The 53427-nt window shown below is 71.0% G+C and carries 64 protein-coding genes (2 of these 64 running past the window's edge); 40 read left to right on the top strand and 24 right to left on the bottom strand.

The window, feature by feature from the left end; genetic code table 11:
* The 12 genes from ACZ6TI_RS41210 to ACZ6TI_RS41155 all read left to right on the top strand — a co-directional run.
* Positions 1 to 144 carry the 3' portion of a TetR/AcrR family transcriptional regulator gene (locus tag ACZ6TI_RS41210; RefSeq protein ID WP_465350715.1) on the top strand. Its footprint begins 492 nt before the window's first position, so only the last 144 of its 636 coding nucleotides appear in the window; its start codon lies off the left edge, out of view; the stop codon is at positions 142 to 144.
* 98 nt (positions 145 to 242) lie between these two features.
* Positions 243 to 2213, top strand: a complete 1971-nt coding sequence (locus ACZ6TI_RS41205; protein ID WP_465350714.1) for a peptidoglycan-binding domain-containing protein — start codon at positions 243 to 245, stop codon at positions 2211 to 2213.
* Complete coding sequence (locus ACZ6TI_RS41200) at positions 2210 to 2887, top strand: hypothetical protein (protein ID WP_465350713.1); 678 nt, start codon at positions 2210 to 2212, stop codon at positions 2885 to 2887. The genes ACZ6TI_RS41205 and ACZ6TI_RS41200 overlap by 4 nt, the downstream gene beginning before the upstream one ends.
* Positions 2888 to 3018: 131 nt before the next feature.
* Positions 3019 to 4998: a potassium transporter Kup gene (locus ACZ6TI_RS41195; protein WP_465350712.1), complete on the top strand. Its 1980-nt coding sequence runs from the start codon at positions 3019 to 3021 to the stop codon at positions 4996 to 4998.
* A gap of 74 nt (positions 4999 to 5072) precedes the next feature.
* Positions 5073 to 5402, top strand: coding sequence for a PadR family transcriptional regulator (locus ACZ6TI_RS41190; protein ID WP_465350711.1), 330 nt, complete (start codon positions 5073 to 5075; stop codon positions 5400 to 5402).
* A 2-nt stretch (positions 5403 to 5404) separates the two neighbouring features.
* Positions 5405 to 5770 (top strand): DUF1048 domain-containing protein, encoded by a 366-nt coding sequence (locus ACZ6TI_RS41185; protein ID WP_465350710.1) that lies wholly within the window; start codon positions 5405 to 5407, stop codon positions 5768 to 5770.
* A complete protein-coding gene (locus ACZ6TI_RS41180) occupies positions 5767 to 6507 on the top strand; it encodes an ABC transporter ATP-binding protein (RefSeq protein WP_465350709.1) in 741 nt (246 codons plus the stop codon). Before ACZ6TI_RS41185 ends, ACZ6TI_RS41180 begins: the two co-directional genes overlap by 4 nt.
* The gene (locus tag ACZ6TI_RS41175) at positions 6504 to 7265 is read left to right on the top strand and encodes an ABC transporter permease (RefSeq protein WP_465350708.1); all 762 of its coding nucleotides are present in this window, start codon (positions 6504 to 6506) and stop codon (positions 7263 to 7265) included. The genes ACZ6TI_RS41180 and ACZ6TI_RS41175 overlap by 4 nt, the downstream gene beginning before the upstream one ends.
* Positions 7266 to 7409: 144 nt before the next feature.
* Entirely contained in the window at positions 7410 to 7913 is a 504-nt protein-coding gene (msrA, locus tag ACZ6TI_RS41170) for a peptide-methionine (S)-S-oxide reductase MsrA (RefSeq protein WP_465350707.1), read from the top strand.
* Between the two features lie 67 nt (positions 7914 to 7980).
* Positions 7981 to 8949: a cation diffusion facilitator family transporter gene (locus tag ACZ6TI_RS41165; RefSeq protein WP_465350706.1), complete on the top strand. Its 969-nt coding sequence runs from the start codon at positions 7981 to 7983 to the stop codon at positions 8947 to 8949.
* A gap of 119 nt (positions 8950 to 9068) precedes the next feature.
* On the top strand, positions 9069 to 9794 hold the full coding sequence (locus tag ACZ6TI_RS41160; protein ID WP_465350705.1) for an alpha/beta fold hydrolase: 726 nt from the start codon (positions 9069 to 9071) through the stop codon (positions 9792 to 9794).
* Positions 9795 to 9801: 7 nt separating this feature from the next.
* Positions 9802 to 10089, top strand: coding sequence for a hypothetical protein (locus tag ACZ6TI_RS41155; protein WP_465350704.1), 288 nt, complete (start codon positions 9802 to 9804; stop codon positions 10087 to 10089).
* Between the two features lie 3 nt (positions 10090 to 10092).
* On the opposite strand, the gene ACZ6TI_RS41150 is transcribed toward ACZ6TI_RS41155, so the two are convergent.
* From ACZ6TI_RS41150 to ACZ6TI_RS41140, 3 genes are read right to left on the bottom strand one after another with little or no spacing between them, the layout of a single operon-like run.
* Positions 10093 to 10518: a PPOX class F420-dependent oxidoreductase gene (locus ACZ6TI_RS41150; RefSeq protein ID WP_465350703.1), complete on the bottom strand. Its 426-nt coding sequence runs from the start codon at positions 10516 to 10518 to the stop codon at positions 10093 to 10095.
* Between the two features lie 45 nt (positions 10519 to 10563).
* Complete coding sequence (locus ACZ6TI_RS41145) at positions 10564 to 11079, bottom strand: SDR family NAD(P)-dependent oxidoreductase (RefSeq protein WP_465350702.1); 516 nt, start codon at positions 11077 to 11079, stop codon at positions 10564 to 10566.
* Positions 11079 to 11813, bottom strand: coding sequence for an SDR family oxidoreductase (locus tag ACZ6TI_RS41140; protein WP_465350701.1), 735 nt, complete (start codon positions 11811 to 11813; stop codon positions 11079 to 11081). The genes ACZ6TI_RS41145 and ACZ6TI_RS41140 overlap by 1 nt, the downstream gene beginning before the upstream one ends.
* A 101-nt stretch (positions 11814 to 11914) precedes the next feature.
* Between ACZ6TI_RS41140 and ACZ6TI_RS41135 the strand changes: the two genes are divergently transcribed.
* From ACZ6TI_RS41135 to ACZ6TI_RS41120, 4 genes are read left to right on the top strand one after another with little or no spacing between them, the layout of a single operon-like run.
* Positions 11915 to 12646 carry a TetR/AcrR family transcriptional regulator gene (locus ACZ6TI_RS41135; RefSeq protein ID WP_465350700.1) on the top strand — a complete coding sequence of 244 codons (732 nt, stop codon included), beginning with the start codon at positions 11915 to 11917 and terminating at the stop codon, positions 12644 to 12646.
* A gap of 32 nt (positions 12647 to 12678) precedes the next feature.
* Complete coding sequence (locus ACZ6TI_RS41130) at positions 12679 to 13527, top strand: glucose 1-dehydrogenase (protein WP_465350699.1); 849 nt, start codon at positions 12679 to 12681, stop codon at positions 13525 to 13527.
* A 5-nt stretch (positions 13528 to 13532) separates the two neighbouring features.
* Positions 13533 to 14147, top strand: coding sequence for a YdcF family protein (locus ACZ6TI_RS41125; protein WP_465350698.1), 615 nt, complete (start codon positions 13533 to 13535; stop codon positions 14145 to 14147).
* Entirely contained in the window at positions 14135 to 14851 is a 717-nt protein-coding gene (locus ACZ6TI_RS41120; RefSeq protein ID WP_465350697.1) for a glycosyltransferase family 2 protein, read from the top strand. Before ACZ6TI_RS41125 ends, ACZ6TI_RS41120 begins: the two co-directional genes overlap by 13 nt.
* Positions 14852 to 14869: 18 nt before the next feature.
* Here the strand turns inward: ACZ6TI_RS41120 and ACZ6TI_RS41115 are convergent, their stop codons facing one another.
* The 3 genes from ACZ6TI_RS41115 to ACZ6TI_RS41105 form a co-directional block, all read right to left on the bottom strand.
* Positions 14870 to 15067, bottom strand: coding sequence for a hypothetical protein (locus ACZ6TI_RS41115; protein WP_465350696.1), 198 nt, complete (start codon positions 15065 to 15067; stop codon positions 14870 to 14872).
* A gap of 31 nt (positions 15068 to 15098) precedes the next feature.
* Positions 15099 to 15422: a plasmid stabilization protein gene (locus tag ACZ6TI_RS41110; RefSeq protein WP_465350695.1), complete on the bottom strand. Its 324-nt coding sequence runs from the start codon at positions 15420 to 15422 to the stop codon at positions 15099 to 15101.
* A gap of 76 nt (positions 15423 to 15498) precedes the next feature.
* The gene (locus tag ACZ6TI_RS41105; RefSeq protein WP_465350694.1) at positions 15499 to 16554 is read right to left on the bottom strand and encodes a threonine aldolase family protein; all 1056 of its coding nucleotides are present in this window, start codon (positions 16552 to 16554) and stop codon (positions 15499 to 15501) included.
* A 64-nt stretch (positions 16555 to 16618) separates the two neighbouring features.
* On the opposite strand from ACZ6TI_RS41105, the gene ACZ6TI_RS41100 reads away from it, so the two are divergent.
* Entirely contained in the window at positions 16619 to 16969 is a 351-nt protein-coding gene (locus ACZ6TI_RS41100; protein WP_465350693.1) for a hypothetical protein, read from the top strand.
* A gap of 3 nt (positions 16970 to 16972) precedes the next feature.
* On the opposite strand, the gene ACZ6TI_RS41095 is transcribed toward ACZ6TI_RS41100, so the two are convergent.
* The 8 genes from ACZ6TI_RS41095 to ACZ6TI_RS41060 form a co-directional block, all read right to left on the bottom strand.
* Positions 16973 to 17344, bottom strand: coding sequence for a VOC family protein (locus tag ACZ6TI_RS41095; protein WP_465350692.1), 372 nt, complete (start codon positions 17342 to 17344; stop codon positions 16973 to 16975).
* Positions 17345 to 17354: 10 nt separating this feature from the next.
* Entirely contained in the window at positions 17355 to 17825 is a 471-nt protein-coding gene (locus ACZ6TI_RS41090; RefSeq protein ID WP_465350691.1) for an SRPBCC domain-containing protein, read from the bottom strand.
* On the bottom strand, positions 17822 to 18160 hold the full coding sequence (locus tag ACZ6TI_RS41085; RefSeq protein ID WP_465350690.1) for an ArsR/SmtB family transcription factor: 339 nt from the start codon (positions 18158 to 18160) through the stop codon (positions 17822 to 17824). Before ACZ6TI_RS41085 ends, ACZ6TI_RS41090 begins: the two co-directional genes overlap by 4 nt.
* A gap of 46 nt (positions 18161 to 18206) precedes the next feature.
* Positions 18207 to 18389 carry a hypothetical protein gene (locus tag ACZ6TI_RS41080; RefSeq protein ID WP_465350689.1) on the bottom strand — a complete coding sequence of 61 codons (183 nt, stop codon included), beginning with the start codon at positions 18387 to 18389 and terminating at the stop codon, positions 18207 to 18209.
* A gap of 101 nt (positions 18390 to 18490) precedes the next feature.
* Positions 18491 to 18736, bottom strand: coding sequence for a hypothetical protein (locus tag ACZ6TI_RS41075; RefSeq protein ID WP_465350688.1), 246 nt, complete (start codon positions 18734 to 18736; stop codon positions 18491 to 18493).
* A 140-nt stretch (positions 18737 to 18876) separates the two neighbouring features.
* Positions 18877 to 20907 carry an ABC transporter permease gene (locus ACZ6TI_RS41070; protein WP_465350687.1) on the bottom strand — a complete coding sequence of 677 codons (2031 nt, stop codon included), beginning with the start codon at positions 20905 to 20907 and terminating at the stop codon, positions 18877 to 18879.
* Complete coding sequence (locus ACZ6TI_RS41065; RefSeq protein WP_465350686.1) at positions 20904 to 22334, bottom strand: extracellular solute-binding protein; 1431 nt, start codon at positions 22332 to 22334, stop codon at positions 20904 to 20906. Before ACZ6TI_RS41065 ends, ACZ6TI_RS41070 begins: the two co-directional genes overlap by 4 nt.
* A 237-nt stretch (positions 22335 to 22571) precedes the next feature.
* Positions 22572 to 23342, bottom strand: a complete 771-nt coding sequence (locus ACZ6TI_RS41060) for an IclR family transcriptional regulator (protein WP_465350685.1) — start codon at positions 23340 to 23342, stop codon at positions 22572 to 22574.
* Positions 23343 to 23467: 125 nt separating this feature from the next.
* Between ACZ6TI_RS41060 and ACZ6TI_RS41055 the strand changes: the two genes are divergently transcribed.
* Both ACZ6TI_RS41055 and ACZ6TI_RS41050 read left to right on the top strand, forming a co-directional pair.
* Positions 23468 to 24334: a fumarylacetoacetate hydrolase family protein gene (locus tag ACZ6TI_RS41055; RefSeq protein ID WP_465350684.1), complete on the top strand. Its 867-nt coding sequence runs from the start codon at positions 23468 to 23470 to the stop codon at positions 24332 to 24334.
* Positions 24335 to 24615: 281 nt separating this feature from the next.
* Entirely contained in the window at positions 24616 to 26469 is a 1854-nt protein-coding gene (locus ACZ6TI_RS41050; protein ID WP_465350683.1) for a serine/threonine-protein kinase, read from the top strand.
* Between the two features lie 10 nt (positions 26470 to 26479).
* Here the strand turns inward: ACZ6TI_RS41050 and ACZ6TI_RS41045 are convergent, their stop codons facing one another.
* Positions 26480 to 26911, bottom strand: coding sequence for an iron chaperone (locus tag ACZ6TI_RS41045; RefSeq protein WP_465350682.1), 432 nt, complete (start codon positions 26909 to 26911; stop codon positions 26480 to 26482).
* Positions 26912 to 27016: 105 nt separating this feature from the next.
* Between ACZ6TI_RS41045 and ACZ6TI_RS41040 the strand changes: the two genes are divergently transcribed.
* Both ACZ6TI_RS41040 and ACZ6TI_RS41035 read left to right on the top strand, forming a co-directional pair.
* Positions 27017 to 27352, top strand: coding sequence for a PadR family transcriptional regulator (locus ACZ6TI_RS41040; protein ID WP_465350681.1), 336 nt, complete (start codon positions 27017 to 27019; stop codon positions 27350 to 27352).
* A gap of 23 nt (positions 27353 to 27375) precedes the next feature.
* On the top strand, positions 27376 to 27846 hold the full coding sequence (locus tag ACZ6TI_RS41035) for a S26 family signal peptidase (RefSeq protein WP_465350680.1): 471 nt from the start codon (positions 27376 to 27378) through the stop codon (positions 27844 to 27846).
* Positions 27847 to 27867: 21 nt separating this feature from the next.
* On the opposite strand, the gene ACZ6TI_RS41030 is transcribed toward ACZ6TI_RS41035, so the two are convergent.
* Together ACZ6TI_RS41030 and ACZ6TI_RS41025 are read right to left on the bottom strand one after the other, a co-directional pair.
* The gene (locus ACZ6TI_RS41030) at positions 27868 to 29442 is read right to left on the bottom strand and encodes an amidase (RefSeq protein WP_465350679.1); all 1575 of its coding nucleotides are present in this window, start codon (positions 29440 to 29442) and stop codon (positions 27868 to 27870) included.
* Positions 29439 to 29696 (bottom strand): hypothetical protein, encoded by a 258-nt coding sequence (locus tag ACZ6TI_RS41025; protein WP_465350678.1) that lies wholly within the window; start codon positions 29694 to 29696, stop codon positions 29439 to 29441. Before ACZ6TI_RS41025 ends, ACZ6TI_RS41030 begins: the two co-directional genes overlap by 4 nt.
* A gap of 105 nt (positions 29697 to 29801) precedes the next feature.
* Here ACZ6TI_RS41025 and ACZ6TI_RS41020 point away from each other — a divergent pair, with 105 nt between their 5' ends.
* The 6 genes from ACZ6TI_RS41020 to ACZ6TI_RS40995 all read left to right on the top strand — a co-directional run bounded on the left by ACZ6TI_RS41020 (position 29802) and on the right by ACZ6TI_RS40995 (position 35073).
* The gene (locus ACZ6TI_RS41020; RefSeq protein WP_465350677.1) at positions 29802 to 30308 is read left to right on the top strand and encodes a nuclear transport factor 2 family protein; all 507 of its coding nucleotides are present in this window, start codon (positions 29802 to 29804) and stop codon (positions 30306 to 30308) included.
* The gene (locus ACZ6TI_RS41015; protein WP_465350676.1) at positions 30305 to 31150 is read left to right on the top strand and encodes an alpha/beta fold hydrolase; all 846 of its coding nucleotides are present in this window, start codon (positions 30305 to 30307) and stop codon (positions 31148 to 31150) included. Before ACZ6TI_RS41020 ends, ACZ6TI_RS41015 begins: the two co-directional genes overlap by 4 nt.
* A 96-nt stretch (positions 31151 to 31246) precedes the next feature.
* Entirely contained in the window at positions 31247 to 32389 is a 1143-nt protein-coding gene (locus ACZ6TI_RS41010) for an ABC transporter substrate-binding protein (RefSeq protein WP_465350675.1), read from the top strand.
* Complete coding sequence (locus ACZ6TI_RS41005; RefSeq protein ID WP_465350674.1) at positions 32382 to 33236, top strand: ABC transporter permease; 855 nt, start codon at positions 32382 to 32384, stop codon at positions 33234 to 33236. Before ACZ6TI_RS41010 ends, ACZ6TI_RS41005 begins: the two co-directional genes overlap by 8 nt.
* Positions 33224 to 34039, top strand: coding sequence for an ABC transporter permease (locus ACZ6TI_RS41000; protein ID WP_465350673.1), 816 nt, complete (start codon positions 33224 to 33226; stop codon positions 34037 to 34039). Before ACZ6TI_RS41005 ends, ACZ6TI_RS41000 begins: the two co-directional genes overlap by 13 nt.
* On the top strand, positions 34036 to 35073 hold the full coding sequence (locus ACZ6TI_RS40995) for an ABC transporter ATP-binding protein (protein WP_465350672.1): 1038 nt from the start codon (positions 34036 to 34038) through the stop codon (positions 35071 to 35073). Before ACZ6TI_RS41000 ends, ACZ6TI_RS40995 begins: the two co-directional genes overlap by 4 nt.
* A gap of 53 nt (positions 35074 to 35126) precedes the next feature.
* Here the strand turns inward: ACZ6TI_RS40995 and ACZ6TI_RS40990 are convergent, their stop codons facing one another.
* Complete coding sequence (locus tag ACZ6TI_RS40990; RefSeq protein WP_465350671.1) at positions 35127 to 35321, bottom strand: hypothetical protein; 195 nt, start codon at positions 35319 to 35321, stop codon at positions 35127 to 35129.
* 80 nt (positions 35322 to 35401) lie between these two features.
* Between ACZ6TI_RS40990 and ACZ6TI_RS40985 the strand changes: the two genes are divergently transcribed.
* From ACZ6TI_RS40985 to ACZ6TI_RS40960, 6 genes are all read left to right on the top strand, one after another.
* Positions 35402 to 35650 carry a hypothetical protein gene (locus ACZ6TI_RS40985; protein WP_465350670.1) on the top strand — a complete coding sequence of 83 codons (249 nt, stop codon included), beginning with the start codon at positions 35402 to 35404 and terminating at the stop codon, positions 35648 to 35650.
* A 47-nt stretch (positions 35651 to 35697) separates the two neighbouring features.
* A complete protein-coding gene (locus tag ACZ6TI_RS40980) occupies positions 35698 to 35877 on the top strand; it encodes a hypothetical protein (RefSeq protein WP_465350669.1) in 180 nt (59 codons plus the stop codon).
* 141 nt (positions 35878 to 36018) lie between these two features.
* On the top strand, positions 36019 to 37401 hold the full coding sequence (locus ACZ6TI_RS40975; RefSeq protein WP_465350668.1) for a glycoside hydrolase family 43 protein: 1383 nt from the start codon (positions 36019 to 36021) through the stop codon (positions 37399 to 37401).
* Between the two features lie 79 nt (positions 37402 to 37480).
* Positions 37481 to 39157 (top strand): DEAD/DEAH box helicase, encoded by a 1677-nt coding sequence (locus ACZ6TI_RS40970; protein WP_465350667.1) that lies wholly within the window; start codon positions 37481 to 37483, stop codon positions 39155 to 39157.
* Positions 39158 to 39243: 86 nt separating this feature from the next.
* On the top strand, positions 39244 to 40263 hold the full coding sequence (locus tag ACZ6TI_RS40965; protein WP_465350666.1) for a fatty acid desaturase family protein: 1020 nt from the start codon (positions 39244 to 39246) through the stop codon (positions 40261 to 40263).
* A gap of 12 nt (positions 40264 to 40275) precedes the next feature.
* Positions 40276 to 43167, top strand: coding sequence for a BTAD domain-containing putative transcriptional regulator (locus tag ACZ6TI_RS40960; RefSeq protein WP_465350665.1), 2892 nt, complete (start codon positions 40276 to 40278; stop codon positions 43165 to 43167).
* A 1-nt stretch (position 43168) separates the two neighbouring features.
* On the opposite strand, the gene ACZ6TI_RS40955 is transcribed toward ACZ6TI_RS40960, so the two are convergent.
* Positions 43169 to 43588, bottom strand: a complete 420-nt coding sequence (locus tag ACZ6TI_RS40955) for a hypothetical protein (RefSeq protein WP_465350664.1) — start codon at positions 43586 to 43588, stop codon at positions 43169 to 43171.
* Positions 43589 to 43705: 117 nt separating this feature from the next.
* On the opposite strand from ACZ6TI_RS40955, the gene ACZ6TI_RS40950 reads away from it, so the two are divergent.
* From ACZ6TI_RS40950 to ACZ6TI_RS40925, 6 genes are all read left to right on the top strand, one after another.
* Positions 43706 to 44230: a DUF6653 family protein gene (locus ACZ6TI_RS40950; RefSeq protein ID WP_465350663.1), complete on the top strand. Its 525-nt coding sequence runs from the start codon at positions 43706 to 43708 to the stop codon at positions 44228 to 44230.
* Positions 44231 to 44368: 138 nt separating this feature from the next.
* Positions 44369 to 45373 (top strand): LacI family DNA-binding transcriptional regulator, encoded by a 1005-nt coding sequence (locus tag ACZ6TI_RS40945; RefSeq protein ID WP_465350662.1) that lies wholly within the window; start codon positions 44369 to 44371, stop codon positions 45371 to 45373.
* The gene (locus ACZ6TI_RS40940; RefSeq protein WP_465350661.1) at positions 45363 to 46562 is read left to right on the top strand and encodes an ABC transporter substrate-binding protein; all 1200 of its coding nucleotides are present in this window, start codon (positions 45363 to 45365) and stop codon (positions 46560 to 46562) included. The genes ACZ6TI_RS40945 and ACZ6TI_RS40940 overlap by 11 nt, the downstream gene beginning before the upstream one ends.
* Positions 46559 to 47611 (top strand): ABC transporter ATP-binding protein, encoded by a 1053-nt coding sequence (locus tag ACZ6TI_RS40935; RefSeq protein ID WP_465350660.1) that lies wholly within the window; start codon positions 46559 to 46561, stop codon positions 47609 to 47611. The genes ACZ6TI_RS40940 and ACZ6TI_RS40935 overlap by 4 nt, the downstream gene beginning before the upstream one ends.
* Entirely contained in the window at positions 47608 to 48492 is an 885-nt protein-coding gene (locus ACZ6TI_RS40930) for an ABC transporter permease (protein ID WP_465350659.1), read from the top strand. Before ACZ6TI_RS40935 ends, ACZ6TI_RS40930 begins: the two co-directional genes overlap by 4 nt.
* A gap of 2 nt (positions 48493 to 48494) precedes the next feature.
* Entirely contained in the window at positions 48495 to 49313 is an 819-nt protein-coding gene (locus ACZ6TI_RS40925; protein WP_465350658.1) for an ABC transporter permease, read from the top strand.
* Between the two features lie 4 nt (positions 49314 to 49317).
* Here ACZ6TI_RS40925 and ACZ6TI_RS40920 read toward each other — a convergent pair whose 3' ends face one another.
* From ACZ6TI_RS40920 to ACZ6TI_RS40905, 4 genes are read right to left on the bottom strand one after another with little or no spacing between them, the layout of a single operon-like run.
* Positions 49318 to 50169, bottom strand: a complete 852-nt coding sequence (locus tag ACZ6TI_RS40920; protein WP_465350657.1) for an ABC transporter permease subunit — start codon at positions 50167 to 50169, stop codon at positions 49318 to 49320.
* A complete protein-coding gene (locus ACZ6TI_RS40915; RefSeq protein WP_465350656.1) occupies positions 50166 to 51131 on the bottom strand; it encodes an ABC transporter ATP-binding protein in 966 nt (321 codons plus the stop codon). Before ACZ6TI_RS40915 ends, ACZ6TI_RS40920 begins: the two co-directional genes overlap by 4 nt.
* Entirely contained in the window at positions 51128 to 52207 is a 1080-nt protein-coding gene (locus tag ACZ6TI_RS40910) for a hypothetical protein (protein ID WP_465350655.1), read from the bottom strand. Before ACZ6TI_RS40910 ends, ACZ6TI_RS40915 begins: the two co-directional genes overlap by 4 nt.
* Positions 52191 to 52688 carry a sigma-70 family RNA polymerase sigma factor gene (locus tag ACZ6TI_RS40905; protein ID WP_465350654.1) on the bottom strand — a complete coding sequence of 166 codons (498 nt, stop codon included), beginning with the start codon at positions 52686 to 52688 and terminating at the stop codon, positions 52191 to 52193. The genes ACZ6TI_RS40910 and ACZ6TI_RS40905 overlap by 17 nt, the downstream gene beginning before the upstream one ends.
* Positions 52689 to 52832: 144 nt before the next feature.
* On the opposite strand from ACZ6TI_RS40905, the gene ACZ6TI_RS40900 reads away from it, so the two are divergent.
* The gene (locus ACZ6TI_RS40900) at positions 52833 to 53009 is read left to right on the top strand and encodes a hypothetical protein (RefSeq protein ID WP_465350653.1); all 177 of its coding nucleotides are present in this window, start codon (positions 52833 to 52835) and stop codon (positions 53007 to 53009) included.
* Here ACZ6TI_RS40900 and ACZ6TI_RS40895 read toward each other — a convergent pair.
* Positions 53006 to 53427, bottom strand: the 3' portion of a protein-coding gene (locus ACZ6TI_RS40895) for a hypothetical protein (protein WP_465350652.1). The gene runs 64 nt beyond the window's last position; only the last 422 of its 486 coding nucleotides appear in the window; its start codon lies beyond the right edge, outside the window — the gene reads right to left on this strand; its stop codon occupies positions 53006 to 53008. The genes ACZ6TI_RS40900 and ACZ6TI_RS40895 overlap by 4 nt on opposite strands.

Here is a 53427-nt window from a genome sequence, read left to right as displayed (position 1 = left end):
ACCGCGACCCTGTGCCGCGCCCTGGCCTTCTGGACCCGGCTGCACGGTGCCCTGTCCCTGGAACTGGCCGGCCACTTCGCCGGCATGGGATTCGACCCCGCCGTGCTGTTCGCCGACGAGATCGACCGGCTGCTGCGGGACTGAGAGTGCTCGAAAGACCGTCCGAAGGGACCTTGGCGGGGTTGCGCCGGTGGACGATCCTCGCAGTATCGCCGAACGGCAGTGACGATCGGAGCCGTGCCGTGCCAGACGCGCCGATCCCGGACGATCAGCGGACCCTTGCCGAGCTGACCCGCCCGGCCACGCCGAGTGCCCCCACCACGGAAGCCGACACCGCCGGGCCGGCCATGCTCCCGGGGGCGGGCAACGCCGCTCTCGCCCGGATGTTCCAGGGCTCGGGCGCGCCGGCGCCGGCCCTGAGCGGGCTGACCCGGTTCGGCGGCAACGCCCAGATCGCCCGCTTCGCCGAGGACGGTGGCTCGCCGCCGGCTCCCTTCGGCGGCGGTGGCGCGCCGCCGGCGCCGGGCGTCGCCTCGGGGGCGCACGGCGAGGAGGTGCGCGACGCGCAGGTCAAGCTCAGCCGCGTGCAGGCCTCGGCGGCCCCGCTGACCGAGGACGGCAAATTCGGCCCACTGACCGAGGCGGCGGTGCGGAACTTCCAGATCAGCGCCGGCATCGTGCCCGCGACCGGAGTCCTCGACCCGGCCACCAAGGCCGCGCTCGACGCGGCGTTCGCCGCCCTGCCGCCGCCGGCCCGCTCGGTGCTCACGCTCGGCTCCACCGGCGCCGACGTCGGGTTCGCCCAGCAGAAGCTCAACGCCCTGGGCGCGAGCCCGCGGCTGATCATCAACGCGGTGTTCGACGCCGCCATGCTGGCCGCGGTGGTCACGTTCGAGGTGACGGCGCTGGGGCGGTTTCCGATCGCGACGGTCGACGCCGCGATGTGGACGGCCCTGGACAGCGGGGTCGGCGGCGGGTTCGTCGCGCCCGAGGGCGCCGGCGCCACCCCGGTCGAACAGCACACCCCCAGCGGCACGGCCGACTCCCTGGGCACCCAGGTGCCGGGCACCTCGCTGCACCCGGTCGTGGGCGTCGGCGGGCTGACCCAGGGTCCCGCGGTCCGCGAGCTGCAGCAGAAGCTGAACACGGCCGGCGCCTCGCCCGCGCTGGTCGACGACGGGTCGTTCGGGCCGCTGACCACGGCCGCGCTGCAGGCCTTCCAGACCGGGCGGGTGCCGCCGCTGCCCGGCACCGGCACCGCCGACCAGGCGACCTGGGCCGCGCTGGACGCGGTGGCGCCGGGGTCGACGGTCGGCTCCGTCGAGCGGCAGTGGACCGAGGTGGTCGGCGGGGTGACATACAGCATGACCGGCGCCGACGCGTCGCGTTATTCGTGGGAGATCCTGCCGAACAAGATGCAGGTCACCGTCAAGGTCAACTTCGTCGGGCTGCCTCCGCCGGGCTCGTGGTTCGGGCACGTGGGCGCGGTCTGGAACCAGTACCAGGGCGTGGAGACGGCGTCGCAGAAGACGATGCCGCTGGACTTCCGGATGGTCCGGGGCGGCGGTGGCGACGCCATGACGGTGGAGGTGAAGGCCGGCACCGGGCGGGCCAACGCGGGCGAGTGGTTCGCCGGCGACACGGACGCGGCGAACACCATCCCGCACGAGTACGGCCACCTGATCGGCCTGCAGGACGAATATCAGCTGCACCCCGGCGACTACGTGCGGGTGACCGGGCACGAGCCGCCGGTCGGTGACGCCGCCGGGCCGCCGGGCGTGCCGGCCGCCACGATCGCCGCGAACCTCCAGGCCGCGATGCTGGCCCGCAGCGACGTCAACGCGCTCGCCGCGAGCAACGGCGCCGGGGTGCGGCCCGGGGCATTCGCCCAGCAGGTGGTGCAGGCCTATGCGCTGCTGCCGGTGGCGACCGTGCCCGCGGTGGCCGGCGCCGCCGGACCGCCGCCGGTGCCCGCGCAGCCCGCGGTGCCGCTCACCGGCGATCTGATCGCCGATCTGGACGCCTCGCTGCCACCCACCAACGACACGTACGAGACCATCCAGACCTTCAGCTACTCCAGCGGCTCGATCATGGGTGACTCCTCCCGGGTGAGCGACCCGCACGACCACGGCGCTCAGCCGCGCCACCTGGCGGAGTTCATGGCTATCCTCGGCCGATCACTGGGCGGCACCTGGGAGGCGAAGCGCCGATGATCCTGCGGCTCGTGATCGCGGACAGCAGTCAATCACCCGCCGTGGCGGAGAGCGTCGAGGTCGCCGACGACGGTGCCCTCACCGGCTGGCGAAGTGTGAGCGACGGCGGGGTGGGCTGGTTCGCCGGGCGGCTGCCGGACGCGGAGTTGGCCGAGGTGCGGGCGCTCGTCGGGGCGGTCGCCGGCGCGCCGGACGCGCGCCGCCGGCCGGACAGCGCGCAGGAGGTGCTGGAGCTGGACGCGACCGGCCCGGTCTCGATCGCCGGCATCCGCGACGGCGACAGCGACTGGGAGCGCCTGGCCGGCGCCGCCCGGCGGCTGCTCGACCGGCTGACCGACTTCCCGCGCGCCGCGGTGGCGGTGACGCACCCCGCCCCGAAACTCGCCCGGCTGGCGCATCGGGGCACCGATCCGGTCCGCGTCGACCTGGGCGCGGTCGCCGCCCGGGCCACCGCGTGGCGGGGCTATTACGAACCGGCCGGCGACTGGTCCGGCACGGTCGAGGGGCCGGGGGAGCAGGAGGCGGGCCCGGGGTGGACCTATGACCTGCCGCTCGGGCTGGACGCGGACGGCGACGACGTGGTCATCCACCTGACCGCCGACTTCGCCATCCTGAGCGGGCCGACCCGGGTGCCGGTGCGGGCAAAGGACACACCGGCCGTGCCGCTGCCCTGACCTCAGGCGCTTCAGCCGGCCGGCCGGTGAATCTTGACGCCTTCTTAACGCCCATTCGGGCGTGCCGGGCGCGGAGCGGCGGAATACTCGCGAACGGGCCACCCGGGCCTGCGACGCGAGGGAGCTGGGCCTTGACCGATCGGCAGGACAGGCCGGAGCTGACCGAACCGGGGCTGGACACGCCTGAGCCCGAGCCGCCGGGCCACGGGCACCCGGCGGCCGGCAAGGTGCGGCTCGGGGTGGTGATCGCCGCGCTCGGCGTGGTGTTCGGGGACATCGGGACCAGCCCGATCTATACCATCCAGATCATCTTCAGCCCGGAGGACCCGCACCCCGTGCCGGTGAGCACGGACAACGTCTTCGGCGTGGTGTCGCTGATCTTCTGGTCCGTGATGACCATCGTGACGGTCACCTACATCCTGCTGGCGTTGCGCGTCGACAACGACGGCGAGGGCGGCATCATGGCGCTGATCGCGCTGCTGCGGCGGTGGGGTGCCAAGCGCGGCCGGCGAGCCACCGTCGTGCTGGCCGGGCTGGGCATCTTCGGCGCCTCGCTGTTCTTCGGCGACAGCATGATCACCCCGGCGATCTCGGTACTGTCGGCGGTCGAGGGGCTCGAGGTGGTCGAGCCGTCGATGGGCGAGTTCGTCGTCCCGATCACCGCGGTGATCATCGTGGCGCTGTTCCTGGTGCAGCGCCGGGGGACCGCGGCAGTCGGCCGGGTCTTCGGGCCGGTGATGATCCTCTGGTTCACCGTGATCGGGGTCTGCGGCGTGGCCGGCGTCGCGCGGCACCCGGAGATCCTCAAGGCGCTGTCGCCGACCTATGCGATCGGCTTCCTGGCCGGGCACTTCGGCATCGCGTTCTTCGCCCTGGCCGCGATCGTCCTGTCGGTCACCGGCGCCGAGGCGATCTACGCCGACATGGGCCATTTCGGCCGCAAGGCGATCGTCCGCGGCTGGCTGTTCCTCGTCCTGCCCGCAAGCACGCTCAGCTATCTCGGCCAGGGCGCGCTGATCATCGGCGATCCGGCACACATCAGCAGCCCGTTCTTCCTGCTCGCGCCCGGGTGGGCCCGGCTGCCGATCGTGCTGCTGGCCACCGCCGCCACGGTGATCGCCTCGCAGGCGGTCATCACCGGCGCCTACTCGGTGGCGTCCCAGGCCGCGCAGCTGGGTTATCTGCCTCGGCTGCGGATCGCGCACACCTCGGAGTCCAGCATCGGGCAGATCTACGTACCGTGGATCAATTGGCTTTTGATGGTCTCGGTTCTGACCCTGGTCTTCGCCTTCCGCAGTTCGGCCGCGCTGGCCTACGCCTTCGGCATGGCGGTCACCGGCACCATCACGATCACCACACTGCTGCTCTTCTATGTCGCGCACACCCGGTGGAAGGCGCCGCTGTGGTTGCTGGTCGCCGGCGCGTCCGTGCTGTTGCTGGTGGATCTGCTGTTCGTCGCGGCGAACCTGACCAAGCTGCTGCACGGCGCCTGGTTGCCGCTGCTGATCGCGCTCACCGCGTTCACCATCATGATGACCTGGCAGCGCGGGCGGACGATCGTCACCGCCGAGCGGCAGCGGCGCGAGGGGCCGCTGGACGAGTTCATCGGGGACCTGATCGCCCGGAAGGCGTCGATCGCCCACGTGCCCGGCACCGCCGTCTTCCTCAACCGGGGCAACCAGACCGCCCCGCTGGCACTGCGGTCGAACGTCGAGCACAACCACGTGCGGCACGAGCACGTGGTGATCCTGTCGATCAGCACCGAGCCGGTGCCCCGGGTCGCGGCCGGCGAGCGGGTCTCGGTCGACGATCTCGGCTATGCCGACGACGGCATCATCTATGTCAGCGCCCGCTTCGGCTACATGGAGACCCCCGACGTGCCGGCCGCGCTGCGCCTGCTGGGCCCGGCGACCACGGAGGGCCCGCTGCAGATCGACCAGGCGTCCTACTTCCTCTCCAAGATCGAGCTGCTCAGCGGGGACTCGCCCACCATGGCCGCCTGGCGCAAGCACATCTTCATCGCGACCTCCTACATCACCGCGGACGCCGCCGAGTACTTCGGCCTGCCCCGCGACCGCACCGTGATCATGGGCTCGCACATCGAGGTCTGAGGAAACTTGCGCCCCCCGCTATTCAGTGTCACTATCTACCAGTAGCTAGCACTGCTGAGTAGTGGGGTGTTCCGATGGGCAAGCAAGTGACAGAAATGCTCAAGGGGACGCTGGAGGGCATCGTCCTCGCGATCCTGCTGGGCCGGCCGGCTTATGGCTACGAGATCACCGCGTGGCTGCGGGACCAGGGCTTCACCGACATCGCCGAAGGCACCATCTATGCGCTGCTCGTGCGGATCGAGCAGCGCGGCCTCGTCGACGTCGAAAAAGTGCCGTCCGAAAAGGGCCCGCCGCGCAAGGTGTACTCGCTCAACGCCCAGGGTCGTGAATATCTCGACGAGTTCTGGAGGAACTGGAGCTTCCTCTCCGAACGTCTGGAACAGCTCCGCGAAGGAGACAAGTAGACATGGCGGCGAAGTGGATCGAGCTGGTCACCGGCTCGATGGATCAGAAGAAGCGCTGGAAGCAGTACAAGGCGCGCAAGGAGCAGCTCCCCGCGGACTATCGCACCGCGATCGACGCGCTGGATCGATATCTGAACTATCGCGGATCGATCACCGACGGGGAGATCCTGATCAAGATGCTCGAGGATCTCGCCGATCTCATCGAGCAGAGCGCGGCGAGCGGCACCCCGATCCGCGCGATCGTCGGGGAGGACCCGGTGGAGTTCGCCGAGACCTTCCTGCGGAACTACTCCGAGGGTGAATGGATCAACAAGGAGCGGGCGCGGCTGACCAAGGCCATCGATCGCGCCGCGGGGGAGCGGAAATGATCCGGGTACGCGGACTGGAGAAGTCCTACAAGGACCTGCACGTGTTGCGCGGCGTCGACTTCGACGTGCCGCCGGGCAGCATCTTCGCCCTGCTCGGTTCCAACGGGGCGGGCAAGACCACGGTGGTGCGGATCCTGGCCACCCTGCTCCGGGCGGACGCCGGCACCGCCGAGGTCAACGACTTCGACGTCGCCACACGGGCGGCGCAGGTGCGCGAGTCGATCAGCCTCACCGGGCAGTTCGCGGCCGTCGACGAGATTCTCAGTGGACGGGAGAACCTGGTGCTGGTCGCGAAGTTGCGGCACCTGAAGGATCCCGGCCGGCACGCGGACGACCTGCTCGAGCGGTTCGCTTTGACCGAGGCGGGCGGCCGGCGGGTGGCGACCTATTCCGGTGGCATGCGGCGCCGCCTGGACATCGCGATGAGCCTGATCGGAGATCCGAAGGTGATCTTCCTCGACGAGCCGACGACCGGGCTCGACCCGCAGGCGCGCGTCGAGGTGTGGCAGGCGGTCAAGGAACTCGCCGCGGGCGGCACGACCGTGCTGCTCACCACGCAATATCTGGACGAGGCCGAGCAGCTCGCGGACCGGATCGCGATCCTGCACGAGGGCCGGATCATCGTGAACGGCACCCTCGCCGAGCTCAAGCAACTGCTGCCGCCGGCCAAGGTGGAGTACGTCGAGAAACAGCCGTCCCTGGAGGACGTCTTCTTCGCGATCGTGGGGGCGAAATGAACAAGCATTTCCTGGGCGACACCGCGACGCTGCTCGGGCGGTCGCTGCGCCACGTCACCCGCAGCCTGGACACCATCATCACGACCGCAATCACGCCGATCGCCATGCTGCTGCTGTTCGTCTACGTGTTCGGCGGCGCGATCGAGACCGGCACGGATTCCTATGTGAACTATCTGCTGCCCGGCATTCTGCTGATCACGATCGCGTCGGGCATCTCGTACACCGGGTTCCGGCTCTTTCTCGACATGCAGAGCGGGGTCTTCGAGCGTTTCCACTCCATGCCGATCGCCCGATCGTCGGTGCTCTGGGCGCACGTGCTGACCTCGATGGTGGCCAACGTGGTCTCGGTCGTGGTCGTGGTGCTGGTCGCGCTGCTGATGGGCTTCCGCTCGGGGGCCGGGGTGGGGTCGTGGCTGGTGGTGGCCGGCAGCCTGCTGCTGTTCACGCTGGCGCTGACCTGGATCGCGGTGATCCCCGGCCTGTCCGCGAAGACGGCGGACGGCGCGAGCGCGTTCGCCTATCCGCTGATCTTCCTGCCGTTCATCAGCTCCGCGTTCGTGCCCACCGCGTCCATGCCCGGCCCGGTGCGTGTCTTCGCCGAGAATCAGCCGGTGACGTCGATCGTCAACGCGATCCGCGACCTGTTCGCGGAACAGCCGGTCGGCACCGACCTGTGGGTCGCGCTGGCCTGGTGCGTCGGCATCCTGATCGTGGCCTACGTGTTCGCGATGATCACCTATCGCCGCAAGATTTCCTGACGACAAGAGCGGGTGATCCGGGAGGCGCACGGCGCCGGTGTGGAACCGGCATTCTGCGCCGTCCGGCTGTTCCGGACACCGTGGCACGGGGTGCGGCCGGTGTGCATATCCTGGGATGTCCACGACGCGAGCGAGGTGTTCGATATGGCCACGGAGAAGGCGATTCTGGCCGGCGGCTGTTTCTGGGGGATGCAGGATCTGATCCGGCGGCGGCCCGGGGTCGTGTCGACGCGGGTCGGCTACACCGGTGGCACGGTGGCCGACGCCACCTATCGCAACCACGAGGGGCACGCCGAGGCCATCGAGATCGGCTTCGACCCGGCGGTCACGTCATATCGGGACCTGCTCGAGTTCTTCTTCCAGATCCACGACCCGACCACGATGAACCGGCAGGGCAACGACGTCGGCACCAGTTACCGGTCGGCGATCTTCTATGAGACCGACGAGCAGAAGCGGGTCGCCGAGGACACCATCGCCGACGTCGAGGCGTCCGGGTTGTGGCCGGGCAAGGTGGTCACCGAGGTGACCGCGGCCGGGCCGTTCTGGGAGGCCGAGCCGGAGCACCAGGATTATCTGGAACGCATCCCGGACGGCTACACCTGCCACTTCCCGCGGCCGGACTGGCAGCTGCCGCGTCGCGCCCAATAGGGGCTACTGCAGCTCACTGGCAGTTGCCCGGTTGTCGCATGACTAGTGCGGCAGGTAGCGTCGCGGAATGAAAGATGGGTGGCGGCCGCATTCGCACGATGCGGCGGACCGGGTCGACGCCGAGCTCGAGTCGTCGCGGGCCGGACTGCGGGCACTGTGGATCTCGCTGGCCGTGCTGGGCGTGACGGCCCTGGCGCAGGCCGCGATCGTGGCGTTCTCCGGTTCGGTGGCGTTGCTGGGGGACACCCTGCACAACGTCGCGGACGCGTTGACCGCGGTGCCGCTGGGCATCGCGTTCGTGCTCGGGCGGCGGGCGGCGACCCGGGCGTACACCTATGGTTTCGGCCGGGCCGAAGACCTGGCCGGCGTCGTCATCGTGCTGGTGATCCTCGGCTCCGCCGTGCTGGCCGGGTGGACCGCGGTCGACCGCCTGCTGAGCCCCGAGCCGATGACCCACATCCCGTGGGTGTTCGCCGCCGGGGTGATCGGCTTCGCCGGGAACGAGCTGGTGGCGCGCTACCGGATCACGGTGGGCCGGCGGATCGGATCGGCCGCGCTGGTGGCCGACGGGCTGCACGCCCGCACCGACGGCTTCACCTCGCTGGCGGTCGTCCTCGCCGCGGGCGGGGCCTGGCTCGGCTGGTCGTGGGCCGACCCCGTGGTGGGCCTGGCGATCACGGTGCTGATCCTGTTCGTGCTGAAGGACGCGGCCCGGCAGATCTATCACCGGCTGATGGACCGGGTCGATCCGCACCTGGTGGACCACGCCGAACGTGAGCTGCGGGCGGTCGACCGGGTGCGGGACGTGTCCGCGCTGCGGCTGCGGTGGATCGGGCACCACCTGCACGCGGAGGCGTCGATCGTGGTCGACGCCGACCTGACCGTGGTCGCGGCGCACGAGATCGCGGCCGACGCCGAGCACCTGCTGACCCACCGGGTGCCGCGGCTGTCCGGGGTGACCGTGCACGTCGCCCCCGAAGGGCACGCCGGAGCGGCGCATCACGCCGGGCTGTCCCACGCGCTCCGCAACCGCTAGCCGACCCTCTGTGACGCGCGTCTCCAATTACCTTCGGGTGGATTTGTGACCGTGATCCACGGAACATCTGGTAAACACCGTGCATGACGTTTGAAGGGTCAACGGTCGGTAGCGTCGAGGTGAACGGTGTTCGGCTCGGCTACCGGGAATCCGGAGACCCGGCGGGCGCACCGGTCGTGCTGCTGCACGGCAGCGGCGCGAGCGCGCGCACCTGGGACCGTTTCACACCGCGGCTGATCGACGCCGGTTACCGGTCGATCGCCATCGACCTGCGCGGCCACGCCACCAGCGCGCGCCCCGGCAACTATCCGCTGATCGCCTTCCGCGACGACCTGCTCGCCATGCTGGACGCGCTCGGGCTGCGTGGCGCCGTCCTGATCGGACACTCGATCGGGGCCTATGCCGCGCTGGCGGCCGCGTTGCACGCGCCGGAGCGGGTCGGCCGGCTGGTCCTGGAGGACCTGGTGGCGCCCACGCCGCTGCGCGCCGGGCTGCTGAGCGGTGTCGGCCCGCTGCAACTGCTCGCCGCGATCGCGGGCATCGTGCTGACCCGCCGCGACTACGACGTGCGCGCGCCGGGCGCCATCTTCCGGCAGCTGTCCCGCCCGGATCCGGGCTGGTGGGCGCGGCTCAGCGAGGTGCGGCAGCCGACCCTGATCCTGTCCGGCGGCCCGAGCAGCTGCATCCCGCCGCAGCGCCTGGCCGACGTGGCGGCCGCGATCTCCGGGGCCCGGCTCACCACGATCCCGGTCGGGCACCGCGTGCACAGCCTGGCCCCGAAGCGGTTCGCCGCCGACGTCCTGGCCTTCCTCGGCGAACCGGCGCTCGCCGAGGAACCCGCATAATGACGCCATGGATGACGACTCTTCGCTGATGTCCTACCGGTCCCAGGGCTCGATCCTCAGCCTCTGGTCCCAGGGCTCGATCCTCTCCATCGGCTCGACCGGGTCGGTGCTGTCGATCGGGTCGGCCGGCTCCTTCGGGTCCATCGGCTCCATCGGATCGTTCCTGAGCATCGGCTCGATGCTGTCGGCCGTCTCGATCGGCTCCGTGCTGGCCTACCGAGCCCGAGGCCGCATCCTCAATGCCAGAAGCACTTTCGGGTACGCCCACCTCCGCTCCGCCAAACGCGCCGCATAGACCTCAGCGAACGGCCGCGCCGTAGACGTGGTCGACGGAGAGCACCAGCAGGACGCGGCGGTCGGAGACCATCACCGAGCGGTACTCGTCCCAGTCCGGGTGCTCGCCGGCCGCCCTGCGGTAGTAGTCGACCAGCGCCTCGACCTCCGGGCCGTGCGGGTCGTCGCCCGGCCCGATCAGCTCCACCGCGCCCTCCGCCGTGGCCCACGCCCAGCCGTCGGCCCGGGTGACCTCCAGCGCGGCCCGCGGGTCGCGGCGCACGTTCGCCGTCTTGGCGCGGCCCTCGGTGACCGACACATAGATGCGGCCGGCCTCGCGGTCGTAGAACGGGGTCACGGGCGAGAGCTGGGGCAGGCCGTTCGCTCTGATGGTGGCCAGCACGCCGAGGCGGCTCTCGGCGAGCAGTGCCCGCGCGTCGAAATCACTCATGCCCGCATTCTTACCCCGGTCAGCTCCGGCCGAGCATCTCGGCGGTCAGCACGCGGCCGCCCATGGCTGTCTCCTGGGAATCGGAAGGTCAGAGGGATGCGTGGGTGGGCAGCAGGTCGGCGATGCCGGCCCGGTGGAAGAACTCGGCGCGGATGCGGTCGGCCACGGCCGAGAACAGCTCGCTGCCGTCGCGGCTCGGGTCGGGTGGGTGCGGAACGGGCGCTGCCCGGCCGGCAGGCCCACGACGCGGACGATCTCGTCGGCCACCGTCCGCTCGCCGTACCGCTCGTCGTAGGCGGCCTCGCGGGCGCTGTCCACCGGATGCCCGGCGTGCGCGAAGTGGTTGGTGCGGGAGGTGAACGCGCGCGGTACGACGATGGACGTGTCGATGCCGAACCGGATGAGCTCGCCGGCGTAGCTCTCGGCCAGCGTGTGCCGAGCACGTTCACGTCGCCGCATGCCGCCCACCACGTGATGCCCGGCGCGGGCCAGGGCCAGCGCGGTGAGCCGGCCGAAGCCGCTGGACGCGCCGGTGACCAGGACGATCTGCTCGGCGGGCATCAGATGATCCCGCCGTTCGCACGGACCGTCTGGGCGTTCACCCAGTGGCCGGTCGGGCCGGTCAGGAACGTGACCAGGCCGGCGATGTCCTCCGGGACACCGAGGCGCTCCAGCGGCGGCTGCTTGGCCATCCGCTCGATCGTGGCGTCGTCCTTGCCGTCGAGGAACAGCGCGGTGGCGGTCGGGCCGGGGGCCACCGTGTTGACCGTGATGTCGCGGCCGCGCATCTCGCGGGCCAGGATCGGGGTGAGGGTCTCGACCGCGCCCTTGCTCGCCGCATAGGACCCGTAGCCCGGCAGGTGCAGGCCGAGCACCGAGGTGGAGAACAGCACGATCGACCCGCCGTCGCGCAGCCGGCGCGCGGCCTCCCGGGCCACCACGAACGTGCCGCGCAGGTTGGTGCGCTGGACGTCGTCGAAGTCGGCCAGGTCGAGCTCGGCGATCGGGCTCAGCTTCATCTTGCCGGCCGCGTGCGCCACCACGTCCACGCCGCCGAAGCGCTCGGTGGCGAGGTCGAACATCGCGGCGACCGCGGTCTCGTCGGCCACGTCGGCCCGCGCCGCGACGGCCGAGCCGCCGGTGGCGGCGATGCGCTCGACCACCTCGGCGGCGGCTGCTTCGCCGCCCGCGTACCCGACGACGACGTTGATCTTCTCGGCGGCCAGGGCGAGGGCGATCGCGCGGCCGATGCCCCGCGATCCGCCGGTGACGACGGCGACTCTCTGCTCACTCATTGCCATACCTCCTAGCAGTGATACGCCTTGTGCGTATCGGCGATAGGAAGACCGTAGCACGTCTCGCTATCACGGCTATGGGTTAGGCGTATCATTGATTCATGGCCACCTTCACACCCGGCTCCGAGGACGCCCTGCGCGCCGCGATGATCGACGCGGCAGAGCGCCTGCTCGCCGCGTCCCCCGATCACGACGTCGCCACCCGCGCCGTCTGCGAGGCGGTCGGCGTCACCCAGCCGGTGCTCTATCGCCTGTTCGGGGACAAGCGCGGGCTGCTCGACGCGCTGGCCGACGAGGGGTTGCGGCGCTATGCGAGACAGAAGGCCGACCTGGCGGTCACCGACGACCCGGTCGCCGACCTGCGCGCGGGCTGGGACGACCACACCGCGTTCGCGCTGGCCAACCCGGCGCTCTACCGGCTGATGTTCGCGCCCCGCGAGAAGTCCCACTCGGTCGCCCGGGAGACCATCTTCGGCCTGCTGGTGGACGTGCTGACCCGGGTTTCCGCGGCCGGCGCGCTGGTGGTGGCGCCGCGGCAGGCCGCCCAGATGATCCTGGCGTCGAACATCGGGTTCGCGCTCGGCGTGATGGCCGAGCCGAAGCTCTTCGACGACCCCGGCCTGTCGCACCGGATGCGCGAGGCGGTGTTCGCCTCGATCCTCACCGAGCCGGCTGAGCCGGCCGGTGCGGCCGGGGCGGCGGCACCGGTGGTGGCCGCGGCGCTGCGGCTGCGGTCGCAGCTGGCGGTCTCCGGCACCGGGGCGCTGGAGCCGGCCGAGGCCGCGCTGCTCGATCGCTGGCTGGAGCGGATGGCGGTTTCAGACGGGCGATAACGGGCATCCGATTCTTCCGGAGGGGAGACGTGATGACCGACGACCAGGCACTCGAACCACAGCAGGAACCACCCGGCACGACCGCGGCGATGCGCCGCAAGCCCGACCACGGCGAGGACTCCTACCGGGGTTCCGGACGGCTGACCGGCAAACGCGCGGTGATCACCGGCGGCGACAGCGGCATCGGCCGCGCGGTGGCGATCGCGTTCGCCCGCGAGGGCGCCGACGTGCTGATCTCCTACCTCGACGAGGACGAGGACGCCCGGGACACCGCCGCCCTGGTCGAGAAGGAGGGCCGCAAGGCGGTGCTCGCGCCGGGCGATCTCGCCGACCGGGCCCGCTGCGAGGCGCTGATCGACACCGCGGTGGAGACCCTCGGCGGCATCGACGTGCTGGTCAACAACGCCGCCTTCCAGATGTCGCACGACACCCTCGAGGAGATCAGCGACGAGGAGTGGCAGCACACCTTCGACCTCAACATCACCGCGATGTTCCGGCTGGTCAAGGCCGCGCTGCCGCATCTGGCCGAGGGCGCGTCGATCATCAACACCAGCTCGGTCAACTACGACATGCCACGACCGACACTTCTTCCGTACGCGACCACGAAGGGCGCCATCGCCAACTTCACCGCGGGGCTGGCGCAGATGCTCGGCCCCCGTGGCATCCGGGTGAACGCGGTCGCGCCCGGCCCGATCTGGACGCCGCTGATCCCGTCGACGATGCCGCCCGAGCAGGTCGAGGAGTTCGGCAAGAACACGCCGCTCGGCCGGGCCGGCGAGCCGAAGGAGGTCGCCCCGGCCTACGTGCTGCTCGCCTCCGACGAGGCCAGCTTCATCTCCGGCGCGCTCATCCCGGTGACCGGCGGCAAGCCGATCCTCTGAGCCCGGTGCCAGGCGTCGCGGTCGACCTGATCGTGTTCGGCCGCGGCGTGCTGGCCGTCCCGGACGGCTTCGCGCTGACCCCGGCGAGCGTCGCCCGGGTCGAGGCGGCGGTGGACTATGTGGCGCGGCACGAGCCGGAGTTCCGGACGGCTCGGCCGCGGCCACGGATCGTCTTCACCGGCGGCTGGGCGGGCACGTCGGACGCGGACCCGCCGGTCGGGCAGCGCGAGGGCGACCTGATGCTGCGGATGGCCGCCGACGCGGGACTGGCCCGGTGGGCGGAGCTGCGCACCGAGACCCGTTCGCGCAGCACGCTGGAAAATCTGGTGCACACCGCCGAGGACGGGCTGCTGACCGATCGGCGCCCGCTCGGGCTGGTGTCGCACTCCTGGCACCTGCCGCGGGTCCGTTATCTGGCCGGCAAGGTGCTCGGGCTGCGCGGGCCGGCACTGCTCGACATCCCGGTGACCGGGTTCTCCGCGGCCGGCGTCCTGCTGCACCTGGCGACCCGGCTGGGCGGCCTGGGCACCCGTGACCCGGCTCGGCTGCTGCGCCGGGAACGCCGGGTCCGGGCTTCCCTGCGACGGCTGCGGGGTATAGCTGCGGCATGCCCCCGATGATCGTGCTCGCCGCCGTGTATCAGCCCGGCCCGCAACTGACCAAGTCCGTGAACGAGCTTCTGCAGGTCACGCCGCCGGACACGACGGTGATCATCGTGGACGACGGGAGCGGTCCCGCGTACCGGAAAGCCTTTGACGAAGTGGAGGGGCTGGGCTGCACCCTGCTGCGGCAGGCGACGAATCGCGGCAAGGGCGCGGCGCTCAAGGTCGGTCTGCGGCAGGTCAGCGAGCAGCTCCCCGGGCAGGACGTCGTCTGCGCCGACCCGGACGGGCAGCACAAGCCCGACGATGTGGTGCTGGTCGCCGATCGGCTGCGCGACACCGGCCGGATCGTGCTGGGGGTGCGGCGCTTCGAGGGCGACGTGCCGCTGCGCAGCCGGGTCGGCAACACGATCACCTGCGACCTGTTCCGGGCGGCGACCGGCCGGGCGATCCGCGACACCCAGACCGGGCTGCGCGGCTTCCCGGCTGCCCTGGTGCCGTGGCTGGCGCGGGTGCCCGGCGAGCGCTACGACTACGAGATGAACGTGCTGCTCCGGGCGGCCGCGCGGGGCCTGCCGATCGAACAGGTCGACATCGAGACGGAGTATCTGAACGACAATGAGTCGTCCCACTTCGGCTCGATCGTCGACTCGGTGCGGATCTACCGCCCGCTGGTCCGGCGCGCCCTGCTCTCGTTGCTGGCCGGCCCGGTCAGGACCTGAGCTGCTGGATCTTGTCCTTCAACAGCGTGGTGGCGATGGCGGCCTTGTTCGGCTGACCGCCAGGATCGCCACCTTGCCGCCCGCGTTGAGCAGGTCGGCGGCCCTGCGCAGGTCGGCGTCAGCCGTCCGGACGGCCGACGCCAGATAGATGGGCGCGGTCGCCGGCGGGCGCACCGGCGCGACGGTCTGATAGGGGTCCTGACCGACCGGCGCCACCTGCACGTCGTTCGGGAAGGTCTCGAATCACTCAGCGGGAGAGAGCCTTCTCCAGCTCGGCCTTGCTCATCGCGGACCGGCCCTTGATGTTGCGCTGCCGGGCCTCGTTGTAGAGCTGCTCCTTGGTGCGGCCCTGCGCGCCGGTGTGTGAGCGCTTTCCGCCGCGGTGTCCGGACGAGACGTCCTTGACCGAGCTGCGGCTGGCGGTGCGGGACTCGCCCGAGCGGGCGCGCTCCTTGTTGACGGTGCGCGCGGCGATCTCCGTCGCCCGCTTCTTCGGCACGCCGCGCTTCTCCGCGCTGTCCTTGATGTGCTCGTACTGACGTTCCCGCTTGGGACTGGACCCGGCCGGCATGGCGACCTCCTCGAAAAATCGGCTACCAGCCGGTTTTACCCAGTCCGCGCGGTCTCTATCGCACCTCGTGCCTTCGCTAGCGGGACAGCTCCTCGCGGACGATCGCGGCGAACCGGTCCACATCGGCCTCGGTGGTGTCCCAGGCGGTCATCCAGCGCACCTGGCCGGCCGCCCGGTCCCAGTCGTAGAACCGGACCCGCTTGCGGATGCGGTCGGCGGCGTCGTTCGCCAGCACCGCGAACACCCCGTTTACCTGGGTCTCGTGGGCGAAGGAGAGGCCGGGGATCCCGTCCAGGGCCGCGCGCAGGCGGGCCGCCATCGCGTTCGCGTGGGCGGCGGTGCGCAGGCCCAGGCCGTCCTCGAAGAGTGCGAGCAGCTGCGCGCTGCTGAATCGCATCTTGCTGGGCAGCTGCATGCTGAGTTTGCGCAGGTAGATCAATCCGTCCACGCGAGCCGGGTCGAGCGCGACCACCGCCTCGGCGCCGAGCAGGCCGTTCTTGGTGCCGCCGAAGCTCAGGACGTCCACCCCGGCATCAGTGGTGAACGCCCGCAACGGCACGTCGAGGGCGGCGGCCGCGTTCCAGATGCGCGCGCCGTCCAGGTGCAGCGCCATGCCGCGTTCGTGCGCGAAGTCGGCGATCGCCCGGATCTCGTCGGGGGTGTAGAGGGTGCCGAGCTCGGTGGACTGGGTGATGCTCACCGCGAGCGGCTGGGCGCGGTGCTCGTCGCCCCAGCCCCAGGCCTCGGTCGCGATCAGTTCCGGGGTCAGCTTGCCGTCCGGGGCCGGCACCGGCAGCAGCTTCAGGCCGCTGACCCGCTCGGGCGCGCCCGCCTCGTCCGTGTGAATGTGCGAGGTGCGGGCCGCGACGACGGCACCCCAGCGCGGCAGCAGCGAGGTCAGCGCGACGACGTTGGCGCCGGTGCCGTTGAACACCGGGAACACCTCGGCGCTCGCCCCCAGTTGGTCGCGCAGCACCGCGCCGAGCCGGGCCGTATACGCGTCCTCACCATAGGAGACCTGGTGGCCGCCGTTCGCCGCGGCGATCGCGTCGAGCACCTCGGGCAGCACACCGGCGTAGTTGTCGCTGGCGAAGGTGCGGTGGTCGGGGTCGTGGAGGGAAGTGAAGGTCACCCGGGTGATCCTCGCAGAGCGGTTGGAGTCCTTCGCCTAAACTCCGTCCGATGGTGAGGTTCCGGTGAGCAGGGAAGCGTGGGCGGTCGTCTCGCTGCGGATCGAGTCCGCCACGCTGAGCGTCGCGGAGATCGAGCGACGGCTGGACAAGCCCAGCAACGCCAAGTCGTCCGACTACTGGTCGGCCGACCTGTCCGCGGACGACGGCACGATGCTGGACGACGAGATCCGGATCGCGAAGGGCTGGCTCCAGCAGCGGTCGGCGATCCTGCTGGAGATGACCGACGCCGACATCTGCCTGCACATCGGCTGGACGCCGCGCGACCCGCAGGACGGCATCATCATGGACCGGGAGCTGATCGCGCTGCTGCAGTCGCTGAACGGTTACGTGCTGCTGGACACCTATCTGGGCTGACGCTCACCGCGACTCGTAGGACTGCACCAGGCAGAACTCATGTCCCTCGGGATCGGCCATGACGAGCACGACGCCCTCGGGGTAGTCGTGCCGCTGCCCGGTCCACCGGCCGCCCAGCGTGGTGACCTGCGCGGCGCCGCGGGTGATGTCGTCGACGGTGATGTCCAGGTGCAGGCGCACCTTGCCGGACCGCGGCTCCGGAACCGGCTGGAAGGTGAGCGCGGGTCCGCCGCCCGGGGGCAGCACCCGCCGCCACCCGGGCAGCGGCTCGGTCACCTCGCCGCCGAGCAGGCCGGACCAGAAGGCGGCCAGCGCCTCCGGGTCCGAGCAGTCGATCGTGACGGCGGACAGGCGGGCCCCGCTCGGTGCATCCACGCCACCGACCCTAGTGCCCGCCCTCCGCCACCTCGGCGAGCTGCTTGGTCACCGCGCCCCAGCCGTCCGCGAAGCCGAGCTCCTCGTGCCTGGCGCGGGCCGCCGGATCGCCGTGCCGGACGACCGCGCGGTAGGCCGTGCCGTCCGGGTGGTCGGCCAGGATGATCTCGGCGGTCATCGCGACCGGGGCCGGGTCGGTCGGCCGCCAGCTGCTGTCGATCGTGTTGGTGAACACGATCCGCTCGAGCTCGTCGACGACCAGGAAGGCCGCGTCCAGGTGTGGCACGAACTCCACCCCGTCCTCGCTCATCCGGGTCACCAGCGCGCCGCCGGGCCGCACCTCCAGGCGCTCGACGCGGCACAGCATGGGCGCCGGCAGCCACCACTTCTCGAACTTGGCCGGCTCGGTCCACGCGCTCCACACGGCGGCGCGGGGCGCCCGGATCACGCGCTCGACGGTCAGGTCCAGGTCGGGGTTCACGATGGGTCCTCCAGGGAGTCGGTGACGAACTGCTCGAGTCGATCGGTGCGCTCCGCCCAGATGCGGCGCTGCTCGGCCAGCCAGTCGTCGACCACCGCGAGGCGGTCGCGGTCGAGCACGCAGGTGCGCACCCGGCCGGCCTTGGCGGTCCGGATCAGGCCGGTGGACTCGAGCGTCCGCACATGCTTGAGGAACGAGGGCAGCGTCATCGGGAACTCGCGCGCGAGATCGCCGACGCTCGTCGGCCCGCGCCCGAGACGCCGGATGATCCCGCGCCGGGTCGGGTCGGCGAGGGCGACGAACACGCCGTCGAGCTGCGCCGAATACTTAGCCATGAGGCAAAGCATTGCGTACGCGAACAGTTAGCGCAAGGGCTAAGTGTTACTCGACCGTCTTCCAGGCGGCCTGGTCCGCCAGGTCGGTGATGCGCAGCGCGCGCATGATGTGCCGGACGTCCGACATGGTCAGGCCCTTGCCGACCTTCTGGAACTCGGCGAAGTAGTCCTTGGTGATGGTCATCGTGCAGTAGCCGGCGCTGTCGTTGCAGCGCACCTCGTCGTCCACCGGCTTGTTGTTGTTGTTGTTCGGCGTGCCGTGGTAGATCTTCAGGCTGCCTGCTGGCGGCCGCGATCGTTGCCGGAGGTGGAAATGAGACCTGCATGGACTCAGCCCTCCAGGCGGGGTTGTGCTGCGAGGATGCGTCGCGCTGATTCTGGCTTGCGGATCTTGAACCGTGCGATCGGTTTGGTGGTGGCGCGGGCGACTTCGGTGAGCAGGTCGTCGCCGTGGTAGATCCGCCAGGTGGTGTCGCCGGTTTCGACGGTGACGGTGCGTCCGGCGTGGACCATGCCGACGTGGATGCGTTGCCCGGCGATTGCGAGGGCGCCGCGGCTGCTGATCCGGCGCTCCACCCGTAGTGGGTCGGCGGGTGGTTGGGGTGGCGGGCCTGCGGGCCGGGCGTCGCGGAGGCGGGCCAGCTCGGTTGGGGTGAGCGGGTTAGGCAGTTCGTTCTGCCAGGGTTGGAGCGACGGTCACGGCCCGTCGGCGGCGGTCAGCCCTTCACCGCACCGGCCGTGAGCCCTTCGGTCAGGAACCGCTGCCCCAGTGCGTACATGACGACCACAGGGATGCTGACGAGTAGCGACGCCGCGGCAAGCTGTCCCTGCGGAACGACGTCGCCGGCGATCATCGACTGCATTCCCACGGGGAGCGTCTTGTACTCGTCCTTCGTGATGAACACGAACGCGAAGAGGAACTCGTTCCAGGCATTGGTCAGGGTGAACAGCGCGACCGCCAGCAGCCCCGGCTTGGCGAGAGGCAACATCACCCGGCCGAACGCCTGGAGCCGGGTGCAGCCGTCGACCAGCGCGGCCTCCTCCAGCTCGACCGGGATCGACGAGAAATACCCCACCAGCAGCCAGGTGGCGAACGGAAGCGTGAAGGTCGGGTACGTCACCACCAGCGACCACAGCGAGTCGGTGAGCCGCACGCCGATGAGCATCTGGTACAGCGGGATGAAGAGCAGCGCACCCGGCATCACGTACGTGAGCAGCACCGTGACCGTGAAACCCTGCGCCCCCCGGAACCGCAACCGGGCCAGCGCGTAGCCCGCCAGGGCGGCGCAGACCAGGGCCACGGCGGTGGATGCCGCGGACACCAGCAGCGTGTTGAGGTACCAGCGGCCGAACGGCTGATTGGCGAAGAGCGCGCCGAACTGCTCCAGGGTCCAGGGCGTCGGCCACAGGTCGCGGTCGCGCGTGACGACCTGGCCCTCGGTCTTGAAGGCCGTGACCGCGATCCAGTACAGCGGACCCAGCACGAAGGCCAGAAGGCCGGCCAGGGCGACGCCGGATCCGAGCCTCGATACCAGTGACGACATCCGGCCGCCGCCGCGGGACTTCAGCGCCGAGACGCCCCGGCCGACCGCCGCCACGATCAGCAGCATCACCCCGAGGACCACTGCCGCCTTCCAGAAGATCTGTGGCGATGCCCAGGCCAGCAGGCCGGTGACCACCGCGGCGACGACCCACGGCAGCGCCTTGCGCGCCGGTGCGGCCCACCGTGCCGTCTCGATCCACCGCGCGGCCCGGGTCCGCCCGAGCGGCCTCACGCCGGAGTCCTGGCGCAGCAGCCGGACCAGGAAGAACACCAGCACGCCGATGATCGGCAACATGACCAGAGTGACCGCGGCTCCCGCGCCGTACTGAAGCTGCAGGATCGCCTTCGAGTACGCGACAAGCACGTACGGCGCGGTCACATCGCCGGGACCACCCTGCGTAAGCAACCAGATGAGGTCGAAGTTGTTGAACGTCCAGATCGACGACAGGGTCACCGTCACGGTAATCACGTGGCGCAGTCCGGGCAGCGTCACGTTGGCGAAACGCTGCCACGACGAGGCGCCGTCGATGGTCGCCGCCTCGTACAGGTCGGCCGGGATGGCCTTCAGCCCGGCGAGGAAACAGACGGTGAAGAACGGCACCCCCTTCCAGACGTTGACCATGATCACCGACGGCATGGCCAGTGACGGATCGGACAGCCAGCCCGCGGGCCAGCTGTCGACCAGGTGCAGGTCGACCAGCAGCGGCCCGATCCCCGACTTCGTGAGCAGCATGTTGACGCTGCCGAAGATCGGGTCGAGCAGTGAGCGCCAGCTGAACGCGGTCACCACCGTCGGCACCACCCACGGCATCAGCAGCAGCCCCGTCAGCAGGGCTCGCCCCGAGCGCCGGTGGTGCAGCAGCAGGGCCGCGGCCAGCCCCAGCACCACCTTGAACACCTCGGCGTACGCGGTGAACACGAACGAGTTCACCACTCCGGTGTGGAACTGCTCGTCGCCGGCGAGCGCGAGGTAGTTGTCCAGTCCGACGAAGACGCTGTCCTGACCGTGCCGTTCCGTGGTGCTGGTGACGATCGACCGGCCGATCGGCACGAGGACCAGACCGCCGACCAGCACGGCCATGGGCGCGAGGAACAGCGTCGACAGCCGCCAGTCGCGACCCAGCCGCCGCTGGGTCGTGGTGAGAGAGCCCGGCCCTGGCGGCGACGACTTCCCCGGAGCCGGCGCGGTCCAGACCGATCTCACTGAGGCAGCCCCTGCTGGCTGAAGATCTGCTTCATCTTCGCGTGAGCGGCCGTCACGGCTTGCGCGGGCGCGGCTCCCTGAACGACCTGCTGCATCATGTCGGTGAGCACGTACGCCGCGCCGACGGCCTGCTGGCCGGCGCTGGCCTTCTGCGGGAAGGTCAAGCCGTTCTTGGTGGACAGTGGCAGCTTCAGCTCAGTGATCTTGCGGAGCATGGGGAATGCCGGGTCGCCGCTGGTGAAGAACGGGTCGGCGTCCCAGACCTTCTCCCAGGCGGGCATCACCAGGCCGGGCGCCTCCTTCGCCACCCCGAGCAGCGCCGGCGCGCTGACCAGGTACTGCGCCAGCAGCTTGGCGAGGTCAGGGTTCTTGGCGCCCTTGAAGACGACGAAACCCTGAGACTGACCGAGCAGCAGGGGCGCGTCGGTCGCCGGCCCGGTGCAGTCGGAGAAGACGTGGGTGTTGGCGTGCACCGGGTTCTTCTTGGTCCGGGAGTCCGCGTACACGCTGAACTGATTGCGGGTGTAGCCGAGGACCCCGGCCAGCCAGTTCTCGTTGTTGCTGGTGTCGGTCCAGCTGGCCACTCCGGGCGGCAGCATCGGCCGGTACTTGGGGTTGGTGTAGATGTCGCCCAGGAAGGTCACCGCCTGCACCGTTTCCGGGGAGTCGAACGTGACCTTCCTGCCGTCGTTGGAGGCGATCGCTCCGCCATAGGCGTTGATGAGTGCCTCGATCATGCCGTTGCCGTCGCCGGACCGGTTGACCGTCATGCCCCAGCCGTACCGGCGCTTGCCCGGATCGGAGATCGCCAGGCACAGGTCGCGCAGCTCCTCCCAGGTGTAGGCGTCCTTGGGAGAGATGCCCTTGTCCTGCATCCAGTCCTTGCGCAGGAACGAGCCGATCCCGATGAAGTGGTAGGGGATCGCGTACCACTTGCCGTCGAAGACGCAGTAGTTCTTGGCCTCCGCGGAGGGCTCGCCGTACTTGGCCGTCAGCGCCTCGACGACGTCCGTCACGTCCGTCAGGTCACCCAGCGCCTGGAACTGCGCGACGAACCGCGAGTCCGTCATGAACGCCAGGTCACGCGCGACGCCGCCCTTGACTTCAGCGTCGATCTTGGCCACCACGTCACCGGCGTCGGCCTGGACCAGACTGTTCTCGATCTTCGTCCCGGTGGCGTCGGCGAACTTCTTGATCGACCTGTCGAGTGCGTCGTTCGCCGCCGCCGAGTACAGCTTCTGCGACAGCACCCCCATCGACGTGCCCTTCATCGCCGCCGCGGCGTCGACCAGTTCCTTCGGTACCTCCGCCTGCACCCCGCCGGGCGACTCGGACTCGCCCCCGCACGCGGCCAGACCAGCCGCGCCGAGCACCCCCACGCCCATCCCCAGGAAGTTCCGCCGGGACCACGACGTCTCGTTCTTCATGGACATTCGCCTCCGTCGTCTCGCTCAACGCCGCACGCCGAAGGGCATGTGCGGGGTTTTCCGGGGGCGACCGCGAGCGCGCCGCTCTCCGGTCACGGTTCGGTTAGACTCGTGGTTCTCACCGTTCGAAATCTCGAATTGTGTTCGATATGTCGTCACAGGTGGACGCGACGCTAGACGACACGTCGAGAGGTGTCAATGTTTCTGACAGGTAAAAGGGCGAGTCCGGTACGCCGGCTATCGAGCCTGGATCGGACAGCCCATTCGGGCCGACAGCGTGGCCGCGCCGTCCCGAACCAGCCGCGTCCACTCGACCTGTGCTTGCGCGGTCCAGCGAATGATCGGCGCGGAGAGGCTCATCGAGGCGACCGTGGCGCCGGAGTGGTCCCGGACGGCCGCGGCCACGCATCGCATGGCAGCGTCGGACTCGCCGATGTCGACCGCGACGCCCGCCGTCCGAACACCGTCGAGCTCGGCCCGCAGACGATCCGGGTCGACGATGCTGTTCGGCGTCATCCCCCGCAAGGCACCCTTCTCCAGCACGGCGTCCAGGCCGCCCGGTTCGAGTTCCGACAGCAGAACCTTGCCGACCGCCGTGCAGTGGGCCGGCAGGCGCCGCCCGACGGCGGAGACCATCCGGACGGGGTGGGTGCTGTCGACCTTGACGAGATAGATGACATCGGCGCCGTCGAGCACGGCCACGTGGACCGCCTCGTCGCACGCGGCGGCCACGTCCCGCGCGACGGTCTCCGCCTCGCGGACCAGATCGAGCCGGCCTGCGAATGCCGCGCCGAGCTGGAAGAGGGGCATGCCGAGCCGGTACCGCACCGGCTGGCCCGGGACGGAGGTGAGGTACGAGCGGGCCTCGAGCGTGACCAGCAGTTCGTGGACGGTGGTCCGGGGCAGGTCGAGCCGCTCCATCACCTCGCGGGCCGACAGCTCAGGACGGTCCAGGAACAACTCGAGGACGTCGAGTGCGCGGACGACCGCCGGTACCACACGGGGCATGTCGCTGGTCCCTTCCGATGCCGTCAACGGTCTTCACACGGATCGGCACCGGGATGAGGGTAACCGTGTCTTGACGGAGCTCGAAAACCAACATTCGCGTACTTCGACAGACCTAGGTGGGCCAAATGCCGATTTCCCTCCACCGCTTCAGTGCCGGCGACGGCTCGCGCTGGGCGGTGCGCCAGGACAACACCTGGGGCGAGCTCGGCGGCACTCTCGCCGATCTGCTCGCCCTGCCACTCGACCAGGCGCGAGCGATGGTCGAGGCCACCACCCGGAAGACCGGCGACATGCCGGGCGGGTCAGCGCTGGCTCCCATCGACCGGCAGGAGGTGTGGGCGGCCGGTGTGACCTACCTCCGCAGCCGCGACGGGCGGAAGGAGGAGTCCGGCCACGCCGCGCTCTACGACCATGTCTACGACAGTGATCGCCCCGAGCTCTTCTTCAAGGCCAGTCCGTGGCGTGTCGTCGGCGACGGCGACGCCGTCGGGATCCGTGCCGACTCCGGCTGGGACGTACCCGAGGCCGAGATCGGCCTGGTGCTCAACTCGGCCGGGGAGGTGTTCGGCTACACCTTGGGCAACGACATGAGCAGCCGGTCGATCGAGGGCGAGAATCCGCTCTACCTGCCGCAGGCGAAGTTCTACGACCGCGCCTGTGCGCTGGGTCCGGCAATCGTGCCGAGCTGGGCGATCGACCCGGGTCCGTTCGCGATCGGGTTGCGGGTGCTGCGTGCGGGCGAGGTGACCTTCGCGGGTACGACCTCGACGTCGGCGATGGCCCGTGGCTTCGAGGACCTGGCCGGCTGGCTGTTCCGGGCGCTCAGCTTCCCGGCCGGGGTGGTGCTGCTCACCGGCACCGGCGTGGTGCCGGACGCCGACTTCACCACGCGACCCGGCGACACGATCGAGATAACGTGCGAGGCGCTCGGAACGCTGACCAACCCCGTCGTTGCGGTCGGCAACGCCACCGGAGGGAAGGACCAGGCATGACACTCCCTGTGTCAACCGCAGGCGGGCGCCGGACACCGCGTCCTCGGCGGCCTGCCAGTCGCCGCAGGTGACATAGGCGAGCGCCCGCAATGGTCCGAACCGGACCCGGACGAACTCCCGGAACCCCTCTTCGGCGTCGGCATCCACCAGGCCGCCTCCTCTCGTCGAGACCTAGAGGAGCGGGTGAGTCCGCCAGGTTGCATCGAGGTGGAGAAATTTCCAACCGGCTTCCACCCGACCGCCATCGTGCCGGGTCGAACACACCCGATAGATTTCGGGCTATGGGTGCGGGGGAGTCTCGGGTCGTCGTCGGCCGTTACCGCCTGGTGGCCCCGCTCGGGCGGGGCGGGATGGGTGCGGTCTGGCGCGCGCACGACTCGCTGCTCGGCCGGGACGTGGCGATCAAGGAGATCTGGCTGCCCAGCGCCGGGAACGGGCAGGTCGACCCCGAGGATCCGATGATCAGGCGGGCGTTGCGCGAGGCGCAGGCGGCGGCCCGGCTGCGGCACCCCGGCATCGTCACCGTGCACGACGTGGTCACCGACGAGGGCCGGCCGTGGATCGTGATGGAGCTGGTCAACGGGCAGACCCTGGCCGAGGCGATCCACGAGCACGGCCTGTTGTCCGAGCGGCGGACCGCGGAGATCGGGCTGCACGTGCTCGACGCCCTGCGGGCCGCGCACCGCGAGGGCATCGCCCATCGGGACGTGAAGCCCGCGAACATCCTGCTGGACACCGACCGGGTGGTGCTGACCGACTTCGGCATCGCCGCGGTCGACGACGCGACCGCGCTCACCGCCACCGGGCAGATGGTCGGGTCGCCGGCCTATCTGTCGCCGGAACGGATCAACGGGCAGCCCGCGACCGCCGCCGGCGACCTGTGGGCGCTGGGCGTGACGCTCTATGCGGCGGTGACCGGGAAGTCGCCGTTCCAGCGGGAGGACACGCAGACCACGTTCGCCGCGATCCTGCACAGCCGGCCGGTGGTGCCGGCGCACGCGGGGCGGCTCTGGCCGGTGATCAAGGGACTGCTGGAGAAGGATCCCGAGCGCCGGCTGACCACCGAGCCGGCCCGGAAGCTGCTGGCGAACGTGGCCGGGACGGCCGAGCCGGAGGCGCCGGACACGGACCGGCGCCGGCGCTGGTGGCCCGCGTCGGCCCGGCGGCCGGGGTCGGCGCGCGAGGACATGACGGGCACCCTGGCGGCGCCGTCACCGACGATCGCCGCGCCCACCTCGGTGCAGGAGCAGCAGGGCAAGCGCACGCCCGCACCGCGGCTGCCCCTGAAAGAAGTGCCGGCCACGGAAGCTGCGACTACGGAAGCTGCGGCCACGGAAGCTGCGGCCACGGAAGCTGCGGCCACGGAAGCTGCGGCCACGGAAGCTGCTGAGACGGTGGCCGCGGAAACCGTGGCCGGCGAGCCGGAGACCGTCGACGTTGTCACGGTCCCCAGAGCACCACTTCCGGTGAGCACGCGGCTCGCGCCGCCGCGTACCGGTCGGAAGAGGACCGCGTGGCTTGCCTCGCTCGCCGTGGCCGGGTTGCTCCTGGCCGGCGGCATTCTGCGGATCGCCTGGCCGGATGCCGATGGCGAGAGTGCCGCGCCCGGCCCGGCCACGCCCTCCTCCGGTGCGAAGCCGGCCGCCGTCGTGGGCGCCTCGGTCAAGCCGTCGGCCTCGGCCACCAAGTGGGCCAACCCGTCGCTGGATCCCTGCCTGGTGGGCTCGTGGAAGATGACCTCGATGCAGGTCATCAATCACTTCGAGGGGGTGGACTCGCGGTTCACCGGCAGCGTGGCCGCCTCGCTGCGGATCTGGCCGGACGGCAAGGGGGTGGAAGACTACAACAACTCCACGCCGCTGACCGCGACCATCAAGGGCGCGAAATACGCGGAGACGTTGCGCGGCAAGGAAACCCTGCACGTGGAGACACGCGGCGGGAAGGTCTTCGGCAGCCAGTACAACGGCAACCGGACCATCAAGATCACCCGCAACGGCAAGGTGGTGTTCCGGAACTCGAACGTGATCACGCCGTCCGACAACCTGCCCTACATCTGCACCGAGGACCGGCTCACCACCTATGGCAACGAAGACGTCTCCACGCAGAGCTTCAAGCGGCTGAGCCACACACCCTGAAAACGGTGACTCAGCCCGCCGCCCGCTTGACCAGATCGGCGATCCGCGCCTCGTCCTCCGCGGTCAGCTTCGTCAGGGCGAAGGCGGTCGGCCACATGGCGCCGTCGTCGAGGTCCGCGACGTCGTTGAAGCCGAGGGTCGCATATCGGGTGTCGAACTTCTTCGCGGCCTGGAAGAAGCAGAGGACCTTGCCGTCCTTGGCCCAGGCCGGCATGCCGTAGTAGGTCTTCGACGTGAGGCCGGGCGCGTTCTCCTTGACGATCGCGTGGATCCGCTCGGCCAGTGCGCGATCGTCGTCCGGCATCTCGGCGATCTTCGCGAGCAGGTCGGCTTCGCCGTCCACCTTCTTCTTGCCGCGTGCCGGCTTCAACTCCGCGGCGCGCTCCTTCATCGCGGCGCGCTCCTCGGCCGAGAACCCCTCGTACTTCTTCTCATCCGTCATGTCTCCCAGGCTAGATAGCCGCTGAGCTGGGAGCTTCTCGAAACCTGACCAGTTGGTTGCCCGCCTGGGTGGACGAGCAAAGTCGAGTTATGTAGAGTTTCGCGCATGCCGCGGATCCCGCACACCTCGCCACAGACGTTGCGCCTGTTCGCCGCCCTGATCGCCGACCCGCAGCGCTGGCGTTACGGCTATGACCTGAGCAAGGAGACGACGCTGGCGTCCGGCACGCTCTATCCGATCCTGATGCGGCTCAGCGAGCAGCAGTTGCTCGAGACTCGGTGGGAGCCGTCGGAGGAGCCGGGCCGGCCACCACGGCACGTCTATCGGCTGAGCGCCGACGGGGCCGCGCTGGCCGAGCAGCGCCTGGCCGCACAGGCCGCGCCCGCGCGGGCGCGCACCCGGCGCACCGGTCCGACCCGCATCGTGGACGGCATCGCGTGATCCCCGCTGCGCGGGAATCGTTGGTGCGCAAGGCTTCCCGGCTGGTGCTGACGGCGGCGGTGCGGGGGCGCCGCCGCCGGGGCCACGACTGGGGCGAGGCGGTGCTGGCCGAGTTCGGCGACACCCGGGGTGACTGGGATGCGGTGCGCTGGGCCGCCGGCGGGTTGCGCGCGGTCTGGCACGCGCGCCGCGCGCGGGTCCGGCTGCTCCCGCGGCACGTGCGGATCAGCCGTCGCGCCGCCCTGATCGCCGTGATCGCGCCGGCCGCCGGGCTCGGCGTCAACCGTTATGTGATGACCGTCGGCTTCATGGCCAGCGGCAGCATGCAACCGACTCTGAACATCGGCGACCGCTTCCTGATGGACCGGGTGAGCTACCGGTTCACCGGGCTGCGGCACGGCGACGTCGTCGAGTTCGGCACGTCCAGCGCGAGCCGCGGCACCGGCAACCTCGATTCCACCACCAGCAGGTCGCCGAACGTTGCGATCAGGTGATCCGGCTCGCGGACGGCCGCATCACTGAGACTGGGCCAGCACGTCCTCGGCGGTGAGGCGGCCACGGTCGCCGGTCGCCACGCGCGCGCCGGCCGCCGCCGCTGCCGGGTCCGGTGGGCGGCGCCAGTGCCAGCCGGTCACCGCCTGGTAGGCGGCCACGACCGACAGCAGGCGGTCCTCCGCATAGGGCTCGCCGCCGAGGATCGTGCCGATCGGCACCCCCGCCGCGGTGAAGCCGATCGGGAAGCCGATCTCCGGCAGGCCGAGGATGTCGAACGGCACCGGCCCGGTCTGCAGCACCACTTCGCAGTGGCCGAAGATCTGGTCCAGCACTCGATCGAGCAGCAGGACCTTGGCCCGCTGGCCGGTGAGGAACTCGTTCGCGCCGAGCAGGGCGCCCTGCAGCCAGCCGGTCACCGAGACACCGAATCCGCGCAGGTCGTCGCGCAGATAGGGCATGAACGGCTCACTGCGTTCGGGCAGCCGCACGTTGTTGAACGCGCCGCCGGTCAGCAGCTCCCACTCGTCGGGCAGCGTGACGTCGACCAGCTGCACGCCCTCGATGGCGTCCATGGTGGACAGGAAGGCCTGTTGTGCCGCGCCGGTGGCATAGCCGGGCGGAACGCCGATGCGGGTGTGCCATCGGGCCCGCACCTTGCCGCGGGAGTCGCGGACCGGCGTGGCGGCCTCGACCAGGTTCGGCACCCGGGGCAGCCCCTGCGTACGCGGGTCGGCCGGATCCTCGCCGGCCATCGCGGTCAGCATGATCGCCGCGTCCTTGGCGTCCCGGGCGAGCGGGCCGGGGTGGTCCCGCGTGTAGCTCAGCGGGATGATGCCGGCCAGCGACACCCGGCCCATGGTGGGCTTGAGTCCGGTCAGGTTCTGCGCATTCGAGGGCGCGGTGATCGACCCGCCGGTCTGCGTGCCGGTGCCCGAGGTCGCCATCCGTCCGGCCACCGACGTCGCCGTGCCGGTCGACGAGCCGCCCGGATCGGTCGCCGGGTCGGCCGGTGTCCACGCGTTGACCGTCGTGATGCGACCGTCCGGGGTGGTCGCCCGGGTGGTCGCCAGCGGTCCCATCTGGGTCTTGCCGAGCACGATCGCGCCGTTCGTCTTGAGCCGCGCCACCGGCGTCGCGTCGTGCGGCGGCACGAAGTCCTGGAACAGGAACGAGTTGGCGGTGGTCCGCACGCCCGCGGTCCAGTAGTTGTCCTTGATCGCGAGCGGGATGCCGTGCAGCGGCCCGATCTGCGGTTTGCGCCCGGCCACCCGCGCCGCGGCCCGCGCGTCCTCGGCCAGGACGGTGTTGAAGGCCTGGTAGACGCCGTCGAACGAGCCGATCCGGGCCAGGAAGGCGTCGACCAGCTCGAGCGGGGTGAGCCGGCCGGCCCGGATCATCCAGGCGGCCTCGGCCAGGGTCAGCTCGGTGGGGTCGGCCATCGCCTCGGGGCGCGGCCGCACATAGGCGTTGCCGCCGAATCGGGCCGGGCCACCCGCCCAGGCGGCGGTGGCGGGCAGGGCGGCCGTGCCGGCGGCGGCCGCGGCGGCGACGGCGGCGGTGCGGGCCAGGAACACCCGCCGGTTCAGGGCGGTCACTTCCGCCACTCCGTGCTGATCGACGGGTAGAGCAGCGGCGCCGGGTCGCCGGCCGGGCGGTACGCCGCGAGGGTGCTCACGCTGCCGCGCACGAACGAGCGCAGCGAGGCGAGCACGGAGTCCCGGCCGGGGGAGCCGGTCACCGGGTCGGGGGTGCTGCCGGACGGCAGTTGATCGAGGTCGATGCCGAGTGATGCGAGCCGAGCTCTGATCATGATGTCGAGCTCGGCGTCCGTGGGCGGGGTGGGAGCCATGGTCGTAACTCTTGGAGCCCACTGTGTCGCCGCTGTGTCGATCCGGTCACGATCTTCTGCCCCTGAACTGTATGCAGTTAGCAAAAAGTTGCATACAGTTTGGCGATGAACACCGACGACATGGTCCGCGAGCTGTGGGACCGGCAGCAGATCAGCGACGTGATGCTGCGCTTCGGGCGCGGCCTCGATGTGCACGACTGGCAGCTCTACGCGGACACCCTCACCGACCCGTTCGACGTCGACTTCTTCGACCTGACCGGGCAGCCCCCGGCGACGACCACGCCCGCGGTGTGGGCCGAGTTCGCCAGCGCCTGCCTGCAGAAGCTCACCGTCATGCACCAGTATTCGAACTTCCACATCAACCTGCACGGCGACGAGGCGGACGGGATCTTCTACCACATCTCCCGGCACCGCCTCCCCAACCGGCACGGCGACGACCACTACACCCAGTACGGCTGGTACGAGAACTCGTTCCGGCGTACCGAAGGGGGTTGGAAGATCAGCAAGCTGAAGCACACGTTCCAGTGGTGCGACGGCAACCCGACCCTGATCGACGTCAACGACCCGGAGTGGCAGAAGGCCGCGGCGGCCGTCTTCGGGAGCCCCTCGTGAGCACCCACCACACCGCCCGGCTGAACGGCGTCAAGCAGCACTACGTGGTGGCCGGCAGCGGCCCGGCGGTCCTGCTGCTGCACGGCTGGCCGCAGACCTGGTACGAGTGGCGCCACGTGATCGAGCAGCTGGCCGGCGACTTCACCGTGATCGCGCCGGACCTGCGCGGCTTCGGCTACTCCGGCAAACCGGCCGCCGGCTACGACGCGGAGACCTACGCCGCCGATCTGGAGGCCCTGGCCGACCACCTGGATCTGCGCGACGTCACGGTGGTGGGCCACGACTGGGGCGCGGTGTTCGGCTACGTCTTCGCCGCCGCGCATCCCGAGCGGGTGTCCGCGCTCGGCATCGTCGAGATGGCGCTGCCCGGGCTGGGCCTGATGGAACAGGCGATGGCGCCGGTGGCCGGCGGCAACTTCCTCTGGCACATGGGCTTCCAGTCCGTGCCCGATCTGCCGGAGCTGCTGATCGCCGGCAAGGAGCGCCCCTACCTGCGCTGGTTCTTCCAGCACTTCGCCTATGACCCGAGCGCGGTCACCGAGGCGGACCTGGACGAGTATGTCGCGGCGATCACCCAGACCGGCGCGCTGCGCGCGGGCCTCGCGGTCTATCAGGACTTCTTCCGCTCGGCGGAGCAGGTCAAGGCCCGATCCGCCACGCCCCTGACCATTCCGGTACGCGGGTACGGCGGCGACGCGTGCCTCGGCGGCCTGACGCTGGCCACGGCCCAGGCGATCGCACCCGCGGCGGACGGCGGCGTGATCGAGCACTGTGGACACTGGGCGGCCGAGGAGCGCCCCGAGTTCGTCACCGAGCTGATTCGCGACCTGGCCAAACGCTGACGTGGACGGCAGGTGTGGCCGCCCGGAGGTTGCGCTTCGGCCCGGTTTGGATAAATGATCACGGTCTCCCCACTTTTCTTCGAGGAGGGAACCTCCGTGCGCAAGTTGCGAACCAAGGCCATCGTGTCGGTGGCCGGTGCCTCCCTTCTGCTGGCCGCGGCGGCCTGTGGGTCGCCGTCGGCGCCTCCCGCGCAGGACACCGGCGCCGCCGCCGGCTCGTCCGCCACCGCGACCTCGGTCGCCGACTTCGGCGGCATGGACAAACTCGTCGAAGCGGCCAAAAAGGAAGGCACGCTCAACGTCATCGCGCTGCCGCCGGACTGGGCCAACTACGGTGAGATCATCAAGGCGTTCGAGACGAAGTACGGCCTGAAGGTCGACTCGGCCCAGCCGGACGCGAACAGTCAGGACGAGATCAACGCGGCCACCCAGCTCAAGGGGCAGGACCGCGCGCCGGACGTGTTCGACCTCGGCGCCAACGTGGCGATCGCCAACACGGCCATCTTCGCGCCCTACAAGGTGACCGCGTTCAACGACATCCCGGCCAACCTCAAGGAGCCCACCGGCCTGTGGGCCAGTGACTACACCGGCTACATGTCGATCGGGTACGACGCGGCGAAGGTCCCCGCCCCGGTCACCGTGCAGGACCTGCTGAAGCCCGAGTTCAAGGGCAAGGTGGCGCTGAACGGCAACCCGACCGAGGCGTCGGCCGGCTTCCACGGCGTGATGATGACCTCGCTCGGCAACGGCGGATCGGCCGACGACATCAGCAAGGGCGTCGACTTCTTCAAGAAGCTGAAGGCCGCGGGCAACCTGTTGCCGGTCGACCCGACCCCGGCCACCATCGCGTCCGGACAGACCCCCGTCGTGATCGACTGGGACTACCTGAACGTCGCGCAGACCGCCGCGCTCAAGGGCAAGGTCGACTGGAAGGTGGTCGTGCCGCAGAACGCGGTGGTCGGCGCCTATTACATCCAGGCGATCAACAAGGACGCGCCGCACCCGGCCGCGGCCCGGCTCTGGCAGGAGTTCCTCTATTCGCCCGAGGGCCAGAACCTCTGGCTGAAGGGCTTCGCCCGGCCGGTGCTGCTGGACGTGATGACCAAGAACGGCACGGTCGACGCGGCCGCCGCGGCGGCGCTGCCGGCCACCACCGGTGAGGCGGTCGTGCTCACCCAGGACCAGCTCAAGACGGTCCAGGACTACCTCAAGGCGAACTGGCAGCAGGCAGTTGGCTAGGAGACTTCTGCGGTACGCCGGAACGCTCCCGTTCCTCCTGTTCGTCGCCGTCTTTCTGCTGTGGCCGACGTACATCGTGGTGACGGGGGCGTTCCAGGACGCCGGCGGCCGGCCCAGCATGGAGAACATCCGCACGGTCACCGGCGGCCGGGCCTATCTGGACGCGTTCGTCCGGTCGATCGAGCTGTCCATCGTGACCGCGCTGCTCGGCGCGGTGCTGGGCGCGCTGCTCGCCTGGGCGGTGACCGAGAGCAAGCCGGACAGCGTGCTGCGGCGCACGGTGGTCGCGGCCAGCGGCGTGCTCGCCCAGTTCGGCGGCGTCATGCTGGCCTTCGCGTTCCTCGCCACCTTCGGCTTCAACGGGTTCGTCACCCTGTTGCTGCAGGACTGGTTCGGCGTCGACCCCCAGGCGGGCGGCTCCTGGATCTACGGGTTCGCCGGGCTCGCGGTGGTCTACACGTACTTCCAGATCCCATTGATGCTGATCGTCTTCCTGCCCGCGATGGAGGGCCTCAAGCCGCAGTGGCGCGAGGCCTCGGACAGCCTCGGCGGGTCGAGCTGGGCGTATTGGCGCCACGTCGGCGGCCCGATTCTCGCGCCGAGCTTCATCGGTGCCACGCTGCTGCTGTTCGCCAACGCCTTCTCGGCGTACGCGACCGCGGCCGCCCTGATCAGCCAGGGCAGCCCGCTCGTCCCGTTGCAGATCCGCGCGGCCGTGACCAGCGAGATCGTGCTCGGCCAGGCGAACGTGGGCAAGGCCCTGGCGCTCGGGATGATCATCGTGGTGGCGATCGTGATGGCGCTCTACGCGCTGCTGCAGCGAAGGACCGCGCGATGGCTCCGGTGAACCGCGCACGCCTGATCACCAGGTGGCTGGTGCTGATCGTGATCGGCGTCTACCTGCTGCTGCCACTGCTGGCGATGGTCGAGTTCAGCACCCGCGGCGCCGGCGACACCCGCACCGGCGAGGCGTGGGCGGCGATCGGCACCGACGACGACCTGGTCGCGTCCATCCTCACCTCGGTCGAGCTGGCGCTGCTCACCGTCGTCGGCATGCTGCTCCTGCTGGTGCCGACGATGACCTGGGTGCATCTGCGGGTGCCCCGGATGCGGCGGGTGATCGAGTTCATCTGCCTGCTGCCGCTGACCATTCCGGCGATCGTGCTGGTGGTCGGGGTGGCGCCGATCTACGCCTGGGTGACGTACCTGCTGGGCGACTCGCCGCTGACCCTGACGTTCGTCTACATCGTGCTGGTGCTGCCGTTCGCCTACCGCGCGATCGACGCCGGCCTGGCCGCGATCGACGTGGTCACGCTGGCCGAGGCCGCGCGCAGCCTGGGCTCGTCGTGGACCCAGGTGCTCCTGCGGATCGTCGTGCCGAACATCCGTGGCGCGGTCATCTCGGCGTCGGTGGTGTCGGTCGCGCTGGTGCTCGGCGAGTTCACCATCGCGTCGCTGCTCAACTTCGACACCCTGCAGGTGGTCATCAACCTGCTCGGCAAGCGCAACGCCGCGGTGGCCGTAGCGGTCTCGGTCGCGGCGCTGCTGTTCGCGTTCGTATTGCTGCTCGGCCTCGCGTACGTGGCGCCCCGGCGCCGTTCCGCGAAAGCCACCGACGTTATCGCCCCAGTAGGGAGGCCGACGCCGTGACCGGGGTCGAAGTGCGGCTGGAAGATCTGCGCCGCTCATATGGGAACGTGCACGCCCTGGACGGACTCACGCTCGAGCTCAGCCCGGGTGAGCTGGTGGCCCTGCTCGGGCCGTCGGGCTGCGGCAAGACCACCGCGCTGCGGGCGCTGGCCGGTCTCGAACAGCTGGACCAGGGAAAGATCATCGTCGGCGGCAAGGACATCACCGGGGTCAGCGCGCACCGGCGCAACATGGGCATGGTCTTCCAGGCGTACAGCCTGTTCCCGAACATGACCGCCGCCCAGAACGTCGAATACGGCCTGCTGCTGCGCAAGACCAGCGCCGCCGCGCGGCGTGAGCGGGCCGGTGAGCTGCTGGAACTGGTCGGGCTCGGCAGCCACGCCGAGCGCTATCCGCAGCAGCTCTCCGGCGGCCAGCAGCAGCGCGTCGCCCTGGCCCGGGCGCTGGCCATCGCGCCGCAGGTGCTGCTGCTCGACGAGCCGCTGTCCGCGCTCGACGCCAAGGTGCGCAGCCAGCTCCGCGACGAGATCCGCCGGGTGCAGCGCGAGGTCGGCACCACCACGCTGTTCGTCACCCACGATCAGGAAGAGGCGCTCGCGATGGCCGACCGGGTCGGCGTGATGTCGGCCGGGCAGTTGCAGCAGATCGCGCCGCCGGCCGAGCTCTACGAGCGCCCGCGCACCGCCTTCGTGGCCGAATTCGTCGGGCTCACCAACCGGCTGCCGGGCACCGCCGCGGGCGATCGCGTGGACGTGCTGGGCGCCGGCGTGCCGCTGCTGCCCGGGTCACCCGGCAGCGGCCCGGTCACGGTGCTGGTCCGCCCGGAGTCGGTGCTCGTCACCCCGGAGGAGGACGGCAACGGCCGGGTGGTGGCGGCGACCTTCCTCGGCTCGCTGTGCCGGGTGGAGGCCGACCTGGACGACGGCACCCGGGTCCTGGCCCAGGTGGGCAGCTCCGAGGTGAGCCGGCTGGGCCCGGGCACCCGGGTGCGGGTGGGCGTGCGGCCGTCACCCGTACTGGCATTGCCCGGCTGATCGGCCGGGGCCGCTCGGTCCTACCATTCGCCCCATCACGATCACGGCGCTGATCACGGTGGACGGTGCGGACGACGCCCTGGCCCTGAGCGAGTGGCGGCGAACAGCACGATCGCGGCGCCCATGCCGAGCAGCAGCAACCGGATCCGCCGGCGTTCGTCCTGCGAGGTGCGCCGATAGCGCAGAGCCAGCAGGCCGACGCCGATCACCACGCAGCCGAGGAAGGCCTTGTCCAGGGCGCCGACCACCGGGCCGGCCGCGTCCAGGGCCGCCGAGGCAGACCGAGGCCAGGAAGGCGGTGCCGGTCAGCAGGAACCAGGTGCCGAACATGCGATCCGGCCGGCGCAGCGCGGCGAAGAGCCCGGCGGCCCAGAACGGCTCGGGTCCCACCACGACCCAGACCGCCATGCCGGGGTCGCCGGCCGCCAGCGCGCCGCACCCCGGGGCCGTGCGTCGGCGGGTCGCCTGGGCGGCCACCCCGTTCGCGTCGCTTTTCGTGGTGCTGTCGCTGGCCTGCGCCCTGCCCCTGCGGCAAGGGCGTAGGCTGAGGGCGTCGCTCGAGTCCCCGGCGGCGTGAGCTTTCCGCCACCCAGGGGTCGAGCGCGCCTAATCTGAGGAAATCCGATGACACCCAGCACCGTGAAGAAGTCCGACGTCGTTGCCGAGCTGCGCTTCCGGCAGCGGCACGCCCGAGCGGAGTGGGCCGACAAGACCCTGCCCGACGAGATCGACACCGTGAAGAACGCCTCGCTGCTGCAGATGCTCGGCATTGATCCAGATGCGGTGAAGGTCTCCGGGGACTGATCAACACATTGACAGACGTCGAAGCTTGACGGGCTCTGATGTTATCGCTAACACTCTTCTGGCACGTTTCGGAAACCCGACCGCAACGGTCGGGCTGTGAGCGTTCACATCTGCCTGCTCGGAAAAGCGAAGGGCGCCGCCATGTCATTCCCCCGACGAATCCTGTCCCTGCTCAGCGCCGTGCTGATCACCGTGACCGCAGCCGTTGTGGTGTCGCCGTCCCCCGCGTCGGCAGCCAACTCCGCCTATGTCTTCGCCTACTTCACCGAGACCCCGTCCCAGACCGGCGCCGACTACGGCCTGCACCTCGCGGTCAGCGCCGACGGCCTGAACTGGTCGCCGCTCAACCAGAACAACCCGGTCGCCGTCCCCACGGCCGGGACCGGTGGGCTGCGCGACCCGTACGTGTTCCGCAAGCAGGACGGCACCTTCGTGGTGCTGGCCACCGACCTCAAGGGCACCGACTTCGGCCTGCAGAACCAGTACCTGCACGTCTGGGACTCGACCGACCTGACCAGCTTCACCGGCTACCGCCGCATCCGGATGCACGGGCTGGCCACGCACACCTGGGCGCCGACCGCGTTCTGGGACGCCGCCCGCGGGCAGTACGGCATCGTCTACTCGGCGAACAACGGCACCGACGTGTTCATGGTCAACTACACCTCGGACTTTCGCACGGTCAGCACGAACCAGGTGTATTTCAGCCCCGGGTTCGGGGTGCTGGACGGCGACATCGTGGTCGACGGCTCGACCTTCTACCTCTACTACAAGAACCTCAACGACGGCCTGCTCTACGGCGCGCGTTCGGCCACCGGCGCGGCGAACAGCTACAGCACCTACACCAGCGGGCTGCGCCAGGGGAACGCGATCGAGGCGCCGCTGCTGATCAGGAACAACGACGGCGCCGGGTGGCGGCTCTGGGGTGACTCGTTCAGCCCGGTGAACAACGACTACTACGCCTGGTCCACCTCGAACGTCGGGGCGAACGCATGGACCGCGCTGAACCAGCGGGCCTTCACGCCGCCGCTGAACGCCAAGCACGGCTCGATCGCCGGCATCACCTCGGCCGAGCACTCCGCGCTGGTCAACCGCTGGGGGCTGCCGGCCTGGACGCGGCTGAAGTCGTCGAACCTGCCGGATCGGTTCGTGCGGCACGCGGACTATGCGGCCCGGGTGGACACCTATCCATTCGACCCCTATCAGGATCAGCTCTGGCGGATGGTGCCCGGCCTGGCCGACTCCGCCGGGGTGTCGTTCCAGTCGGTGAACTTCCCGGACCGCTATCTGCGGCACTCCAACTACGCGATGCGGCTGGACGCGAGCGACGGCACCGCGACGTTCCGTGGCGACGCGACGTTCTATCGGACCGCGGGCCTGGCCGACTCCGCGTGGTCATCCTTCCGGTCGTACAACTTTCCGGACCGCTACCTGCGTCATTACGAATACGTGCTGCGTATCGACCCGTTGAGCTCGTCATCGAGCGCGACGGATCGGCAGGACGCCACCTTCCGAGTTACCCCCTAGAAGCGGGCTCCGTATCCTGCACGTCAGCGATGCGCGCGCATCGCTGACGTGTACGAAGGATCGAAGGGCTCCGCAGATCATGAGCGACCATCCGTCCGAGGAGGCCGTCGGCTTCGCCGGCCTGGCATTGCGGCCGGAGTTGCTGCAGGCACTGACCAGCCTGGGCTACGAAGAGCCGACCCCCATCCAGCGCGAGGCGATCCCGCCGCTGCTGGAGGGCAACGACCTGCTGGGGCAGGCCGCGACCGGCACCGGCAAGACCGCCGCGTTCGCCCTGCCGGTGCTGCAGGGCCTGGAGCCCGGCGCCCGCGAGGCGGGACCGGGCGCGCTGGTCCTGGTGCCCACCCGCGAGCTGGCCGAGCAGGTCTCCCAGGCCATCCACCGCTATGGGCGCGACCTCGGCGTCCGCGTCCTGCCGGTCTATGGCGGCCAGCCCATCGGCCGCCAGCTGCAGGCGCTCCAGCGCGGAGTGGACGTGGTCGTCGGCACGCCCGGCCGGGTGCTCGACCACATCAACCGGGCCACGCTGAAGCTCGGCGCGGTGCGCACCGTGGTGCTCGACGAGGCCGACGAGATGCTCGACATGGGCTTCGCCGAGGACATCGAGGAGATCCTCGCCGAGACGCCGAGTGAGCGGCAGACGGTGCTCTTCTCCGCGACCATGCCGCCGCGGATCGACGCCATCGCCCGTCGCCACCTGCGCAAACCCATCAAGATCCAGATGGGCCGCGAGGCTTCCACGCCGGGCGAGCTGCCGCTGGTCCGGCAGAGCGCCTACGTGGTGGCCCGGGCGCACAAGCCGGCCGCGCTGGCCCGGGTGCTCGACGTGGAGGCGCCGCCCGCGGCGATCGTCTTCTGCCGCACCCGCCAGGAGGTCGACGAGGTCACCGAGATCCTGAACGGTCGCGGCTACCGCGCGGAGGCCCTGCACGGCGGGATGAGCCAGGACCAGCGGGACCGGGTGATGGGCCGGCTCCGGGCGGGCACCACCGAACTGCTGGTGGCGACCGACGTGGCCGCCCGTGGCCTGGACATCGAGCAGCTCACCCACGTGGTCAACTACAACGTCCCGTCCGCCCCGGAGGCGTACGTGCACCGCATCGGCCGGGTCGGCCGGGCCGGGCGGGAGGGCGCGGCGATCACCCTGGCCGAGCCCCGCGAACACCGGATGATCAAGGCGATCGAGCGGCTCACCGGCCAGCGCATCGTGATCGAGAAGGTGCCCACGGTGACCGACCTGCGGGCCCGCCGGATGGAGCTCACCCGGGCCGCGCTGCACGCCAACCTGGAGGCCGACGACCTGGAGCGCTTCCGGGTGGTGATCGACTCGCTGCAGGACGAGTTCGACCTGGAGACGGTGGCGCTGGCCGCGGTCAAGCTGGCGCACGAGGCGGCCGGCGGCGACGTCGAGGAGGAGGAAGAGATCCCCGCGGTGGCTCGCGACCCCCGCGCGGAGCGCAGTAGCAGCAGCGCCGCGCCGCGCCGTGGAGCGGAGGGTAAGCGGCCGAACGCGGGCGCGACCCGGCTCTTCGTCGGCCTCGGCCGCCGGGCCGGCCTGCGCCCGCAGGACCTGGTCGGCGCGATCGCCAACGAGGCCGGGCTCAACTCGCGGGACATCGGCGCGATCCAGATCACCGACCGGTTCTCGCTGGTGGAGGTGCCCGAGCCGGTCGCCGAGCGGGTCATCGCCGCGCTCCAGCGCAGCACCATCCGGGGCCGCCGGCCGACCGTGCGCCGGGAGCGGTTCCAGCGCTGATCACGCTTTAAACGGGTGTTAGCACCCCTCTTGGGAGGGGTGCTCACGCTCCTGACCCGGCGCCCGCAGGCCGGGATCCTGGAAACATGACAACGACTATGGAACGCCCCAGGGCTGCCGGGGGACGCAGCGATTTCGCCGACCTGGGTCGGCAGATCGCGCAATCCGGGCTTCTCGAGCGGCGACCGGTCTACTACGCCGTGCGGATCAGCGCCGTCGCCGCGCTGCTGCTCGGCGGCTGGGTGGCCTTCTTCCTGGTCGGCTCGTCCTGGTGGACGCTCGCGGTCGCGGCCTTCCTGGGCATCATGTTCTCCCAGGTGGCGCTGATCGCCCACGACCTGGCCCACCGCCAGGTGTTCCGCACCAAGAAGCCCAGCGAGCGCACCGGCCGGATCGCGGCCAACGTGCTCGTCGGGATGAGCTACGGGTGGTGGATGGACAAGCACACCCGGCACCACAACAACCCCAACCACGACGACCTCGACCCGGACGTGCAACCCGAGGTGCTGATCTGGGCCACTGAGTCGGCGTGGGGCCGGCGTGGGCTCAAAGGCTTCATCACCCGGCACCAGGCCGGGCTGTTCTTCCCGCTGCTCACCCTGCTCAGCATCGACCTGCGGATCTCCAGCATCAAGGCGCTGCGCAAGCCGGGCATGAAGCAGCGCGGGCTGGAGGCCGGCCTGATGGCCGCGCACCTCGTGGCCTACGTGACCGCGCTGCTGGTCGTGCTCTCGCCGCTGCAGGCGCTCGCGTTCTTCCTCGTGCACCACGCGGTCTGGGGCGTCTACCTGGGCATGACGTTCGCGCCGAACCACAAGGGCATGCCGCACCCGGACGGCGACGAGGACTTCCTGCGCAAGCAGGTGCTGACCTCGCGCAACGTCAAGGGTGGCTGGCTGACCGACATCGCGCTGGGCGGCCTGAACTATCAGATCGAGCACCACCTGTTCCCGGCGATGCCGACCCCGAACCTGAAGAAGGCCAAGCCGATCATCGAGGCCTACTGCGCGAGCGTCGGGGTGTCCTACGAGGAGACCAGCCTGGTCGAGTCGTACCGGCAGGCGCTGCGCCATCTGCACGAGGTCGGAGCACCGCTGCGCGCGTAGGGTGAGCGCTTGGTGGAGTTCAACATCCTCGGCCCGCTCGAGGTGACGGTGGACGGGCGACCGGTGGACCTCGGTCGCCCGAAGCAGCGTGCCGTCCTGGCCATCCTGCTGCTGCACGCCGGCCGCGCGGTCTCGCTCGAGCACCTGGTCGACGAGTTGTGGGGCGACGATCCACCGGCCCAGTCGATCGGGTCGCTGCAGGCCTATGTGTCGCATCTGCGGCGGCTGCTGGAGCCGGGGCGGGACCCGCGGACCCCGGCGCGGGTGCTGATCAGCCGGCCGCCGGGCTATCAGATCGTGGCTTCGCTGGACGCCACCCGCTTCGAGGCGCTCGCCGCCGAGGGCCGGCGGCTGCTGGTGGCGGACGAGCCGGAGCCGGCCGCGGACACGCTGCGGCAGGCGCTGGCGCTGTGGCGCGGCGAGGTGCTGGCCGACTTCGCCGATGCGCCTTTCGCCCGGCCCGAGCGCGCCCGCCTGAGCGAGTTGCGGCTCACCGCACTCGAGGACCGGATCGCCGCGGACCTGGCCGCCGGGCGGCACTCCGCCGCCGTCGCCGAGCTCGATCGGCTGGTCGCGGACCACCCGTACCGGGAAAGTCTGCAGGGTTTGCGGATGCTCGCGCTCTATCGCGGCGGGCGGCAGGCGGATGCGCTGCGCGCCTATCAGGACGCGCGCCGGCTGCTGGCCGACGAGCTCGGGATCGAGCCGGGTCCGCAGCTGACCGCGGTGCACCGGCAGATCCTGGGGCACGCGCCGGAGCTCGACCGGCCGCCGGCCCCGCGACCCGCGCCGGAGATCGCCGAACCGGCCGGTGACGAACTGGTCGGGCGGGCCGAGTCGCTGGCCGCCCTGCGCCGCGCGCTCGACGCGACGCGCGCCGGGCCCGGCCGCATCGTGCTGCTGGCCGGCGAGCCCGGGGTCGGCAAGACCCGCCTGGCGGAGGAGCTGGCCCGAGCCGCCGAGGGCTTCGCGGTCGCCTGGGGACGCTGCGGTGAGGAACCCGGCGCGCCGCAGTTCTGGCCCTGGACGCAGGTGCTGCGCGAGCTGGGCGCGGACGATCCCACGGCGCGGGACCCGGCGCCGGCGCCACCGGTGGTTGACGTCGAGGCGGTGCGCTTCCGGCTGTGCCGCGCGGTCGTGGCGTCGCTCGGCCGGGCGGCGGCGGACCGCCCGCTGCTGGTGGTGATCGACGATCTCCAGTGGGCGGACCCCGGCTCGCTGCGGCTGCTGCCGATGCTGGCCGCCGCGTCGCGGATCATGGTGGTGGCCACCCTGCGGGACGTCGGCGCGACGCCGTCCGAGACCCTGGCCGCGCTGGCTCGACTGTCGTCGGTGGATCGGATCCACCTGCGGGGCCTGCCGGAGCGGGACGTCCGGCGGCTGCTGGTCGCCCGGCTGGGCGCCGAGCCCGAGGAACGACTGGTCCGGCTGGTGCACGATCGCAGCGGCGGCAACCCGTTCTTCGTCCGGGAACTGGCGCGCACGCTCGGCAGCGAACGACGCCGGGCGGTGGCGCTCGATTCGGTGCCGGAGGGCGTGCGCGACGTGGTGCGCCGCCGCGTCACCGGGCTGCCCGAGCAGACCCAGGCGGTCCTGCTGGTGGCCGCGGTGGTCGGCCGGGACTTCGCCCTCGACGTGGTGCGCGACGTGTCCGGCCTGGACGACGACACCGCCCTCGACGCCGTGGAGGCGGCCCTGCTGTCCGGGCTGGTGCTCGAGGCGGCCGAGGTGGGCCGGTTCCGCTTCACCCACGCGCTGATCCGGGAGGCGATCTACCACGAGGTGAGCCGGGTACGCCGGGCCCGCCTGCACGCCCGCGTCGCCGAGGCACTCGCCCGCCGCGGCGACACCGCCGGCGAGCAGTGGTGGCTGGCCGCACCCGTGGTGGGTGCGAGCGCCGCCCTGCCGCACCTGCTGGCGGCCGCCGATCGCGCGCTGGGCACGCTGACCCACGAGGAGGCCGAACGGCATCTCCGGAACGCGCTGGAACTGCTCGCCGCCGAGCCGGCGTCGGCCGATCGCGACCGATCCGAGTTCGACGTGCAGATGCGGCTCGGCACGCTGCACGCCCAGCTCGACGGCGCGCAGTCCGGTCCGGGCCGGGCCGCCGTGACGCGCGCCCGGGAGCTGGCCGAGGAACTGGCCGACGGGGAGGCCACCATCGCCGCCTACCGCGGGCTCTACGAGGTGGCGGTGGCCCGGGCCGAGCACGCCGAGGCGCGGGAGCTGGCCGAGCGCATGCTCGAGGTCGGCAAGGGTCTGGACGATCCGATCTCGCTCGCTCTCGTGCACCTGGCGATGGGCCGCACCCTGTGGTGTCTGGGCGAGCCCGCCGCCGCCCTGGAACACCTCGAGCAGAGCTTCGGCCTCGCGGGTGCGACGCCCACGCCGCCGCACGAGGCGCTGCCGGTCGACGTCACCGTCCGGCTCCAGCTGGCGCCGGTGCTCGACCTGCTCGGCCGCCACGAGGAGGCCGACCGGCACCTGGCCGCCGCTATCGCCCGCACCCGGTCCAGCGCGCCGCTGGTGCGGGCCGGAGTGTTCACCAGCGCGGCCCTGGTCAGCGCGCTGCGCCGGGACGTTCCCGCGGCCGGTCGGCACGCCCGGCAGGCGCTCGAGCTGGCCGGGCCGGTGCCGGCCTGGTTCAGCTATGCCGCGGCGGTCGCCGGATGGGCCCGGGCCGTCGAGGGCGATCCGGCCGGGGGCGCACGGGACCTGCGGGAAAGCCTCGACGCGATCCGGTCGCGCGGCGCGCGGCACCTGGTCAGCTGGGTGCTCGGCCTGCTCGCCGAGGCGGAGGGACTGGCGGGAAACGCCGCCGAGGCGACACGGCTGCTGGATGAGGCCGACGAACTGGTCGCACTGACCGGCGAGCGCATGCACAAGGCCGAGCCGCGCGGCTGACTCACACCTCGCGGGCGAGCCAGCCCAGCGGCGGCAGGCCGAGATCGGGCGCGGCGCCGAAACCGTTGTCGCGCAACAGATCCGCGGTGTCGCGGTCGGCCGCGGCCACCATCCACTCGGCGCCGTGCGCGCGGCCGGCGTCGGCCAGCTCGCGCAGCAGCCGGTCCCAGAGGGCGCCGTGCGCGGCCAGCGCGCGCACCTCCAGGACCACCGCGGACAGCCGCAGCGTCGCGGCCACCGCCCACAGGGCGTCGGCGTCGGTCAGGCTCCACAGCCCGGACCACTCCTCGTCCCCGGACAGGCGCGGGGACCGGTAGGACCGGCGGCCGGTCAGGAGCCGGCCGGCCTGCGAGCACTCTGCGGCCGTGCCCAACCGGCGGAACACGATCCCCGGCGGCAGGCGGCCCTCGTCGACAACCACGGCGTCATCCTCCGGCCGGGCGCTTGACGCCGGCTTGGCGCGCGCGTCAAGCGATCGTCAAGGCCGGCGGCGCAGTGTCGACGCCATCACCCACCAGCACTGCCCACGGAGGTTGCCATGAGTTCCACCGTCACCAGCGAGCAGCGGGTCGCCAAGGCGTTCGGCCTGAGCGGCGACAGCTGGATGCGCCACGCCAACCCGATCAGCGTCTGGACCCGGTTCGCCGCGCTGCCGCTGATCATGCTGTCCGTCTGGAGCCGGGATTGGATCGGCTGGTGGTCGCTGCTGCCGATCGCGCTGTCGGTGACCTTCCTGATGGTCAACCCGCTGCTCTTCAAGGAACCGCGCTCGACCCGGAACTGGGCGTCCCGGGGCGTCTTCGGCGAACGCATCTGGGCGGACCGAAAGAAGGTCGAACTCCCGGCCAAGTTCGCCAAGTCGAGCGTCTACGCGATCACCTACTCCTTCCAGACCGTCGGCCTCGTGCTGATCGTCTTCGGCCTGTGGCGGCTGGACCTGCTCGCCACGATCGCCGGCCTGGTGGTCATCCAGCTTTCCAAGTCCTGGTTCATCGACCGCATGGTGCTGCTGTTCGACGAGATGAAGGAGCGCGAGCCCGAGTACGCGAGCTGGGAGTACTGAGATTCCACAAACGATTTCATCGGAGTGTTGGCTGCTCAGGGCACCGGACGGACAACGGCCCTCTTGACACATCCCTGAAACAAATTTCAAACTGCCCAGGACATAGCCGTAGATCGATGGATCTTGGCGGAGGCCGGCATGCGGGTGACGATCAGAGACGTCGCCCGCGTGGCCGGCGTTTCCGCGTCCACGGTCTGCCGGGCACTGTCCACGCCGGAGCTGGTCGCGGCGCAGACCCGGGATCGGGTGCGGCAGGCCGCCGACGGGCTGGGCTACGAGCCGAACCGCGCCGCCCGGGGACTCATCACCGGGCGTACCGGCAATCTCGGCCTGATCGTCCCCGACCTGGCCAATCCCTTCTTCCCGAGCGTGGTCAAGGGCATTCAGGCGCGGGCCCGCGAAGCGGGCTACGCGCTCTTCCTCAGCGACAGCGACGAGGACCCGGCGGCCGAGGCGCATCTGGTGCGCGTGCTCAGCAAGGACGTCGACGGCCTGATCCTGTGCTCGCCGCGGATGAGCCAGCAGGACCTCCGCTCGATCGCCGGCACCGCACCGATGATCATGTTGAACCGCCGCGTCGACCGGTTCCCGTCGGTGACCTTCGACAACCTCGGCGGCATGCGTCAGGCGGTCGCCCACCTGGTCGCCCTCGGCCACCGCCGGATCGCCTGGGTGGGCGGCCCGCGCGGCTCCTGGTCGAACCGGGACCGGATCCGGGCGCTGCGCACGGTCGCCGCCGAGGCCGGGATCAACCTGGTCGAGGTGGGCAACGTGCAGCCGCGTTTCGCCGGTGGCGTGGCCGCCGCCGACCTGGTGCTGGCCACCGGGGCCACGGCGATCGTCGCCTACAACGACGTCGTCGCGCTCGGCCTGCTCAGCCGGCTGGCCGCCCGCGGCGTGCCCGTGCCGGGCCGGCTCAGCGTGATCGGCATCGACGGCATCGCACTGTCCGAGATGGTCAGCCCGCCGCTGACCACCCTCGCGCTGGCCACCGAGCTCAGCGGCCGGGCCGGCGTGGATCTGCTGCTGCAACTGCTGGAGAAGCCGGAGGCGGTCCGCACCACCCGGCGTGAACTCGAGGCGCATCTGATGGTGCGCGGCTCAACCGGTCCCAACCGAAAGGGGAACCACCATGCCCCGTAGCCCTCTCGCCGTCACCTTCGCCGCCGCCCTGCTCCTCGCGGCCTGCAGCGCGCCCGATGCGGGTACGCCCGCCGGGACCGGCGGCGACGCGCCGGACAAGCCCGCCAAGGCGGTCACCCTCAACGTCCTCGATGTGGCCGGCGACCTGCAGCTGACCCAGGGCATGATCGACGACTTCGTGGCCAAGAACGAGGATGTCGTGTCCCGGGTGACCTACTCCAAGGCGACCGCGCCGGAGCTGGTCGGCAAGGTCAAGGCCCAGCAGGACGCCAACCGGGTCGACATCGACCTGGTGCTGACCGGGGTGGACGGCCTGTCGGCCGGCATCGAGCAGGGCCTGTGGCTCCCGCTGCTGCCCAAGTATGCGAGTCGGCTCACCGGCATGCAGCAGTATCTGCCCGGCGCCGCGGCGATGCAGAAGCTGGCCGGCGACCACGGCGTGGTGGTCACCTACTATCCGTCCGGTCCGCTGATCGAATATCTGCCCGCCAAGGTGCCGAACCCGCCGAAGACCGTGCAGGAACTGCTCGACTATGCGAAGGCCAACCCGGGCGCCGTGCAATATGCCCGTCCGTCCAACTCCGGTCCGGGCCGCACCTTCCTGATGGGGCTGCCCTATCTGCTCGGCGACAGCGACCCGAAGGACCCGCTGAACGGCTGGACCAAGACCTGGGCCTATCTGGCCGAGCTGAACAAGTACATCACCCTGTATCCGTCCGGCACCTCGGACACGATGAAGAACCTGGCCAACGGATCCGCGAAGATCATCGTCTCGACCACCGGCTGGGACATCAACCCGCGGGTGCTCGGCACGGTGCCCAAGGAGGCGAAGACCGGGACGCTGGACGGGTTCCACTGGGTCACCGACGCCCACTACGCGGTCATCCCGAACGGTGTGCCCGCCGACGACCAGGCCGCCGTGCTCCTGCTGCTGGCCCACATCCTCACCAAGGAGCAGCAGGCCAAGGCGTACGACCAGGGGTACTTCTATCCGGGGCCGGCGATCCAGGGCGTCGAGCTGTCCGCGGCGCCGCCGGAGAGCCAGGCCGCGATCAACGAGTTCGGCCGTCCCGAATACGCCGACCTGATCGCGAACAACCCGCTCGAGGTGCCGCTGGGTTCGAAGGAACTGGTGGCCGCGTTCGACCGCTGGGACCGCGAGATCGGCGGCGCGAAGGTGAAGAAGTGACCACCGGCTTCACCCACCTGCGGCTGGACGGCGTGAGCCGCAGCTTCGCCGGCCGCGACGCGCTGTCCGACCTGAGCCTGACGATCGGGCGGGGCGAGTTCATCGCCCTGCTCGGCCCGTCCGGCTGCGGCAAGTCGACCGCGCTGAACTGCCTCGCCGGGCTGCTGCCGCTGACCCGCGGCAGCATCTGGCAGGACGAGCGGCGGCTGGACACGGTGGCCCCGGAGCGCCGCGGCTTCGGCATGGTGTTCCAGAACTACGCGCTCTTCCCGCATCTGTCGGTGCGCCGCAACATCGCGTTCGGGCTGCAGATGCGCCGGGTCGCGCGGGCCGAGGCGAGACGCCGGGTGGACGACGCGATCCGGCTGGTGCATCTGGACGAGCACGCCGGAAAGCTGCCCGGTCAGCTCTCCGGCGGGCAGCAGCAGCGGGTGGCGATCGCCCGCGCGGTGGTGCTCGAGCCGGCGCTGGTGCTGATGGACGAGCCACTGTCCAACCTGGACGCGAAGCTGCGGCTGGAGATGCGCACCGAGATCCGGCGGCTGCACCAGAGCCTCGGGCTGACCACCGTCTACGTCACCCACGACCAGGAGGAGGCGCTGTCGCTGGCGGATCGGCTGGTGGTGCTGCGCGACGGGCGGGTGCAGCAGATCGGCACGCCGGAGGAGCTGCATGCCGGGCCGGTCAACTGGCACGTGGCGGACTTCATGGGCTACCGCAACCTGCTGCGGCTGCGGGCCGGCACGCCGGCCGCCGGGGTGGTCACCGTGGAGGGTGACGGTCTCACTCTGACCGGTACGCCGGTCGGCACCGTCACCGCCGGCGACGAGGTGGTGGCTGCCGTCCGTCCCGAGGACCTGAGAATCGCCGAAGACGGCGGCGTCGCGGCGACCGTGGAAGTGGTCGAATACCAGGGGCGCGAGGTCGCGGTGGAAGCGCGTACCGAAAAGGGTCTGGTCCTGAATCTGCGCAGCGCCCACCGCCCGGCCGTCGGCGACCGCGTCCGGATCACCGCCGATCCCGCCCGCCTGCTGGTGTTTCCGCGATGACCGCCGCCACCGCGCTGCGGCACCGGCTCGCCGACCGGGGCATCGACCGGCACCTGCTGCTGCTGATCCCGGCGGCGCTGTTCGTGCTGCTGCTGTTCGTCTATCCGTTCCTCTACGGCATCGGGCTGTCCTTCCAGCCGGCCGAGGGCGGGCCGCTCGGCGCCTACCGGAGGTTCTTCACCGACGCCTATCTGCGCGACACCGTGCTGACCACGCTGCGGATCTCGCTGCCCGCGGCGCTGCTGAACGTGCTCGCCGCGGTGCCGATCGCCTATCGGATGCGCGGCCGTCATCGAGGCAAGCGGCTGCTCACCACGCTGCTGGTGTTGCCGATCACGCTCGGCACCGTGCTCACCGCCCAGGGCCTGCTGAACTTCCTCGGGCCGACCGGCTGGTTCAACCGGGTGCTGATCGGCATCGGGCTGACCGACGGGCCGGTGCGGCTGACCAACAACTACTGGGGCGTGTTCTTCTCGCTGGTGATCACCGGCTTCCCGTTCGCGTTCCTGCTGGTCACCTCCTATCTGTCCGGGATCGACCCGGCGCTGGAACGGGCCGCCGCGACGCTCGGCGCCGGCTCCTGGCAGCGCTTCCGCCGGATCACCCTGCCGCTGCTGGCGCCCGGGCTGGCCACCACGTTCTGCCTGACCTTCGTGCTCGCGTTCAGCGTCTTCCCGTCGGCCGTGCTGGTCGGCGATCCGTCCGGCACCACCCGGGTGATCTCGATCGCCGCCTACGAGGCCGCCTACGTCCAGTACGACTACGTGCTCGCCGCCGCCATCGCGGTGATCATGGGCGTGGTCGAACTGATCGTGGTCGGCGTCGTGCTGGGCTGGCGCGCGTTGCTCTACACCGGTTCCACCGCGGGAGGCAAAGGATGAGAATGCGTCCGCTCGCGTGGGTGATCTGGGGCGCGGTGCTGTTCTTCTTCATCAACCTGGCCGGCGTGATCGGCTCGGTGGTGGTCAGCTCGTTCGGCCGGCGGTGGTTCGACAGCTGGCTGCCGACCGGCGGCTACACCACCGACTGGTACGCCGACGCGTGGGACGACTTCACCCTGGGCCCGGTCCTGCTCGTCACGCTGGAGATCTCGCTGCTCGTGGTGACGATCTCGGTGCTGATCGGCGTGCCCGCGTCCTATGTGCTGGCCCGCCGTTCCTTCCCCGGCCGCCGCCTGCTCTATCTGCTGTTCCTGCTGCCCATCCTGATGCCCCCGATCACCTACGGCATCCCGCTGGCGACGGTCCTCTACAAATACGGCCTGGCCGGCAACCTGTCCGGGGTGGTGCTGGCCAATCTGGTGCCCTCGGTGCCGTTCGTCATCCTCACCATGACCCCGTTCATCGAGCAGATCGACCCGGCGATCGAACGCGCGGCCCGGATGTGCGGCGCCACCACCCGCCAGGTCTTCGCGCGCATCCTCACCCCGCTGCTGCTGCCCGGCATCCTGGCCGCCTCGATCCTGGTGCTGGTGCGCACGTTCGGCATGTTCGAGCTGACCTTCCTGACCGCCGGACCCGACTCGCAGACCCTGGTGGTCGCGCTCTACAACTCGATGTCCGCGGCCGGCATCCGCGCCCAGCAGTCGGTCGACGCGATGGCCGTCATCTACACGTCGATGATGCTGGTGCTGCTGGTTGTCGCGCTGCGCTTCGTCAACCCGACCCAGCTGGTCGCCCGGGTCCGCGACCCCTCCGATTGACCGCTCACAGGTCGCGTCGCTGGAAGGACAGCGCGGACAGGCCCAGGGCCAGCGCGATCCAGACCGCGGTCCACAGCAGGTAGGTCCAGGTCAGCGTGGCGGTGCTCAGGAACGGCGAACCGTTCACCTGCTCACCGAACTGGCTCACCAGCAGGCCCGGGTCCTGAAACGCGTTCATCGCGCCCTGCCAGAGCCCGTCGGTCGGCAGCAGCATCCGGGACACCACGCCGACCTGCGCGAGGCTGTCGTTGCCCAGTTCCTCGCCGGCGCCGCCGACCACACCGGCGATCCAGGTGGCGCCGAAGAGGCCGACCGACACCACGCCCGACGCCATCGGCGACACCACAGTGGACAGCAGCAGGGCCAGCGTCAGCAGCACCGTCGTCTGCGCCGCCAGCAGCGCCAGGCCGACCGCCGCCTGCGGAGGCCAATAGCCGACCGTGACCCGGACGATCAGGCACTGCGCGAGCCCGGCCAGCACGATGTATCCGCCGCCGAACACCACCAGCCCCAGCCACTTGCCGGCCAGCACGGTGGACCGGCGCACCGGCCGGGCCAGCACCGCCAGCGCGATCCCCGACTCGACCTCGCCGGCCAGCGTCGGCCCGGCCAGGAACGCGGTGCCCAGCGCCGAGATCAGGCTCAGCCCGAACATCACCAGATTGAGCACCGAGGACCCGGCCACCTTGGCCTCACCGCTGGTCAGCGTGCCGAACTCGTCGTTCAGCAGGTTGAAACCCCAGGCGCTGAGCGCGAGCAGCACGAAGGTGAGCACGCCGAGGGCGCGCAGCACGCGCCGGCGCGCGGCCTCCTGCAAGGTGAGCGCCGCGACGTCGACGATGGTCCGGGCCGTCATCGGTCCACCCCTTCATGGGTACGCAGAACTTCCAGCAACCGCTCCTCGAGGCTGATCCGCCCCGGCTCCACCGAATGCACGCGCACGCCGAGCGCGACCAGATCGGCCACCAGCCGCGGCACCGCGTCCGGGTCGGGTCCGGCGGGCAGTGCCACCACGAAACCGTCGCCGTCGCGGGTCAGCGCGCCGGTCTCGGCCAGCCGGGCCTCCGCCTCGGCGCCCACCCCGTCCAGCCGCAGCCGCAGTTCGGTCCGGCCGAGCAGTTCCGGCAGCGTGCCGGCCGCGGCTACCCGGCCCTGATCGAGGATCACCACCCGGTCGCAGACCCGCTCGACCTCGCCGATCAGGTGCGAGTTCAGCAGCACCGCCACCCGGCGCTCCCGGAGCGACAGCAACAGATCGCGGACATCGGCGCGGCCCAGCGGGTCCAGCGCGCTGGTCGGCTCGTCCAGCACGATCAGCTCCGGCCGGGCGACCAGCGCGACGGCCAGCCCGAGGCGCTGCTGCATGCCCTTGGAGAAGCCGCCGACCCGATCGCCGGCCCGGTCCGCGAGGCCGACCAGCGCCAGGCACTCGCGGCGCTCGGCGGCCGGCACCGTGGCGCCGGCCAGCCGCACGTGCAGCCCCAGCACCTCGGCCGCGGTGAGCCATGGCTGATAGCGGAAGAGCTCGGGCAGATAGCCGACCCGGGCGCGGGACCGCGGATCGGCGGCCGGGCGGCCGAGCAGCAGCGCCTCCCCGGCGTCCGGCCGCACCAGCCCGAGCAGCATCTTGATGACGGTGGTCTTGCCCGCGCCGTTCGGCCCGAGCAGGCCCACCACCTCGCCGCGGTCCACCGTGAACGAGACGTCGTCCACCGCGGTCCGCTTCCGATAGCGCTTGCGCAGGCCCGAGCACCACACCGCCGCGGCGGGCGGGAGATCGGCGAGCAACCGCTGCGCGGCCTCGGCGCCGGCGGTCATCGCAGCTCCCGGGCCACCGACAGCACCTCGTCGGCGCTGAGCGAGCCGGCCACCGCGGTAACCACGCCGTCCGCCACCCAGACCACCCCGGCCAGCGCGCCGTCCCGGGAGGTGAGCACCGTGGCCGGCGTCCCGTGCACGTCGGCGCTCGCGCTGGTCAGCTCCCCGGAGTTCACCGGCAGCGGCAGCGTGGTCATCTCGCCGGTGAGGCCACGCAGCTGCGCCGCGACGTGCGGCGGCAACCCGGGCAGCGCGAGCAGGTAGTCGCGGGCGGTCGCGAAGTCCAGGCCGGACGAGTAGGCCGCGGTGGGCGCCACCACGCGGGCCACCACCATCGCGGGCACGCCGCGGGCCTCCGACCAGATCGCCGCGAAGCCGGGACCGGCGGAGAGGCTGACCTGGCTGCCGTCCAGGCCGGGCGGCGGCGCCGGCAGGGTCGAGCCGGCCGCCGCCGCGGTCCGCGCCGCCTTCTCGACCGAGAAGGTGAACACCGCCTTGGCCCGCCCGCCGACCTGGTACGCGGGCTCGCCGGTGACGCCCCGCGGAAGATCGCCCACCCGAGGAACCGTGAGTCCGGTGGCCTGCCGTACGGCATCCGCGCCGGCGACCGGCCGGACGTCGGCCTCGGTGGTCACCTCCAGATCCCCGTAGGCGTCCAGATCGGGCAGTGCGACGAGATCGGCCTGGTCGATGATGATCGGGGCGATCTGCTCGGTCCGGAAGATCTGGAACCAGTCACCGGCCGCCGCCGCGCCGGCCCCGGTCAGCAGCGCGACCGCGGCGACACCCGCGATCACCGGGCTGCGCAGCGCCGCGCGCCAGCGGCGGGCGGACACCCGCGGCCGGGCCGGCACGGGGGCGGCGGTGGTCTGCGACGACAGGCGCTGCCAGGCCGCGTCCACGTCCGGGTCGAGCTCGAACTCCAGAGCCGCGCCGGTCGCGGCCGCATCCTGCTGGGCGGCGGCCAGTCCGGTGAGGCAGACCGGGCAGCCGGCGACGTGCTCCCGGTCGGTGTCGGCGACCCCGGCCGGCTCGTCCAGGAGCCGGCGCAGTGTGCCGTCAGTCGGATGACGCATGACGGTTCAACTCCTTGCGAAGGGCGGACTCGGCGCGGCGCACGGTGGTGCCCACGCTGGCGGGGGAGAGGTCGACGGCGGCCGCCACCTCGGCGTAGCTGAGGCCGCTGTGCCGCAGCACCAGGGCCACCGCCTGCCGATGCGGGAGCCGCGCCAGCGCGGCCCGCACCCGGCGGCGCTCGTCGAGAGTGATCACCGCGTCGGCGATGTCGGGATGGACGGCCGGTTCGGTGCGGGCCGCCTCCTCGCGGGAGGCGCGGCGGCGGCCGGAGCGGAGATGGTTGAGCGCGGTGTGCGCCGCGGCGACGCTCAGCCAGGCCGGCGCCTCGCCGGCCGGCACCGAGGAGCGCCCGAAGGTCAGGAAGACCTCCTGCGCGACGTCCTCGGCCTCGTCCCGGGAGCCGAGCACCCGGGCGGCGACCGCGACCACCCGCGGGTAGCTGCTGCGGAACACCGCTTCGAGGTCGGCGCGGACGGACACGCGTTGGCCATCCTTCCGCGCGGCTCGCCGGGGCGGGACGAGCTCCACATCCTGTGTCACATCTGATTAAGCACCGCCGAGGCCCGCGATGTGACACACCGCCAGGGTCTTCACGATCAAGCCTTACGCTGCCAGACTGCCGGGATGACGGACACGAGAAGCGACACCGAGCCTGTTCCGACGCTGGACCGGCGGGCCTTCTTCGGGCGTGGCGCGCTGCTGGTCGGCGGTGGCGCCGCGGTGCTGCTGGGGCTGACCGGCTGCCCGGGCGGCGAGCAGGACGATGACGATGACGACGACGGCGGGGACGACGACGACTAGCGTCCGAGGGCCCGGCGGGCCAGGCGGAAGAGCCCGCGGGTGAGATGGACGAGCGCCAGCGGGCCGAGGGCCGAGACGGCGGCCAGTTGCCGCAGCGGCGCGTCCCCCGGATCGAGCACGTAGGTGGCGACGAGCAGGGTGCCGGCGGCCAGGATCGCCAGGTCGGCGGTGACGTCCCGCACGATCGTCCAGGTGCGGTGCCGCCGGGCCCGGGCCGCGTCGCCGGGCGGCTCATCGGCGCTGAACCGCAGCATCAGCGCCACCCAGAGCATCCGCAGCGGCAGGGCGAACAGGTTGATGCACGCGGCCCAGGCCACCGGGCGCTCGGCCGCGTCGCCCAGCACCCCGGGTGCGATCGCGCCGACCACCAGAAAGACGGCGATCAGCAGCAGGAAGTCGAGAACGCCCGCGAACAGCG

The sequence above is a fragment of the Actinoplanes sp. NPDC051388 genome, from assembly GCF_055586225.1.
Note: the sequence above shows the minus strand (reverse complement) of the source record. Positions and strands in the feature narration are given on the sequence as shown.

What these genes read in the sequence shown, in the direction of transcription:
- ACZ6TI_RS41190 (WP_465350711.1), top strand. Translation starts at nt 5,073, where the DNA reads ATGGGCAAGCAAGTGACAGAAATGCTCAAGGGGACGCTGGAGGGCATC.
- ACZ6TI_RS40950 (WP_465350663.1), top strand. Translation starts at nt 43,706, where the DNA reads ATGAGTTCCACCGTCACCAGCGAGCAGCGGGTCGCCAAGGCGTTCGGC.
- ACZ6TI_RS40930 (WP_465350659.1), top strand. Translation starts at nt 47,608, where the DNA reads ATGACCGCCGCCACCGCGCTGCGGCACCGGCTCGCCGACCGGGGCATC.
- ACZ6TI_RS41085 (WP_465350690.1), bottom strand. Translation starts at nt 18,160, where the DNA reads ATGGCTAAGTATTCGGCGCAGCTCGACGGCGTGTTCGTCGCCCTCGCC.
- ACZ6TI_RS41140 (WP_465350701.1), bottom strand. Translation starts at nt 11,813, where the DNA reads ATGAGTGAGCAGAGAGTCGCCGTCGTCACCGGCGGATCGCGGGGCATC.
- ACZ6TI_RS40925 (WP_465350658.1), top strand. Translation starts at nt 48,495, where the DNA reads ATGCGTCCGCTCGCGTGGGTGATCTGGGGCGCGGTGCTGTTCTTCTTC.
- ACZ6TI_RS41165 (WP_465350706.1), top strand. Translation starts at nt 7,981, where the DNA reads ATGAAAGATGGGTGGCGGCCGCATTCGCACGATGCGGCGGACCGGGTC.
- ACZ6TI_RS40985 (WP_465350670.1), top strand. Translation starts at nt 35,402, where the DNA reads ATGCGATCCGGCCGGCGCAGCGCGGCGAAGAGCCCGGCGGCCCAGAAC.
- ACZ6TI_RS41200 (WP_465350713.1), top strand. Translation starts at nt 2,210, where the DNA reads ATGATCCTGCGGCTCGTGATCGCGGACAGCAGTCAATCACCCGCCGTG.
- ACZ6TI_RS40965 (WP_465350666.1), top strand. Translation starts at nt 39,244, where the DNA reads ATGACAACGACTATGGAACGCCCCAGGGCTGCCGGGGGACGCAGCGAT.
- ACZ6TI_RS41025 (WP_465350678.1), bottom strand. Translation starts at nt 29,696, where the DNA reads ATGGCTCCCACCCCGCCCACGGACGCCGAGCTCGACATCATGATCAGA.
- ACZ6TI_RS41050 (WP_465350683.1), top strand. Translation starts at nt 24,616, where the DNA reads ATGGGTGCGGGGGAGTCTCGGGTCGTCGTCGGCCGTTACCGCCTGGTG.
- ACZ6TI_RS41045 (WP_465350682.1), bottom strand. Translation starts at nt 26,911, where the DNA reads ATGACGGATGAGAAGAAGTACGAGGGGTTCTCGGCCGAGGAGCGCGCC.
- ACZ6TI_RS41000 (WP_465350673.1), top strand. Translation starts at nt 33,224, where the DNA reads ATGGCTCCGGTGAACCGCGCACGCCTGATCACCAGGTGGCTGGTGCTG.
- ACZ6TI_RS41020 (WP_465350677.1), top strand. Translation starts at nt 29,802, where the DNA reads ATGAACACCGACGACATGGTCCGCGAGCTGTGGGACCGGCAGCAGATC.
- ACZ6TI_RS41130 (WP_465350699.1), top strand. Translation starts at nt 12,679, where the DNA reads ATGACCGACGACCAGGCACTCGAACCACAGCAGGAACCACCCGGCACG.
- ACZ6TI_RS40900 (WP_465350653.1), top strand. Translation starts at nt 52,833, where the DNA reads ATGACGGACACGAGAAGCGACACCGAGCCTGTTCCGACGCTGGACCGG.
- ACZ6TI_RS41065 (WP_465350686.1), bottom strand. Translation starts at nt 22,334, where the DNA reads ATGAAGAACGAGACGTCGTGGTCCCGGCGGAACTTCCTGGGGATGGGC.
- ACZ6TI_RS41110 (WP_465350695.1), bottom strand. Translation starts at nt 15,422, where the DNA reads ATGCCGGCCGGGTCCAGTCCCAAGCGGGAACGTCAGTACGAGCACATC.
- ACZ6TI_RS40940 (WP_465350661.1), top strand. Translation starts at nt 45,363, where the DNA reads ATGCCCCGTAGCCCTCTCGCCGTCACCTTCGCCGCCGCCCTGCTCCTC.
- ACZ6TI_RS41155 (WP_465350704.1), top strand. Translation starts at nt 9,802, where the DNA reads ATGGATGACGACTCTTCGCTGATGTCCTACCGGTCCCAGGGCTCGATC.
- ACZ6TI_RS40970 (WP_465350667.1), top strand. Translation starts at nt 37,481, where the DNA reads ATGAGCGACCATCCGTCCGAGGAGGCCGTCGGCTTCGCCGGCCTGGCA.
- ACZ6TI_RS41040 (WP_465350681.1), top strand. Translation starts at nt 27,017, where the DNA reads ATGCCGCGGATCCCGCACACCTCGCCACAGACGTTGCGCCTGTTCGCC.
- ACZ6TI_RS40915 (WP_465350656.1), bottom strand. Translation starts at nt 51,131, where the DNA reads ATGACCGCCGGCGCCGAGGCCGCGCAGCGGTTGCTCGCCGATCTCCCG.
- ACZ6TI_RS41060 (WP_465350685.1), bottom strand. Translation starts at nt 23,342, where the DNA reads ATGCCCCGTGTGGTACCGGCGGTCGTCCGCGCACTCGACGTCCTCGAG.
- ACZ6TI_RS41135 (WP_465350700.1), top strand. Translation starts at nt 11,915, where the DNA reads ATGGCCACCTTCACACCCGGCTCCGAGGACGCCCTGCGCGCCGCGATG.
- msrA (WP_465350707.1), top strand. Translation starts at nt 7,410, where the DNA reads ATGGCCACGGAGAAGGCGATTCTGGCCGGCGGCTGTTTCTGGGGGATG.
- ACZ6TI_RS41145 (WP_465350702.1), bottom strand. Translation starts at nt 11,079, where the DNA reads ATGCCCGCCGAGCAGATCGTCCTGGTCACCGGCGCGTCCAGCGGCTTC.
- ACZ6TI_RS40945 (WP_465350662.1), top strand. Translation starts at nt 44,369, where the DNA reads ATGCGGGTGACGATCAGAGACGTCGCCCGCGTGGCCGGCGTTTCCGCG.
- ACZ6TI_RS40980 (WP_465350669.1), top strand. Translation starts at nt 35,698, where the DNA reads ATGACACCCAGCACCGTGAAGAAGTCCGACGTCGTTGCCGAGCTGCGC.
- ACZ6TI_RS41175 (WP_465350708.1), top strand. Translation starts at nt 6,504, where the DNA reads ATGAACAAGCATTTCCTGGGCGACACCGCGACGCTGCTCGGGCGGTCG.
- ACZ6TI_RS41185 (WP_465350710.1), top strand. Translation starts at nt 5,405, where the DNA reads ATGGCGGCGAAGTGGATCGAGCTGGTCACCGGCTCGATGGATCAGAAG.
- ACZ6TI_RS40920 (WP_465350657.1), bottom strand. Translation starts at nt 50,169, where the DNA reads ATGACGGCCCGGACCATCGTCGACGTCGCGGCGCTCACCTTGCAGGAG.
- ACZ6TI_RS41150 (WP_465350703.1), bottom strand. Translation starts at nt 10,518, where the DNA reads ATGAGTGATTTCGACGCGCGGGCACTGCTCGCCGAGAGCCGCCTCGGC.
- ACZ6TI_RS41055 (WP_465350684.1), top strand. Translation starts at nt 23,468, where the DNA reads ATGCCGATTTCCCTCCACCGCTTCAGTGCCGGCGACGGCTCGCGCTGG.
- ACZ6TI_RS40910 (WP_465350655.1), bottom strand. Translation starts at nt 52,207, where the DNA reads ATGCGTCATCCGACTGACGGCACACTGCGCCGGCTCCTGGACGAGCCG.
- ACZ6TI_RS41120 (WP_465350697.1), top strand. Translation starts at nt 14,135, where the DNA reads ATGCCCCCGATGATCGTGCTCGCCGCCGTGTATCAGCCCGGCCCGCAA.
- ACZ6TI_RS41180 (WP_465350709.1), top strand. Translation starts at nt 5,767, where the DNA reads ATGATCCGGGTACGCGGACTGGAGAAGTCCTACAAGGACCTGCACGTG.
- ACZ6TI_RS40975 (WP_465350668.1), top strand. Translation starts at nt 36,019, where the DNA reads ATGTCATTCCCCCGACGAATCCTGTCCCTGCTCAGCGCCGTGCTGATC.